Below are 57,671 nucleotides of genomic sequence, written 5' to 3' on the forward strand. Positions count from 1 at the left end.
CATCTCTGTCAATTGCATATGATACGGCTCTTCGAACTACAGGATCAGAGAAAGGCGAATCTGGATTTGCACTATCAGTCGTCAGACCAATTGCTAATCCACCCAATCCTGTTTCTAGTACTTTTACATTGTAACCATCCATTTCCTCTATATTTCTAGCCATTAAAGCATCAGCAGAAATGTAGCCATCAACTTCACCCATTTGCAATGAAGCCTCTGCAGAAGTTGAATCTGCATAAAAGTGAATTTCCACTCCGTCTAGGTAAGGTAAACCATCTTGCCAATAGTTCTCATTTTTTTCAAAAACAATTTTTTCATCCCTATCCCAACTCACAAACTTATAAGGTCCCGTACCAATTGGATTCTCCATTAATCCCTCTTTCCCAAGCTCTTCATAAGCAGTTGGGGAAGAAATTGGTACAAAGTGAGCTATTGCTGACAAAATACTACTGTTCCATTCCTTCAAATTAACCTGTAATATATAATCATCTAATACCTCTACTGACTCAATATCATCAAGTTCATTACGTCCTGATTCCAAAAACTCGTCAATATTCCATTTAACAGCTTCTGCATTAAAAGCTGTTCCATCATGAAATTCTATTCCTTCGTTTAGTTGGAATGTAATGGTTGCATCTTCAGGGTTTTCTTCCCAACTTTGAGCTAGGAGAGGTTGCGTACCTCCATCAGCATCAAATGTACCCAATTGCTCTACCGCCATTCTACTTATAAAAATATCATGAAAGGCTCTTAGTTCCGAAGCTACTGCCATCGCTTGAATATTAACATTTCCAGACCCGAGTTTTAGTACGCCCCCAGCACTTTCATCTATTGATCCATCACCCGTTTCATTTGATTCTGACTCCTCACCATTCTCAGAAGGTTCGTCATTATCACCTGTTGTGCCTGCATCATCATCGCCGCAAGCTGCAAGTGCAAAAACTAATCCTGCGACTAAAAATAGGAGCAATATCTTAAAATATTTATCTTGAATTTGTTTCATCATTTCCATACACTCTCCTTATGTTTTTTCTTCATACTGTTCACATTACAAGCTACCAGAATGAGTAATTGAAAATACTAGTAAACCAACAATATAAGATTGAAAATTCAGAAATTTTAACAGCTAATTTTATGTGATTTTACGTTTGTACGTTGTATTTTTCCATAATCATAGCTTTCCATTTATCTTCCACACTAGATTTCCATAGTTTGTGCAGAAGATATAGTAATCCCCTAACGTTTGATAGCGTTTTCAATTATTCATTGATTGTGTTATTTCATGCATACATTCCTCCATTCAAATGTTGAATTGCCCCATTTGGTTTGACAATTAGTGCTACAGTTTAGTCAATTCTTACTCTATATTGTACATAAAGGTAGTAATACTTATTAAGCTACACAATGTATTAATTTCACAATTTATTTTCCTACATGAGTACTTAATTAGTTAGTTTCAACATTCAGATTTAGAGATTACAAAACTAGTTATTGCGTCAAAGAAGATAGACTGTCTTCTAAGCTGAGTATGTAGTATACACTTTAAAATGATACAGGGGGACACACCATTTCCAGTGCTGTACATTACTTCAATTTTTTCGAAAACAGTCCATAAATATTGAAAAACAATGCTTAAACTCTATTTATTTGCTATTTAAATGTTAATACAAGCAACCTCATGTCCATCTTCAATCTCACTTAGTGATGGATCTATCGTTTTACACTCTGGCGTAGCTATCGGACAACGATTATGAAAACTACAGCCCGTAGGTCTATTCAATGGACTAGGAACTTCTCCTTTTAAAACGACATGTTCCCTTTCCTCTTCTATAAATGGATCTGGAATTGGAACAGCACCTAACAATGCTTTTGTATAAGGGTGTTTTGGATTATCATATAGCGTTTCCCAATCTGCAGTCTCTACGATCCTGCCTAGGTACATGACAGCCACACGATCACTAATATGACGAACAACAGAAAGGTCATGTGCAATAAACAAATAACTAAGGTTTAATTGTTCCTTTAAACTTTCTAACAAATTAATTATTTGCGCCTGTATAGATACATCAAGGGCTGAAATAGCCTCATCACAAACTATTAATGAAGGTTCACTTGCTAAAGCACGTGCAATTCCAATTCGTTGTCTTTGTCCACCACTGAATTCATGAGGCACTCTATTTTTTAAGGCAGGGTCAAGACCTACCATACGAAATAGCTCATCTACCCTCTGCGTATATTCATTTCGGTTATTGACAAGGTTATGAACAATCAACGGCTCTCCTACGACTGATTCTGCTGTTTGTCTAGGATCTAGTGAACTAAATGGATCTTGAAAAATCATTGATATATTCCTCCGAAGTGGTCGTAACACTTTCTTGCGCATTTTCGAAATGTCTTGACCTTGAAAATTAATTTCACCTTCAGAAGGGTTATATAAGCGTAAAATAGCTCTTGCAACAGTTGATTTTCCACAACCACTCTCGCCTACTAATCCCAGTGTTTCCCCTTGTTTTAAGTAGAAGCTTACATCATCTACAGCTTTCACTTCTCCTACTTTCCGTTTAAATATACTTTTAGTAACTGGAAAGTACATTTTCAAATGATTAACCTCTAATAAATTCTCCTCTGGTAATGCCGGTTCATTGATGATTGGCTTTTCTTGCTCTCCGACTATCATACTAGAGGCCACTTCATCTTCTACGATATTATTATTCTGCACTTTACTTACATCAACATAACATGCTGCTGCGTGCCCCTCCCTCACCTCATTTAATGAAGGGGCAGGTGATGAATGACATTCTTCCGTTCGAAAAACACACCTTGGTAAAAAAGGACACTGATCTTTCTTATTTGCTAGATTAGGTGGTAGCCCTTCCACTGGAACAAGTTTTTTATCTTTCGGATCATCAAGCCTTGGTACCGCATTCATCAATCCTATCGTATAAGGGTGTCTCGGGTTATTAAATATCTCCTTTGTTGTTCCTGTTTCCACAACTGTACCAGCGTACATCACATAGATTCTTTCGGCGTACCTAGCGACAACTCCTAGATTATGCGTCACTAGAATCAAAGAGGTATCCATGCTTTTTACAATATCCCTCAACAACTCTAATATTTGAGCTTGCGTTGTTACATCTAGAGCTGTTGTTACCTCATCAGCTATAACTATTTTAGGGTTTACAGACAATACCATCGCTATCATTAGTCGTTGTCGCATCCCACCACTAAACTGATGGGGATAGTCATCTATTCGTGATTCTGCATCTGGAATCCCAACCTTTTTCAACATATCAATTGTACGCCTACGCGCTTCTGCCCTTCCGACCTTGAGATGCAAGATTATGGATTCCATGATTTGTTCACCTATTGTCAAAACAGGGTTTAAAGAGGTCATGGGCTCCTGGAAGATAAAACCTATTTCCCCACCTCGGATCTTCCGAATTTCTTCTCCATCGGGTTTTAATTTAAGTAAATCAATCCCTTTATAGATTACCTCTCCTCCTGTTATTTTCCCAGGCGGCGTTGGAATCAATTGTAAACCAGACATATGAGTAACAGATTTCCCACAACCACTTTCTCCAACAAAACTTACAATTTCACCTTTATCAATATGATAAGAAACGTCATCCACAGCTTTAAGATGGGTTCCATCAATATTAAACTCTGTACTCAAATTCTTTACATCTAAGAGGTGCTCCATCTCCATATTGCCTCCCTTTTTTGAAATCATATTCTCAGTATGATTAATTGAAAATGAAATCTAGATATTGATTGGCTCTATTAAACGAGAATGTCGATTTTATATAGAGCCTCTTAGACGAGGGTCTAAAGCATCTCTTAATCCATCTCCAACCATGTTAAAAGCTAAAACAATTAATAGTACACAGACACCAGGAGCAAATGAAAGATTTGGGTTACTTACTAGATATCGTTGTCCTTCACTGACCATTGCCCCCCAAGCTGCTTGTGGAGCTGTAATTCCTACTCCTAGAAAACTTAGTGCAGCCTCTGCCAGAATAGCTACTCCTAGATTTAAGGTGATAAGGACTATAATAGGAGAAATACAGTTTGGAAAAACATGCTTAAACATAATTCGTATATTATTTGCACCTATTACCTCAGATGCCTTTATATATTCCTGTTCTTTCACAGTAAGCACTTGGCCTCTCATCACCCTAGCATAGGAGGGGGTAAGGCCAATTGTTAACGCAAGAATTACTGTCCACATTCCAGCTCCAATTACAGCTCCAATTGCCAATGCAAGAATGATTGCAGGAAAAGCAATAATTGCATCTATTAGTCTTGAAATAATAGAATCAATAATCCCACCAAAATACCCTGCGATCAAGCCAATTACGACACCTATAGAAGCAGCTAAGGATACAGAAATAATACCAACTATTAAAGATGTCCTAGCTCCAAAGATTACCCGACTTAAAACATCTCTACCGAGGGAATCTGTTCCTAAAAGGTTTTCTGCAGAAGGTGGTTGTAATGCATTTCCTAGATTTTGTGCGTAAGGATCATATGGAGCTACTTGTTCAGCAAAGATCGCAGTGAAAATGACAGCAAGTAAAATGAGGCCAAAGAATATGACAATTTTTCTACCAAGGAACACTTTTAAGAATCGTTTAAGTTCTTTTCTTTGAGGCGGAGAATCAATTACCTCATTTTTGCCTAAAGACGTATCTGTCCTCATAAGTTACACTCCTTTATTTATACCGGATCCTCGGATCAAAGTATCCATATGATAAGTCTACAAGCAGGTTGGCTGCGGCAACTGCTATCGCTAGTACAATTAAACAACCTTGAACAACAACAATATCTTGATTAAAAACTGACTGTAGAACAAGGCGCCCAATCCCATTCACATTGAATACCTGTTCTATGATTACCGATCCTCCAACTATATTAGGTAACATTAAGCCTGCAATAGTAACAACTGGGATAATTGCATTTTTTAAAGCATGCTTTCTAATGACCACTCTTGTCTTTATTCCTTTAGATATTGCAGTTCGAATATAATCTTGACGAATCACTTCCAACATGGAAGATCTAGCCTGCCTTGCTAATATAGCCATGGTTGATAAACCTAACACTAGAGAAGGCATAATGACATACCTTTGGCTTGCCCAGAAATCCTCTGTCGGTGAAACATAGCCTTGTACTGGTAACCAACCTAAATTTAATGCGAACAAATAAATCCCTAGAATTCCTAGCCAAAAATTTGGTATTGCCATACTAAAGTTGGATGAAGTAGTAATAAAGCCATCTATCCACCCACCTCTTTTTACTGCAGCTATTACCCCTAAAGGAACACCTGCAACGATGCTGATAATAAAAGACGTAATTCCAATATGAACGGTCGGAGGTAATCTCTTGAGAATCAGATCCTTAACATCCTCTCGATAAATAATCGATGTTCCAAGATCCCCTTGAACGACGCCACCGAGCCAAGATAAATACTGCATAGGTAAAGGGCGATCAAGTCCTAACTCTTCCGTTAACATCCTAATTTCCTCGGGTGTAGCTTCGTCCCCCAGAATCGTTAACACGGGATTTCCGGGAATCATGTGTATTAGTAAGAAACAGAACAAACTCAAAATAAACAAGACGATAACTGTCTGATAGATTCTTTGAATGATAAATTGAGTCATATAGATTATTCCCCTCTTTTCTTGCGACTTTACGACTTGCTTCAGTCATCCCAAGCTTTATAAAACTAAGCTTGTGTTTGTGTTCAGGTTCGTGTTCGATACGGTCAATTCGCTTTCACGCAAGGTACACGCTGTACATCTGTTCATTCTTCACAGTGTCTTCTTTGCTGTGGGAGGCTAGTAAACTTTGTTACCGCTTTCAAAATATCAGATATAATAATGGCACATACTCTCAATTATATTGACAACCTACCTCATAATAATCTCATCACCGGACCACTCATATTGTGTATCTAATCCTGCCAATTCCGTTATGTTACGCATGTACTCAAGGACTTCTAAACCACCACTCGATCGACCAACAACAACGGGTTTACCTTCCTTATCCACGATGCACGGAATAAAGCTAGTACTAGTTATTTTTCCATTTTCAATGTTACTCTTTGCCAACATTGTGTAGATAGCCTCTGGGTGAAATGGATAGGTAGGATATTCTGGATCAGGTGCAAAACCAAATAGTTCTATTCTCTTATTTGCCCATGCCTCCATGTCATCACCTTGTTTTGGAAATAAACTTGGGACATAAGCAATGAAATTACAAAGCCCGTGAAATATCGTTTTTCCCTTGTATATTTCCACCCCCTTTAATAAATGAGCGTGTTCACCTAGAATAAGGTCCGCGCCTGCATCAATGGCAGCATGGGATAACTCCCTTTCATATGCTGCAATCTTTGCTGGTTGGTGAACCAAGCCCTTGTGAAATGAAACGACTAAAACATCACACTTTTTTCGGAGCTCCTTTATATCATTTTCCATTTCGACCTTAGACTGAGGTTCTGCAAAAGTATAAATAGAAGGGGGACCACCAGGGTTAGCATGTTGCAGCTCGTAATGGGTTAATACCTTTACATAGGCACAACCTGGCTTATTAGATGTAGCCCAAGTTTCTTCTGGACCAACACAGTTATATTTCAAAATTCCAATGCGGGTTTTATTTCGCTCCAAAATAACTGGCCTTCTTGCTTCAGATATGTTCATACCTGCTCCAACATACTCAATCTCATGATCCCGTAACCAGTTAATCGTGTCCTCAATTCCCATATCACCAGCATCTGCTAAATGATTTCCTGCCAATGCCAAAACAGAAAATCCTTCCTTCACTAATGGTTCTAGATACTCAGGATGACGTTCTAGTTCATCGGACTGTTCATCTCTGCTTGTATACGGAACTTCCAGTTGTCCAAAAATCACATCGGCAGATTCTAAAAAGGGATGTACTGAATCAAAATATGGTTGTGCATCTTTTCCTAAAATAATATCTCCTACGCATAACATCGTGAGATTACTATCATTCATTTAAACGTTTCTCCCCTTTTTAGATTAATAGCTATACTTTGTTTTTCTAAATAGTTTGGTGATATTCTGGATTTTTTTCAGACTAATCATAAAATTAAGAAATCTTAACTTATAGTTACTCTATTAGAAATACAATAAAATAATTGTTGCGGAATTCTAAGTTAACGATAGTGTTAGTAGTTTTAATGTAACTTTATTATAGAGAGTCAAATTCTAAATTTAAACGTGCTTAATGTACGAAAAAGTATATGAATATTCCTACATAGTAAAGAAGAAGTTTTCCTCTCATTAGTTAGCGTGTTGCTCTTTAATTTGAAAAGCCTGGGACAAATAGATTTTATGCTCCCAGACTTTTTTTAATAGAAAATAAATTTATCTGCCGTTTTCACCTTGCTTTATTGACTGATTTCCTTCGTAAAATCTCAAATCTGTCGATTAAACCTCGCTTTATTGACTGATTTCCTTCGTAAAATCTCAAATCTGTCGATTAAACCTCGTTTTATTGACTGCTTTCCTTCGTAAAATCTCAAATCTGTCGATTAAACCTCGCTTTATTGACTGCTTTCCTTCGTAAAATCTCAAATCTGTCGATTAAACCTCGTTTTATTGACAGTTTTCATTCAAAAAAACTCAAATCTGTCGGTTAAACCTTACTTTATTGACTGATTCCCTTCAAAAAAACTCAAATCTGTCGATTAAACCCCGCCTTATTGACAGTTTCTATTCAAAAAAACTCAAATCTGTCGGTTAAACCCCGCCTTATTGACAGTTTCCCTTGGAAAAATCTCAAATCTGTCGGTATCCCCTACCCCAGCCCTGAGCCTAGACCAGACCCAGTCCAGATCCTCACCAAGACCAGTACCTAGATCACACACCTCCTCACCCACACCCAAAAAAACAATAAAAACCGGGCAAAATCGCCCGGTTTTTATCATTTTCCATTTTCTAACAACCAACCACTCAACCACGCAACCACTCAACCGCTCCCGACAAAAAACAAAACTAACTAATCTATATACTACACCTCAAAAGAAGTTATATAACTCCATTAGTACGAAGCTCCTCAATTTCCTCCTGCGTTAGCCCAAACATATCTACATATATTTCTTCAATATGCTGCCCTAACAATGGTGCAGGCTCAACAACAACTTTTGAGTCAGAGAGTCGTATTGAATTACCTGGCATCTCAATATCGCCCCTGACCGGGTGTTTGACATTAACAATCATGCCCCGCTCCCGCAAATATGGGTCATTTGTAAGGTCGGTTGTTGATAATATTGCACCAGCTGGAACACCAGCTTCACCTAATATCTTCATTGCTTCATGTTTCGTCCTTGTTTTTGTCCAATTACTTATAAGGGAATCCACTTCCTCACGGTTTTCATACCTTGATTCAGGAGTAGCAAAGCGAGGATCGTTTTCAAGATCGCTTCTTCCAAGTACTTTCAATAAACGGCTCCACTGTGGGCTTCCTGGCCAACGTGAAGTATAAACAAAGACATAGTCATTTTTCCCGCCAGGCTTACAAGGATAGACATTACAAGGTGCAACACCAGCCATTGGCATCGAATTCCCCACCCTTGGTGCTTCCTTCCCAGTAATTAACTGCCGTACCCAGGATGAGCGGCTAAAATTAATCATGACATCCTGCATAGCAACTTCTACTTTTTGCCCTTCTCCCGTTTGAGTACGGCTGTATAAAGCAGCTAAAATACCGATTGCACAATGATAACCAGCACCACTATCTGCTAGATTACATCCTGCATGAAGTGGTGGACCATCTTCTTCACCTGTAATACTCATGACAGCTCCAGTTGCTTGACCAATTGCGTCAAAGGCAGGGAAATCTGCGTATGGTCCGTCTTGACCAAAACCCTTTATTTGTGCATAAATGATTCCTTTGTTGATGTCACGTAAAGTATCGTAGTCAAACCCTAATCTCTCAATTACTCCAGGTGAAAAATTTTCAACAAAAACATCGGCAGTCTTTACCATTCTATAAACAAGTTCTCTACCTTCAGGCTTCTTTACATCAACAGTAACTGACTTTTTGTTAGAATTCAGTGTAATAAATCCATATGAATCCTCTCCTGGTTTATCAACAGAAGCACCACGACCTTGCTCACCAACACCTGGTCGTTCTAGTTTAATCACTGTTGCCCCCAACCACGCTAGGGTTTGTGTACATACAGTTCCTGACTCAAATTGTGTAAAATCTAAAACAACTACACCATCTAATGCACCTTTTCTTAACATGGTTTCACCCCAATCTCATTCTCAATAAAATCCTCTATTTTAGCAGTCATAACGTCATTATCCCAACCCCTTGAGTCAACAGGATCGGCATGCAATTGAAGTAATGGAATATTGGCTTCCTCAAATGCTTTTTTCACAAAATAGGTTCCACCGGCACTCATGGTGCAGCTATCAGAAATAATATGAACCGCGCCTTGGATATTATTGTTTTTGGCTTCCTTTACGTACCAATCGCTATTCCAAGGGGGCATATGCAACATATCTTCCATCCCTACAAATCTACTAGCTAGAGTCCGTAAAGGGTCCTCACCGTATCTCGCATACGCATCAGATGCAAGTGCGAGATATATTGACCACATAAATGAGGCATCATATTTTTTTTCAAAATGTTGATAAAATCCAAGGTTGAACCATAAGCCTCTACCTAGCCACATTAGCCTTACGCGCTCATTTTTACACACTGCTTCTCCCGCTTCAATCAAACCTTTAACCTCTTCATAAAGGTGTTTGGCAATATCAACAGCCCATTGTGTTCCCCTTTGCCATTGGGGAACCATTACTGCTGGTACAGTATCTGTAATACTAACTGGTGAAGGTTTTGTTTTAGAGATTAAATCCCTTGTTTTCCGATTGTATTCTGCTTGCTCATTAACTAATTGCAAGACCTTTTTAAACTTCGTCTCACTGAACACTTTCCCAGTATTTATTTCTAAAAATCGAATTAGTCCTTTAAAGTCCTCTAACATATGATCTAGACGATGAGGTTCAAATAACTGTTCCCATTTATCAGGAGCTAACTCCCACCAATTATTAGGAATTTCCCTTGGAACTGTGTTTTCCAATGCATAGAAATTCACCCCAAACTTTTTTGACCACAATTCAAATATCTTCGATTGGGAATCACAAGTTAGGCGTGTTACCGCGACTGTCGGTTTCGGTAAGCCACCCCAAGGACCTTTCTCGGGTTCTGTATCGAATGCTGAAGCAAGTGATAATGAACAATAGCGACAAAGATCTTGCCGATAGCCGTGTTCGTTCAACAAATCTAGATAATACGGGGACATTTGTTTTGCAGAACAAACTGATGACCACCACTGGTTAACCACGTATGGGATATCCATCGCACGAAAGATTTCCTGTGGTACATCAGCATTAACAAAAGCAAGTGGTTCTCCAGCCTCAACCTTTTCCCTTAGACTCAAAAACCATTCTTTCTGATACGCTGTTGCTAATTTGGGTGTATTCAAACGTTTAACACTAGCTGTTCCTCTTTGCGTACCACGAGTATCTTTTTTCGCTGATGTATGAGGTTCAGTCATTCCTTTCACCCTCTATGTTTATATTTTTACTGCTATTACGTTTTATTTCATCGATAAATTGGTTAAGCTTCTTCCTTAAGCCTTTTTCATCAGCCACTTTATAGTCTTGTTTATCTAAAAGGAGTACTGGTATTCCCAATTTATCTAATATTTTTTTCTGTTCTGGAAAATCCCAAGACGGGGCATCATCAGATCGGTAAATAAAAGAAATTACGCCTTGTGCTTTTGCTGCTACTACATTTTCTGATAGTGATGCTACCCTTTCTGAAACCGTTGCTTGACTGGAAGGGTTAAAACGATAGTGATAACGGTCTACAATGCCATCTATCGGATCTACCTCTTGATCTACCAATCCTTCATAGTACCTTGATCCATTCTCATGGTCTTCACCGACAATAACTGCTTGTTCCCTTTCAATAGCCTCATAAAATTGTGTATGCTCATGAGAACTCCCCGTTACAAATAGTCTCACACCTTTAATAACAGGCATTTCTGAAACTTTATCAAGATATTGTTTTAATAAATTGTTAAATTCTACCTTCTCCATAAACATGGACGCACCAATAATTTTTAACGCATGTACACCACTAATCCTAGGCTGTTCACACCTTCGAAATGAATCCATCTTTTTGAGTAACGTACGAGTTTCATTACACGTTTTTATCGCTTCTACTATTCTCTCTTCCCTCAGGGGCTCCCCAGTCCAGACTTCGATTTGATTAATTAAATCTTTCGTTCTGTCACGGTTATATAGTGCACTACTGTGGAATTTGGTGTGCAAGAAATCATGGAAGAAAGGTTTAGGAAACAATACTTCTCTCTCTACATGGTGTAACGCCCTTAAGTAGTAGTAGCTTCTAATCAGTGCATCAGATGAATTAGACACTATCAGATGATCTAAATAAGAATAAGATCCCTCTACTAATCTCGTAAACTGGGCATGGATCATTGGATCGAAACCACTCTCCAAGTAAACGCTTCCAATTCTAGTGTCTGTCTTTTCCGTTCCAGCCACTTTTATCGGTAAAAATCCTGCAGCAATCAATAATTCCTCGGGGACTTCACTTCCTAAAAACCCTACAGTTTGTCCTTGATTTTCACTCCACTGAATTGCCGCTAGATCTCGCTTATCATATGCTTCTATCAATTTACTTAAGGAGGACCTACTTTCTTTTTCCAAAACATTTATTTCTTCTGAATCAATAATAGTACATACCTCCCTTCCAAATGAGAAACAGAAACATTACTATCCTCATTTTTTTAAAATACTTATTTATTGATAAAAATCCGTTTAATCCGTTAATTTCGTTTATTTTTCGTAATCATACCACCCTGCTCCTGTTTTCCTACCAAGCCTTCCTGCCCTAATAAGACGTTTTAAAGCCATTGGTGGTGCATAGCGTTCACTCTTATATTCGTCATGGAAATATTCCATCACGTGGAGTCCAATATCCACACCGGCGAAATCTTGTAATTCAAATGGCCCCATTGGATAATTCAACCCTAATTTAACAGCCTTATCCACATCTTCTGGTGACGCCACTCCTTCTTCCACTAAGCGAATGGCCTCAATGAATTGAGGAAGCATAACTCTATTCACTATAAATCCTGGTGTATCCTTCTTTACTTCTATTGCTTCTTTGCCCATTTGCTTTGCTAAATCCATTAAAGTGGAAACCGTCTCATCACTAGTTTTGTAGCCCCTTACAACTTCTACAAGCTTCATAACTGGAGCTGGGTTAAAGAAATGCATTCCTGCAACACGTTCTTGCCTTCCAGTCGCTTCTGCAATACTAGTAATAGATAATGACGATGTATTCGTTGCAATGATCGCTTCAGGAGCTAAAATATTATCTAATTGTCGGAACACGTCCTGCTTCACTTCTAAATTTTCAACAATTGCTTCAATCACAACACTTACGTTTTGAAGATCCTCTAGTTTAGATGTGGTTTTAATGTTACTTAACATCTCTTCTTTTTGTGCATCTGTTATCTTCTCTCGCTTAACTAGTTTACTTAACGTTGCACTTATTCTATCGAATCCTTTACTAACTAATTCCTCATTCATGTCCCACAAAATTACTTTCATACCTTTTTGAGCACCTAACTGAGCAATACCATTACCCATTGTACCTGCACCAATTACTCCTAATGTAAATTTTTCCATATTGGCTAGTCATCCCTTTCCTGGTCATATATTATAATGTTTATTATAGTTTTATTTTGATGAACCATTAAACCTTCACAGTGAATGAAAAATATCGTGTTTTTTCACACATCATGATGGAGTTCATTCCCCTTCTGTAATACCAATGAATGTATCACTTTCCCAATAAAATGTTGTTTTTAATTCTGCTTCTCTAGTAATCTCTGACATATAGTCCAACACTTCTTGCCCTCCATCATGTCTGGAAACAACTACAGGATGCCCTTTTTTATTTATAATACATGGATAAAACCCAGTATTTACGATGGTCCCACTTTCTATTTGACATGAGGCAATAATGGTATATCTGGCTTCTGGATGAAATGGATACGTTGGATATTCAGGATCAGGTTCAAAACCAAATAGCTTCTTTCTTTTTTCAGCCCACCCCTTAGGTAAATGACCTGAATCAAAGGCATTCGGTGGAATATACGTAGCAAAATTACAAAGCCCATGATAAATAGTTTTGCCTTTATATACTTCTATCCCTTTCAGTATGTGAGCGTGGTGTGAGAATATCGTGTCAGCCCCAGCATCTATTGCTGCATGAGTGATTTCAAATTCATAGTCTGCTATTTTTGCTCGAGTATGTCCAACGCCTTTATGAAGGTTTACTACTAGTACATCACATTGCGGTCTTAGGAGTTGGATATCCTGCAACATCCCCTTAAGGGTATGATGATCTGCCCATGTTTTAACGACAGGACTAGATCCAGGAGAAGCAAACAAAGGTTCATAGTGTTCTTGAATTCCGACGTAGGCACAACCTGGTTTTTCCATTGTTGCCCACGTCTCCATTGGCCCTACACAATTGTAGTCAAGAAAGCCATACTTCAACCCATTTCTTTCAATGACAACGGACCTTCTTGCTTCTTGGATATTCATTCCTGCCCCTACTGTGTTTATGCCTTTATCCTTTAACCAGCTCATCGTATCTTCAATGCCTTCTACACCTGCATCAACGATATGATTGCCTGCTAATGTTAGTACGTCAAAGTCACACTTAACAAGAGTTTGAAGAATATTGGGATCACGTCCAAGATTAGCTGCTTGGGGGTGCCTTAATGTGTAAGGTACTTCTAATTGTCCGACACGAACATCAGCGGAATGAAGCAATGGGAGGACATGTTGAAAATAATCGTCTGGATCAGGTCCAAGAGCAATGTCTCCAACTCCCAGCATTTCTTGTTTATCTACCAATCTGGAAACCTCCTTAGTTAAAATCATACAGTTTATATGCCAGCATTAAATTAAAGCGTTGTTCTGCATCATCGATATCTAAATCTAACACTTCTCTTATTTTTTCAAGCCTGTACTTCAATGAACTGCGGTGAATATAAAGCTCCTCAGACGTTTCTTTGATATTCCCTTTACAATTCAAGTAAACCCGGAGCGTATTAAATAAATCTGTATTCCTTTCCCTACGATAATTAATTAAGGGCTTTAAATACTTTTTCAGAAAAAGATCTGCTGCTGTCTGGTCATTTAAATTGTAAAGTATCGTATAACTTCCTAAATCATCAAAGGTTAAAAATCCTTTATCTGGAAAGCGATTAAACGTGATGTGTAATGCCTGTAAGGCTTGTTTATAGCAAACATAATAGTCTTCCAATTTAGCTGCAGTCTGACTAACTCCCAAAAAAGGTTTGACTTGATGGCTATTAATACTCACCAATTTCTTTACCTTTTCGTATAACTTTTTCCAATAATCAGCCCGACGACTGACAAGTTCCACTGGGACAATGACGATAAAATAGTTTTCTTTTCGAGTAAATATGATGTCTGGCTCTGATTTAGATAAGTTCTCTCTTACATAATCCCAAATCCATGTCTTTTTCGCTTCACTTTCTAACAGATTGATATGATCTTCAGCTCCAGTGATTATTTCAAAAGAAAACACGCCTATATGATGCGGCTCAAATAAGTTCCAATTAAGAATTGTAGCGTATTCAATAATCTCTTCTTTTCTCTCTACTTCACGTTCAAATAAGTTAGAAACAAAGTTATCTTTCACTTGCTCCCTTACATCGATGACTAATTTCTGCTTAATAAACTGAACGGCATACACGTTAAGGACATAATTCAGGGTCATCTGCAAAACCATATCCAAATCCTTTTTCTGTATGATTAAACCCATATACCCCAACACTTCACCGCCTGCAACAATCTTCCAAATCCCTACTTGCTTGTAGTTATCTAATGATAACCAATACTCCATAGCCTTCTCTTTTAATAGGAGTTTCTTCTCCTGATTAACCTTGGTCCTAGCTTCCTTCACAAGTAACTCTTCTTGTTCAGTTATACATGTAGAAATTGGTCGCAAAAATCGATCGTATATTAAAACGGAATAGCCAATCACTTGAGTGAGGTAAGAGGATATTTGATTGAATCCGTCCTCTTCTATCGTTTGTTTTAACAAGTCCTGTTGATGATTCATAAACGTTTCCAATCGGAATTTTTGATCCTTTTCATTTTTATACAAACGAGCATTTTCTACTAATGCACTGACGTGGGAAGATAAAAATCGAAGTAAATGCATGTTCTCTTCAGTAAAAGTTTGTGCATCCTGTTCTACTTTTTCCACCTGTAGAATTCCAATCGTTTTTAAATTTACCACTAAAGGAATAGTTACCTGTGAACCACCTGGCTGTTCAAAAAAAGGGAAGATCTCTTTCAAATCGTATTGTTCTTCCAGAGGGATGATCTCTGGTGCCTTTATATTTCCATAGGAAGGTCTTTGAAAAACTAAATGGTTTGTTGCATCATCATACAGGTAAACATAAGCTAAATTTGAATTTGTACCTTTTCCTGCACGTTCCACTATGTTTCCTACAATCTGTTCAAGGGCTGCACCCTCGTAATATGCACTTTCCTTCAGCCATTCTAGACCTTTAATTTTGTTCATTTCGTTTTCTTTGGATTGCGCTAAATCTATCGCTGTCGCAATATCCTTTCCGTACTCTTCGAACAATTTTTCAGCATCCATCAGTAAAGGAATATGTGTACGAAACCCAATAACACATAACCCCATACTCTCCTCATCATCTTGTCTAATTGGTACGGTGAACCAAGATTCAAAATTTTCAGATATTAAACCCTCTAGAAAGGCACAATCATTAATATCTATCAGATCTAATGAACTATAGGACTGAACAAAAAGACTTTTACTGCAATCATCTTCAGATAAAGGAAATATTCGATCGAAGTAGTCCGCAGTACCATTCTTAATGTTTGTTGTCAGACTACCAGTTTCTCGCAAAATAATACTCACATAATCACATGAAAACTGTTTTTTAAACGAATCAACAAGATATTGCAATGTTTCATCTAGTGTATTAAATTGTAGTAACTGCCTGGCTGTTTTTCGTAGATGGTTATTAATTTTATTAACTAAAATTTTATCTTTATCTACTTTTAACATCAGATTTCCTCCTGCAGAATTAGAAAACTTTCTTATCATATTTTAAGTTTGATTCTGCTTAACCCATTCCTTAATCCTATACTTTGTAATTTTTCCACTTGCAGTTTTTGGCAAATCATCAGCAAAAATGATCCTATCAGGAACTTTATAGTCCGCTATTCTAGGTTTAACAAATTCATATAGCTCATTATCCGTTATGCTATCCTTATTTTTAAGAGTTACAACTGCGACTGATAACTCTCCTAAAACATCATTTGGAATACCGATCACAACAACTTCTAGTACCTCTGGATGCTGATAAAATAGTTCTTCTACTTCTCTAGGGTAAATATTATATCCACCCCTAATAATCATCTCTTTCTTTCTTCCTTCAAAATAAATGTATCCTTTCTCATCGATTCTCCCAATATCTCCAGTATAATACCAGCCTTTATCGTCCAGTACTTCCTTTGTTGCCTCTGGCATTCCATAATACCCTTTCATTACTCCTGGACCTTTAACAGCAATCTCTCCAATACTTCCACCTTCTATTTCTTCTCTTTGATCATTGACGATTTTTATCTCTACATGCGGAATCGGCTTACCTAGTGTTTCTGAACGAACTTTATCATCGTCGTCGAAGGCCGTCATCGTTAAAGATGATGTTTCCGTTGCACCATATCCAACACATATATTACATTTCATCTCTTCCCTAATTCGTCGAACGATCTCCACTGGACAAGGCGCACCACCAACTATTCCAGTTCTTAAGGAAGTAACATCTCGGGAAGCAAATGTAGGATCATTTAACTCTAAGATAAACATGGTTGGAACCCCATGGTGTATCGTTACCTTTTCTTGTTCAATGATTTCTAATGCTTTCCTTGCTTTGAAAACATCGGTTAAAACCATCCTTCCACAAGTGGCAATACAACTAAATACATTAATCCCCATCCCAATAACATGAAATAATGGCGCCGCTACAAAAAACACATCTTGATCCGTACATTCCATCTCTTCAGCCAGGATACTAGGAGGTCTAATGGCATTAGCATGTGTAATCATTGCCCCTTTAGGTAAACCCGTTGTTCCAGAGGTAAATAGAATACAAAATAAATCGTGCTCTATATTAATATCAATATTAGGTATAATTTTGTTCTTTCCTAGTAACATTAATTGTTCGTAAGATTCAAGATCATCTGTTTCATAGCGAACGGTAATAATAGATTTTAAAGTAGGTACTTTCTCCTTTACTGCTCTAAATTGTTCATCATGTGATACCTTATCAAACTCATTTGTAATAAATACCATAGATACGCCAGAAGAATTTAAGATGTGCTCTACTTCATGTTGCCGGTATCTAGTATTTAATGGTACTAATACTGCACCGATTCTAGCCAATGCAAAGTAAAGAACTACAAATTCATGCCAGTTTGGCAAACAGACTCCAATTCGGTCACCCTTCTGGACACCTGACTGATAAAGACCAGCTGCAAGCCACTCTGCCTCTTGTTGAAGTTCAGCATATGACATACGTCTCTTCAGATCATACATAACTTCCTTTTCGGGATGTAATGATTCTGCTCTTTTGAGTAGTTGCCATACTGATAAATCAAAGACGTTATTCGTCATTATAATCACCCCTTTTTTTATTCACTCTCAACTAACTAATAAGATTATTCTGAAAAATAAAGCCACACTTTGTGACTATGATTAGAGAATGCGCTTACATTTTTAGCAAATCAAATCTATTACAGAATGAAATACTCCCCTCCCTTGTATTTCAATAGTACTTTCTATTGAATTTCTAGGTGGAATGAAAATACCGTACTTTTATTATAGTTACAAAAAAGACGCGATGAAACGTCCACCGCGTACTAAATACTACTCTGTTATTAGTTTGTCCTGTAGGTATGATGCTAATGATGTTAATAGTGGTTAATGGTGCTGACGTTGTTTTAGATGATGTTAATGATGATAATGTTGGTTGATGGTTTTTTAAATAGTGCTAATGATGTAAATCGTACAATTTATATGCGAGCATTAAATTAAAGCGTTGTTCCGCATCATCGATGTCAATGTCTAATACTTCCCTTACTTTTTCTAGTCTGTACTTCAACGAACTACGGTGAATGTAGAGTTCTTCTGAAGTTTCTTTGATATTTCCTTTACAATTCAAATAAACCCGGAGCGTATTGAATAAATCCGTATTCCTTTCCCTTCGATAATTTAATAAAGGATTCAAATATTTCTTCAGAAAGAGGTCTGCTGCCGTTTGATCATTTAAATTGTAAAGTACGGTGTAGCTTCCTAAGTCATCAAAGGTTAAGTATCCCTTTTCAGGAAAGCGGTTACATGTTATTTGTAGGGCTTGCAACGCTTGTTTATAACAAACAAAATAGTCTTCTAGATTTTCTGCAGTCTGACTAACACCCAAATACGTTTTTACAAGACTACTGTTAACTTTCACCAATTTTATTACTTTTCGATACAGACGTGACCAATAGTCCGCTTGACGACTTGCCAGTTCCGTTGGGACAATGACAATAAAATAGTTTTCTTTACGAGTAAATATGATATTGGGTTCCGATTTAGATAAGTTATCTCTTACATAATCCCAAATCCAAGTCTTCTTCGCTTCACTTTCTAACAGATTAATAGGCTCATCATTCCCATTTCCTATTACAAAGGAAAAAATCCCTATACGATGCGGCTCAAATAAATCCCAGTTAAGAATGGTTGCATATTCAATAATTTCCTCTTTTCTTTCAATTTCTCTCTCAAATAAATTAGAGATAAAGCTATCCTTTACTTGCTCCCGAACATCAATGACCAATTTTTGCTTAATAAACTGTACTGCGTAGACATTAAGTACATAATTGAGGGTCATTTGTAAAACCATATCCACGTCCTTCTTTTGTATGATTAAACCCATATACCCTAATACTTCCCCGCCACCAACAATTTTCCATATCCCAAATTGCTTGTAGTTGTCTAATGCTAACCAGTATTCCATAGACTTCTCTTTTAATAGACTCTTTTTTTCTTGATTAACTTTGGCAAAAACCTCATCTGATTGTGTTTCTTCTAGGTCTGATAAGCAATGAGATATTGGTCGTAGAAACCGGTCAAACATAAATACTGAGTAACCAATTACACTAGAAAGGTAGGTTGAAATACGATTAAAGCCTTCCTCTTCAATCGTTTGCTTTAATAAGTCTTGCTGATGATTCATAAACGTCTCTAGACGTACCTTTTGATCTTTTTCATTTTTATACAAACGAGCATTTTCTACTAGGGCACTCACATGAGATGATAAAAAATGTAGTAACTGCATGTTCTCTTCAGTAAACGTTTGTGCACCATGATTAACTTTTTCTACCTGTAGGATTCCAATCGTTTTTAAGTTTACTACTAGAGGAATGGTGATTTGAGATCCTCCAGGTTGTTCAAAATATGGAAATATCTCTTTGAGATCATATTGTTCTTCTAAAGGAATAATATCTGGTACCCTTACTTCTCCGTACGATGGCGTTTGAAAAACCAATTGATTTGCAGCATCATCATACAGGTATACATACGCTAAATCAGAATTCGTACCTTTTCCTGCACGTTCCACAATGTTACCGACGATCTGTTCAAGGGCTACACCTTCAAAATACGCGCTTTCCTTCAACCACTCTAACCCTTTAATTTTATTTATTTCATTTTCTTTTGATTGTGCTAAATCGATAGCGGTGGCAATGTCCTTTCCATACTCCTCGAACAATTTTTCAGCGTCCATCAATAAAGGGATGTGTGTTCGAAATCCAATTACACATAACCCCATAATCTCATCATAATCTTGTCTAATCGGTACGGTAAACCAAGTTTGAAAGTTCTCTGCCTCTATCCCTTTAAATAATGAACAGTGGTCTTGTACTGCCAAATGATCATCTGATGAGAATGATTCTGTAAACAAGCTCGGTATACATTCGTTTTCATCAAGAGGAAAAATCTGTTCAAGTCGAGGTGCTTCTCCACTTTTAATTTTTATGGATAATCTTTCGTTAGTTTTTAGGATTATGGAGACGTAGTCACAAGTCAATTGCTTACTAAATGCATCTACAAGATAGTGCAGTGTTTCATCAAGAGTATTAAACCGCAGTAACTGTCTAGCAGTTGTTCTTAGATGTAAATCAATCCTTTCCAAAAGCTCGTCTTGCTTTTGTACCTTGTACATACTTCCACCCCCTACCGATCATTTTAACAAAAGATTCAGAAAAAAGTGATTATTATGCTTGTACTTTCTATTACAATTTTGTCTAGTTAACTAGAATATGGCAAGTGCCATTGGTCATGGGCGTAGGAAAGTGGAGGGTTGAAGATTTAGGTTGGATTATTGGAAAATGCGGACTAGATTCTGGGGGCGGCAGTTTCTTGGCCGCATTATTGGAAAATGCGGACTAGATTCTTCGGGGCGGTGATTTCTTGGCCGCAAAAATAGAACTAATGCAAATAAATGTGAAATTGAAGACTCGAATCGCTCCACTTCTATTACCGACAGATTTGATACTACAAAACGAAAATCTGTCGATAAGAGCTGGGATTACCGACAGATTCGATACTCCAAAAGGTAAATCTGTCGATAAGAGCTAGGATTACAGACAGATTTGATACTACAAAACGAAAATCTGTCGATAAGAGCTAGGATTACAGACAGATTTGATACTCCAAAACGCAAATCTGCCGATAAGAGCTGGGATTACAGACAGATTTGATCCTACAAAACGAAAATCTGTCGATAAGAGTTAGGATTACCGACAGATTTGATACTACAAAACGAAAATCTGTCGATAAGAGCTGGGATTACAGACAGATTTGATACTCCAAAACGAAAATCTGTCGATAAGAGCTGGGATTACCGACAGTTTTGACACTCCAAAACGAAAATCTGTCGAGAAGAGCTGTGATTACAGACAGATTTGATCCTACAAAACGCAAATCTGTCGATAAGAGCTGGGATTACCGACAGTTTTGACACTCCAAAACGAAAATCTGTCGAGAAGAGCTGTGATTACAGACAGATTTGATCCTACAAAACGCAAATCTGTCGATAAGAGCTGGGATTACCGACAGTTTTGACACTCCAAAACGAAAATCTGTCGAGAAGAGCTGTGATTACAGACAGATTTGATCCTACAAAACGCAAATCTGTCGATAAGAGCTGGGATTACCGACAGTTTTGACACTCCAAAACGAAAATCTGTCGAGAAGAGCTGTGATTACAGACAGATTTGATCCTACAAAACGCAAATCTGTCGATAAGAGCTGGGATTACCGACAGTTTTGACACTCCAAAACGAAAATCTGTCGAGAAGAGCTGTGATTACAGACAGATTTGATCCTACAAAACGCAAATCTGTCGATAAGAGCTGGGATTACCGACAGTTTTGACACTCCAAAACGAAAATCTGTCGAGAAGAGCTGTGATTACAGACAGATTTGATCCTACAAAACGCAAATCTGTCGATAAGAGCTGGGATTACCGACAGTTTTGACACTCCAAAACGAAAATCTGTCGAGAAGAGCTGTGATTACAGACAGATTTGATCCTACAAAACGCAAATCTGTCGATAAGAGCTGGGATTACCGACAGTTTTGACACTCCAAAACGAAAATCTGTCGAGAAGAGCTGTGATTACAGACAGATTTGATCCTACAAAACGCAAATCTGTCGATAAGAGCTGGGATTACCGACAGTTTTGACACTCCAAAACGAAAATCTGTCGAGAAGAGCTGTGATTACAGACAGATTTGATCCTACAAAACGCAAATCTGTCGATAAGAGCTGGGATTACCGACAGTTTTGACACTCCAAAACGAAAATCTGTCGAGAAGAGCTGTGATTACAGACAGATTTGATCCTACAAAACGCAAATCTGTCGATAAGAGCTGGGATTACCGACAGTTTTGACACTCCAAAACGAAAATCTGTCGATAAGTAAGAGCTAGGATTACCGACAGTTTTGATACTCCAAAACGAAAATCTGTCGATAAGAGCTAGGATTACCGACAGTTTTGATACTCCAAAACGAAAATCTGTCGATAAGTAAGAGCTAGGATTACCGACAGTTTTGATACTCCAAAACGAAAATCTGTCGATAAGAGTTAGGATTACCGACAGTTTTGATACTCCAAAACGAAAATCTGTCGATAAGAGCTGGGATTACAGACAGATTTGATACTCCAAAACGAAAATCTGTCGATAAGAGCTGGGATTACAGACAGATTTGATACTCCAAAACGAAAATCTGTCGATAAGAGTTAGGATTACCGACAGATTTGATACTCCAAAACGAAAATCTGTCGATAGAAATCACTTCCATAACTCATTTCAGTCTCTATTTAGTAAAAATTGAAGACTCAAATCGCTTCCCTTCCTCATTTCAGTCCGCATTCTAGAAAAATGAACACTCAAATCGCTCCCCTTCCTCATTTCAATCCCTATTCTAAATTAGAAAGCATGTCAACCTTCCTCCGACACAACATCAACATCAACATTAGCATTTTTAGAGTAAGGAGCTTGATAGAAGAAATGTATAGTAAAAGCGACGAACACTGGAATAAGCAACAACAAGTACATGATCCTATATCCTGTAAAATCAGCTACTAGTCCCCATAAAATTGCACCAATTCCAAACCCGAAATCTGAACTAAGTAGCAATGTACTATTCGCAGCACCTCGACGTTCAGGAAGAGATCTTGCTACAACCATAGCCTGTAAACTTGGATGCATGGAGCCATACCCTAACCCGTAAAAGACGGCAGCAACGATAAAAAACGCTAATGATTGTGCAAAAAATAGTAAAATAATCCCTATTGCTATAGAAATGAGACCTGGTATCATAACAACACGAAATCCTTTTAAATCAATCCATTTACCTGATATAGGACGAATGACTAACAAGGTGATAGCAAAAGTTGTGAAGAATATTCCAATGTTTTCAATTTGATTTTGTAAGGCATAGATAGCAATGAACGTAATGATTGCACTAAAAGTGAGTGAAATACAGAAATTTACTAAGGATGGCTTCAAAGCTGTTTTTTCCAATAAACCATTCACCATATGGGGAAGGTTAATTTTAGTTTTCAAAGGAGTATGATGTAATTTAATCGTTCCCCCTAGTACTGCCCCTATAAAAACAAGTGTTGAGGTTATGATGAATAGCTCCGTGAACCCCCAAAGGTCAACAATATATAATCCTAGTGCTGGAGCCAGTGCAATGGAAAAGACTGTGCTCAGGCCATAATAGCCCATCCCTTCTCCCAGTCGTTCTTTTGGTATTGTAATAGAAGCAATAGTTACAGTAGCTGTTGTTATCATAGCCCAGCCAATCCCATGTAGTAATCGTAGCATTATTAAGGCACTCATTTGCTGTGGAAATTGGTATAAAAAAATAGAGACTGAACATATCATCATACCTGCAACGCATAAGTTCCTACGATTCCATATATCGATTGCTTTTCCTGTGAATGGACGTACCAAAATAGTTGTCAAAGTTAGTATTCCAACAACAATCCCTATTGCCCTTTCCGGTTGCCCTAAGTGCTGCTCAACATAAATAGGAAGTGTTGGTGTCAATATTTGAAAACTAATGGAGGAACAAAAATTTACTATGAGTATCAAAACGAAGTTTCGGTTAAATAACTTGTTATTACCTACTACAGTTGGCTGCTCCACTTATTAATCCCCCACTCGGCTTCATTCGTACTTTCAACTTCTTTCCTCTAGTTACTGTTAATCACCTTCAATGTAAAACAGACCTATTTTTTTAAAAAAATCAAAGGTCTGTTCTACAACGATAGTTTTTAATTCTAAATACTGCTAGTCTAAGATGTTGGTATTACCAACAACAAACAGCGCTTATTTGGCTCTTCCCTATTTTGTATGGAATATTTCATATTAAATAGCGAAGAAGCAGCATATTTTTTTACCAACAACTCATTATTACTCCATCCAAATCGATTCTGGCGTCCAAGTAGTTATTTGCGTTTTCATTAAACCATGATCGTGTACCTTGCCTGTTTGAGCCAACACCTGACCCTCGACCATGATTGGAATGACCGTTTGATAATCATCAAAAATCATTCTCTGTAGTTCATGGGAGATGTCCATATACTCCTCAGAATCAGTAATTTGTGCTGATTCTGCAATTAAATCTTCTGCCTCAGCACTCAACATTGTATGTCTATAATGAGAGCTATCTGAAGTCATACTTCTGTTAAAATCAAAGATGACATCATTCGAAACTCTGAAAGTAGTATGAATCAGGCCTTCCCACGATCCTTCACTACCAGTCATTTCTGCCCATTGTGAATCTTGTACAGGATTCAAATGAACATCTACTCCCACATCATTTAGGTAAGCTTGAATAGATGTGTACATCAAACTGAGATTCGGTGAATCAGCATACGTAAGGGTAATTTCCAATCCCTCTCCGTAACCTGCCTCTTCCAGTAATTCCGCTGCTTTTTCAGGATCAAATGGGGTACCCTCGACACTAGGACTAAATGTCATGCCGGCCTCCACAGAATACTGATCAGTAGCTTCACCATAACCATAATAGATGGTATCCACAATAGCTTGTTTATCTATTGCATAAGAAATGGCTTTTCTCACTATAGGGTCTGCCAAAGGCGAATCAGGATTTTCACTGTCAGGTGATAGACTGTATCCAATTGCACCAAATCCATTTTCAAGCATTTCAATTTGGAAATCGCCCTCTAAATTACTTGCCGATTGTGGAGATAGATACAGGTATAGATCAAAATCTCCCGCAATCATTGACGCTTCTGCGGTTGCAGGTTCTGTAACAGAATGAATCTCTATTCCATCTAAATATGGTTTATCTTCCATCCAATAATTATCATTGCGTTCAAAAACAATTTTTTCGTCCTTGATCCATTCCTTAAAAACGTATGGTCCAGTTCCTACGGGGTTATCCCTCAACCACTCTTCACCGTGCTCTTGAAAAGCTGTAGGAGAAGTAATGCCCATAAATCCAAATAAATTATCTTGAATACTTTGATCCCATCTTGATAGATTAATTTGCAAGCGATACTCATCTAATACTTCAACTGAATCTATTACAGCTGCTTCTACACGTCCTGCATCACGAAAATTCTCTAAATTCCATTTAACTGCTTCCGCGTCTAAATCTGTCCCATCATGGAATTGTACGCCTTGTTTCACTTCAACTGTAACTGTGTTTTGTTCCGCATCCTTTTCCCAACCTTCCGCCAACCAAGGAATTGCCTCACCTGCTTCATTAAACTTAGCAAGCGTCTCCGTTGCTGGTTGCATTGCGACTACACTAGTCATAGAACGAACGGCTGGGGGATACCCTAATTCCGCAATAGCCCCACCAAAGACAATCCGTAAAGTTCCTCCATGCTTGGAGGATGGATCATCACTTATTTCATCACTGCTATCATCTGTGTCTGTACTACTTTCATTTGTTGTAGAATCTCCATCTTCAACGTCACTTTCAGCCGGCTCTTCAGAGGAACATGCAATAAGTAAAATCCCTAACAAAATAGCTATTGCCGCCACCTTAATTAACTGACCAATTTTAAAGTCACTCTTCATTCCATTCACCCCTACTTTTTTTTACAACTAAATGATTAGTGCAGGTCTATGCACAGTTTTCAAAGATTTAGCTGCTTCTTCCCAAACGATATGTTCCTGTCCAAAAGGATTCTCCACTTCTCTGCTATTTACGTCAAAAATCATAGTAGGCATATTTGTTGAACGGTATGGACTCCATTTCGTAATAGTCTTTGCATTAGGACTAGGGCTTGGATCACTGTGATGAGCAAAGTTAATCCATGCCTGATGCATCGCTTCTGCAACGAGTTTTCTCTCTTCCCCCTTTCCAGTTAATCTCCATGCACTCTGACAATCTAAGTTATTCCAAACAAACGGAATTTCCATTGCATGACTAGCCCCTAGTTGCCCTTCAAATTGTGGAGATGACCAGTCAAAGCGATATAGCCATGTTGGCGCATCATGTCTTTCACGAACATTACAAAACTCTATGGCACTGTAAGTAAAAGCGTTGAAAGTCATGGCAGGAATAAGCCTTTCTAGCATTGTTTTCCCACCTTGGTGATGATTCAAATAATAGGGAGAGACTTCTGACCAGTAATTACCTACCATCCTCGATACTTTATCAACAATTTCGTCGTCCTTTAACTTCTTCCAGCTTTCTTCAAAAACAAGGTTGAAGTTACATTCATCGCGATTTGTACCAATAATTACTGGAACGTCTCTAGAAAAACCTGATTCAAATTGCTTCATCGGGTAGTCTGGAATGAGTTCTCCATCTATTGTAGGTGCAAAGCTTATCCCAAGCTTTAAATTTCTCACCGCCTCTAGAAAACGTTGTGGAGGTATTGTTTTCAATTTATCTAACTCATTTGAGTTTACATTTAAGTAATGAAGCACTTTCTCGCTAATAGCTGTAGCATCGGAAGATTTCGAAAAAGTCGTTAAGGCGCCACTTTGAATAATCGCTTTTTGAAATAACCCTTGTGCTCGCGGCATAGCCAACAGTAAACTAACACTTCTTCCCCCAGCCGATTCTCCAAAAATAGTGACCTGGGACGGGTCTCCTCCGAAAACTTCAATATTTTCATTGATCCATTGTAAAGCAGCGACTTGATCTAGAATCCCATTATTTCCTGAGCTGCCATATTCCTCTCCACCGAACTCATCTAATTGTAAAAAACCAAAAGGACCTAATCGATAGTTAAAGGTTACGACGACAACATCGCCTCTTGTGACAAAGGACGTCCCATGAAAGAGGTCCTCCTTACCTGAGCCAAAATTGAATCCTCCCCCGTGAATCCAAACCATTACAGGGCGAAGAGTATCATCTGGAGGTTTTGCCCATATATTTAAAGTCAAGCAGTCTTCACTTACCTCTTCCTCATTAGACCTCTTCTCTTGGTATGCAGATGGACCAAATTGAGTTGCCTGTCGCACGCCACTCCACGGCATTGGAGGTTTAGCCGCTTGAAATCTTAAGTCCCCTATTGGTGGTTGTGCATAGGGGATTCCCTTCCAAATACATACATGATCCTTTATCATTCCTTCGACTTTGCCATATTTCGTTTCGACCAACGTTGGGTTCATTTCAGTCCTCCTTCTACAGTCTAATTAAATATGGAGCTTTCACTTGTTTTGTCATTTATCAACTGCCACTCGATGGGACAATAGGTAAATCTATATAAGAAGCAAAGTTCTGTTCATGAAAAATTGTCTGTTCTGCCTTCATACCAATGGCATCTTCTCCAATTGGATTACCTGTATTCATATTTCGATCATATAAAGGGAAATTACTACTGGACACCTCTAGCCTTATACGATGTCCTTTACGAAATAACACACTAATATTCCCTAGTAAAACAACAAACTTATATACTTCACCAGGTACAACTGGCTTCACCTCTGTCTCACAGTCTCTGAAACTAGCTCGTTGAATACCATCAATCATGTTTAAAGCTCTACCATTTGGCTGAACGTCCACTAGTTTTGCTGTAAAATCAGTATCTACAGCTGTTGTTTTCGCATATAAATGCAACGAAACTGGCCCAGTTACTTCAATGTCATCATCAAGTTCCTTTGATGTATAACAGAGAACATCTTCCCGCTGTTCAATAGACGTTTGATCGAAGGGTCCAGGAGAAAAACCGGGCGCTGGAACAAACTTCCCACCAATGGATGGAACAGGATGTAAAGGATCATATATAAATGTATCAGTCGGTTCTGTCTCTGGCGGCTCATCACTTAACCAACCGTCCCCCGACAAGGTGTTTGCATTCCCATTACTGTGTAAGTAATACTTTTGCCATTGCATGTTCGGTAAAGGCCACTGTTCCGCCTCTTCCCATTCGTTTCTACCAATTACAAAATACCTAACCTTAGGAATATCAACTTCGAAGCCCCTTAAGTATTTATTGAAAAAATCAAGCGTTCTTTGGTGAATATCCAAACCACCTCCACCAGATGCAGAACCGAACCCCATTTCTCCTAAAAAGCCGAGTGGTGGCCCATGCATCCAAGGTCCGACTTGTAGGTATTGACCTTCCCGTGCAAGGGAGCTCCCGCCTTTTTCTGTCATCCCTTGATAATTTTCAAAGACTGCCCACTCCAACTGGTCAAACCAACCACCAATATGGAATGTAGGTATCTTAATTTTGTCAAACTTCTTCCTTTCATATTGTAAAGCTAACGGAGTAGGGTTTAAGCGGGCATCCCACATTTCTTTGATAGGTTCGTATTGAGCCAGGGGTAAGTCTTTTAGTGGTAAAAATTGAATCACTTCATCTGGATTAGCAAATACCTTACTAATATATTGATGCATGTCACTCACATCTTCCCCTTGCTCCTCTAGTTTTTTCAAATAATCCAGGGACGTTAAAGGGAGGGCACTAGCTGCAGTATAAAAATTGACTGTTCCACTTCGAGGGTTAGGTTGCATATTCATCCCAATATCACCGATCCAAGGAGAGATTGCCTTCAGATGCGGTGGGTTTTCCATCGCCGTAATCCATGTCATAGCTGCTAAGTAAGAGCCCCCTGCCATTCCGACATTGCCATCACACCAATCTTGTTCAGCAATCCATTCCACCGTATCATAGCCATCAGGACCCTCTACCTCAAACATTTTAAGGCGTTCCCATTTCCCATCAGAAGCAAATCTTCCCCTTATGTCCTGTAGAATAACTGCATAACCTGCATGGGCAGCTTCTACATAATTAAGAAATTCTCCGTTTCCCATAAACTCCTTATTGTAAGCTGTTCGTGATAGAATTGCAGGGTGTTTCCCTTTATCATCTGGTCGATATATATCCGCTCGCAATATCGTTCCATCCCTCATTGGTATCGAAACATTTCTATCCATTCTAATAGAAGTAGCCAAAGAAGATCCCTCCTTCAAGGTAATAACATACGATTTATACTATTCAGTTAAACGTTACTCTCCAGACTATGTTAACGTTTTCATAAATGGGTGTGATTGTTTATCCCAAAGTAACCGACTGTTAAGTACATTTAGATAGATTTAATTCATATTAAATTTAGTCCATTATACTAATGTCATAGAATTAATTTAACGTTCCTTATGTATGAAAAAACAAATTTAGATTCATACAGCATAGAGGTGTTTGAATTGGTAAGTGACTTCTGAGGTGTTGGCGAGCCATCCGCAAGGAATATTAAGGGAGGGTCCTTTAATCTGAAAAATAAGAGGAGTTTTGAGACTGTCGATTAACTCATAATAATCCCCTATTTCACATACTTTTTTCATTAACTCATCACTTTTCCTCCATATCTAAGGTAAAATTAAGACAAATCTTATATATGGAGTGATCGTGATGGCTCATATTCAATATAAAACATTTGGTCAGTTGTCTTTCGCAGATTATGAAGTTTTCTCTTCAGTCCCTTCCCATCCTTTTTGGAGCCGAGTAGAACAAGTGATTGACTTTTCCTTTGCAGATGAACTCTGTGCATCCTTGTATTCCTCTAAAGGACAACGTCCTTATGCCCCTTCTCTTAAATTAAAGATTCATTTTGCTCAACGCTATCACAATTACTCTGATCGTGAAATGGAAGTGGCCATTCTTTATCATCTACATATAAAACGTTTTTTGGGAGTGCCCGTTGCTTTTAACGGTTTCGACCATAGTACCTTAGGGCTCGATCGAGATCGCATGGGTTCTGCCCTATTTGATGCGTGTCACCACCACATTCTTTCCCAAGCTTTAGACAAAGGGCTGTGGGGGAAAGAAGATGATCGTTGGCTTATTGATTCCTTTCATACGTATGCTAACATTGCCAAAGTAGGGTCGTATCGCTTAATCCAACAAGGAATCCTTCAAATTATTCATCACATCGAACGTACATATCCAAAGCTGTATACCTATCTTCAAAAGGATTGTGCACTCAAAAGCTTTATGAAGCCACTCTCGGATCAAATACCTGAAAAGCGACGATTGGTATTATTTAGTCGCCTGGTGGTGGAAGCCTATAGCCTGTTACATTGGCTAGAAAATGAAAAAGTAAAACCTATATTCTGGACATGGAAGAAATCAAAACAACAACTTCGTTGTTTGGAACTTCAAGCCATTCTCTATCAAATTTTACAGGAAAACACTAAATCAATTGATCAGGATAAGCACGAAGGGGCCGAACAGGGACAACCCCAGTACCAAGAATTATCAAAAAAAGAAAAACCAAAAGATCGAATTCGAAGTGCCTATGATCCAGAAATTCGGAGTGGATATAAATCGAAATCCTTGAAGTTTACCGGAGATAAAATCCAAGTCTTAGAGTCGAGGGAGAACGGATTAGTCTTGAATATTGAACCCATTCCAGGCAATGAGTGGGACGGAGAGCGTCTTGGTCCAATGGTGAAAGAAATGATAGGTAGTTACGGAATTGCACCGAAACAGCTCATAGGTGATACGGCCTATGGCACAGGTGAAAATCGTCAGAAAATACAAGGAATGAAAATTTTAATGACAGCTCCTATACAAAAATATAAAAATCCAACGGGGTTATTAGAAAGCGATTGGTTTGTTTATGATGCCAATTTGGATGAGGTCATCTGTCCTCAAGGGTATTCGACTTCTAAGAAAGTGCGAAATAACGTAAATCAAGGGAATCAATTCAAATTCGAAGCGAAAACTTGTCAAGTTTGTCCACTATTTGAACAATGTACAACCAATGAAAAAGGTCGTACCGTTTTTATCAGTGATTACTATGAAATAATGGAACAAGGAAAATCCTATAATTTAACTGAAGTTGGAAAAGATGCATTAAGGGATCGGTACGATGTGGAAAGAACGAATAATGAAGCAGCCAACCATCATGGACTCAGGAAACCAAGAACAAGAGGGAGAGAATCATTAAGGATAACATCTAAATTGACGGCAATGGTTATCAACTTGAAAATAATGGTGAAGAAATTAGCTGAACCTATAAAGCCTTTTTACCGTTATAAAAAATGCGAAAATCGGATAAAGGCCCCCGTCTGCCCAAATTAGGTAAATTAGGACAATATCGAAGGCCTTAAAAAGGGCAGAAAGCATTAAAATAGTGAAACTTTGTGAAAAAAACTCAATAAAAGCCAAGAAGTTTGTGAAATAAGGGATAGAAGTGAAATAAACTACAATAAATCGACAGTCTCATTTCTCCCCTTATCATTTCAACCGATTGTAGGGCTGATTCCCTCATTGCTCCGAGCAGAGGAGTGCCCACTATTTTATGGTTGGGTTGGCTAGAGACGACTCATGAATAAAAAGTAGCTTATAAAACAATCCTTCAAGCGAAAATAGGAGAAATAGGAGAAAAAGCACGAAGACCCCCACATCGGCTCTTCATGCTTTTTACTATACAAATTATATTGTGAGTTTAGTTGTGAAAGGTGTGACACGTGATTTTTTATAATCGCTCCCAGATTGCAGCAATTCCTTGCCCACCGCCAATACAAGCAGAAGACACACCATATTTTTTCCCTCTTCGCCCTAGCTCGTAAGCTAAAGCCAGGGTGATCCGTGCCCCTGAAGCTGCAAGTGGGTGACCTAATGCAACGGCACCACCATTGACATTCCCAATAGATAAGTCAAAACCTAGTTCCTTCTGACAGGCTAAATATTGAGCTGAAAACGCCTCATTTATTTCAACTAAATCGAGGTCACCGATTGTCATTCCTGCAAGTTTCAAAGCCTTTTGGATAGCGGGAACTGGCCCTATTCCCATGATTGTTGGATCCACTCCCACTACAGCATGGGATACTAACCGCGCAATTGGTTTTAATCCTCTTTTTTCGGCATATTCACCTGAAGCAATCATCACAGCAGCGCCACCATCATTGATTCCACTTGCATTTCCTGGTGTGACGACTCCATCTTCAGCAAATCGCGCCTTTAATTTACCTAGTTTTTCTACACTTGTTTCTCTTGGGTGTTCATCTGTATCTATTACTTTCCGTTCTCTCCCTACCTTTACCTCCACAGGCACAATCTCTTCTGAAAGATAACCTTTACTCATTGCAGCAAGGGCTCTTTCATGACTCGATAAGGCATGCTCATCCACTTCTTCACGAGTGATCTCATATTTTTTTGCCAGATTCTCAGCAGTATGTGCCATTTTGCAGTCGGCCGCAGAATCGTGAAATGACTCCCATAACCAGTCTTCCATCGGGGCAGCACCTAGTGGCAGGCCAGCACGTAAACCTCTGATGACATGTGGAACTTGAGTAAGATTTTCTGCTCCACCACATAAAACCACATTTGCTTCACCTGTCTGAATAAAACGAGATCCTGTTAAAATAGACTCAAGCCCTGATCCGCATAAACGATTGATCGTTAATGCTGGTACTTCGATTGGTAACCCCGATTTTAAACCTACATGCCTTGCAAAAACATGGGCGTCATTATGGGATTGCATGACATTTCCAAACACAACGTGGTCAATTTCATCTACTTCAACATTAGACCTTTTAATAGCTTCCTTAGCAGCAAAACTCCCTAATTCAGCAGACGTAGTATTTGAGAACGATCCACAATATTCACCAAAAGCCGTACGCGCTCCATCTATTAAGACAATATCTTTGGCATTCATATACTAACCACCTCTTCTTATAAATTTTTATTTGAGCCTATTTCAAAAATAAATGATTGCTGTTAAAAAAACATGATCGTCGATTGAAGCAGATGTCGTTGTAGCTGATTCATTTATTTAGGAAAGCTCACTTCTTACATTAATTATAAATTGATAGATTCGATAACATCACAATCATGATGTAGGAAAAAAGCTATCATTATTAGTTTTCACTGAAGGAATACTTCATTACGATTAGGGTATCCCAGCTAGGAGGCTCATGTCTCCCGCTCACCCGATTACAATAAAAACAAGCGACTAATAGATACTGGTCGCTTGTAAGTTGTGATATTAGTAATATTTCATTGAGTAAGATCAGCTTCTATATCAGTGGCACAGTTCATACCCCAATATTTCTAACCTTCACTGCGTGACCACTTCCCATTTACATCAAACTTTCTCTACCTTTAGTGGGACAGACACAGGTCCCCACTCTGGAAATGGTGTCATTTTCACTTCACCAGCAAGCTCTATGTTTTTTGTCCGCTCAAGAAGTTCTTTCAGTGTAATTCTTAGCATTAGCCGTGCAAGTGGCGCACCTGGACATTGGTGTGGTCCCATTCCAAATGCGATATGATCTTTGATATTTGGACGATTTAAGATGAATTTATCTCCGTTAGGGAAAACCTCTTCATCCCTATTGGCCGATGCAAACACCACAGCGATTGGTTCATCTTGTTTTATTTTACGGCCCCCTAACTCCACATCTTTGTTAGGTGTGCGGGCAAAACCTCGATACGGAGTAAATAATCGTAAATATTCTTCAATCGCTGCCGGAATTAAAGAAGGGTCTTTTCGCAACTGGTCCTGAATTTTTGGATTTTGAGCAAGGTGCACGGACATACTCCCAATAAATACAACAGGCGCAATCATTCCAACTACGATTAATTGTCTAATCGTCCCCAGGACCAATTCATCAGGTAAAGGCTCCCCTTTATAAGTTTTGGCCAAAAACGCACTAGTCACGTCTTCCGTAGGATCAAGTGGATTGTCTTTCCTCATCTGTATGATGGTTCTGGCAATATCATAAAGCTCTAAGCTCTTTTGCTGGATTGCTGGCTTATCTACCTTATTCAGCGCTTGTACATAGAGCTTCGTTACTTCACGAATTTCCATTGATAATTCCGTTGGCAAATTAAAAAACTTTGCAAAAACGTAACCTGGTAAGTGATGAGAAAAGTTAGTGCAAATGTCACCTCCACCAGCATCAATATAATCTTGCAATAACTGAACTGTCGTTTCCCTAACTAACGGTTCAATTTGAGACATTTTTTCATCTGTAAAAAACGGGTCTAGAGTCCTTCGATATGGAGTGTGTTCTGGTGGATCTAAATGTAGAGGAGGTCTCCTTCCTGTTGTAGACACTTTAGGAACGACATTTTGTACAGAAGTCACAAATGTTGCTGGCTCTTTTAACACGCTTACGATATCTTGATACTTAAAAAGTGCCCAAAATCCATCATATGCTTCACTATATGCCACAGGACATTTTTGTCTTAACTCTTTGTATTCTTCATGTGCACTCGCGAATGTTTCCTTTTTTACTGGGTCAAAATCACTTGATAAATTTTGCTCCTTACTTTCTGGTTGCAAAAACATATCGTTATTTCCTTCACTAAATGGGCACTTCATTTCACTGCCCTTATCGAGTGGATTGCCACCATCACTTTGATTATTCATATTTGATGTGTCATCTCCTTTATCATTACTTTCGCCTTCTGAACCAAACCATTGCAATCAAGTGCCAACACGAAAAATGTAAGCGTTTTATAAAAACTGTATGTGCAAAATTTCAGAATTGAGCAATAATAATGTGTCAATTTTAGTTTATTATGCCTTATCAGTACTTACAACCGTCATACATTAGTAAAAGTGCTTATCACTTTCATCAACTAGGTCGGAAACGCGGGGACGGTTCTCGCGTTCACGATTACATGAATTTTGTCGAATTCTATTTATTTCGCTTTTTTGTATCGTTTCACAATCTTTTTTTCACGTTCCCGCCCGTTTTTGTCCCATATTCACAAACAGAGGCAGACCTTATTCCCAAAGCGAAGAAAGGTCTGCCTCTATTTTTTCCATTCAACTAAATTGACCGACAACAATGTTTCCTACCTCTCTACATAATGAAAAGACTATATTGTCTCAAATTTACTTATATTATATGCCCGGGAACAGTTGATAAATTACGTTTTATAGTATCTTCTCTCTCAACGTAAATTTTATCTGCTATGCTCCTAACCTTTTCTGTTATCCAATGATATGTTAGAGTACCTTCTCTATAATCCGCTTCGCCGTACATATCAATTCTATTTTCCTCTCTTAAGTTTTCTACTTGTTTCATAAAAGCAACTTCACCTTTTGGATATACTGCGAATGTTTTACCTTTATTCTTTTTCACGATTGAAAATGCCGGTACATCACTAGGTCCGTCAGCGATATATATCATGTTTTCAAATGGAATTCTTCGAGAGTTGTGTGGCAATGTAACATTCACATCAATATCTTTATGTTTATTTGCCCCCTTGTTTATTTCAAACAATGCTTTTGTTTTCGATGTATTATCTAATGCATAAGCAACTTGTTTAATTTCTCTGACTTTAGTTTTAGCCGAATTATCATATTCTTTAACAACTAAATTAGATTTAATTGGTTCTTCGATAAATTCACATCCCCAGACATCATCAACAAAATCTATTATTTTAGATCCCTTTATCATTTCAACCAATCCTGTACTCACTATATAATGTTCAACTGTTATGTGATATTTTTTATACTTTTCATCATTTTCAATCATAGATTTGACTCTACTAAAAAAAGAAGGTAATCCCTCATAAAATTGAATTTCCTTACCTAAGTTTCTTAACATTTGATTATTTAAGTTAGGAAAAATCCCTTGCTCAACACATGTAAGAAAATGATTTAAATATACAGTGTCTTTATTAATTCTAATCCCTTTTTCCTGATATTTCCCTATCAAACTATTGTTTTCTTCCCAGAATTCTTTTTCATTAATATTATATTTATTAAAAATTGGTTTCTGCATATAATCCTTTGCTAATGTTTTATCAAAGTCCCATATTAGAGCGATAATATTCTGATCAAATGCTTTTCCCATAGTTTTCTCCACCTCGTTTTATTTTAATTTAAGAGAAAACGCAAAGCTCTTTTACAAGATAAATATCATTCGTACTATCAATAGTCTTCGCATAACCTAAAGGCTCATAAAACTTCAACAGTTGATCATTTTTTGCAGTTGTTACAAGCTCATCCAGGTTACCTTCTTCATCTAAAACGACTCTGTCAATAGTCCTCCATTCTAACATGATCTGCTTACCATAACCCTGGCCACGAATATTTTCATAAATCCTATAGCAATGCAAGATTACTACAAAACATTAGCAGTTTCTTCATTATATTCTTGTATTTTAAACACCTGCCCCTGTGCTAATGCAACTTCTCCGAATAATCTATTAAGACCAGAGGCAGTCTACTCTTCCTCTTCAAAATCTAAGTCATCCCTCCCCATAGTATTACAAAACTCATTGTCCTCTTTTACCGCTTCATTAAGGAATATCCGTACAGCATTCATTGTCTGATAATTATGTAATATTAATTCATCAGACTGATAATGAATTAGCGATGGAGGATAATGCTTTGCGGAAAAACAATTGAAATGTCCACTTCCAATGTCCTTTTCTAACTTCAGACGTTTTGATACAAATGAATGAGCTACATATTTTATAGCTTCTTCAACGACAGATCTGACTTCCAGTGTTATATCCCTTAAATTATTTCCCCCTTAGGACCGTGCAGTTTCGCATTTTCTGGTTGTTGTAATAATAGTACATATTAGCAAAACTATAAATATCTCACTATTTACTAGATTGGTTATATATTTTTAAACTCAAAATGTGTTGAATTACTTTTCTTCATTTTATCTGTTATACTATCACGAAAATCTTTATCGACAATCAATTTATGTATAAAATGCTTAAATCCCAAACCTTCCCCATGAACTTGATTGATCTTTTTAAGAACGTCCTGCGTAGTCATAGACTCATATTTTCTATTATCAGCACGAGTCGCTGTTAATGGTATACACTCATTATTTATAGTTAAACAACCGTGATTTGAAATGTAACAATAAACAGTTGACAATACATGTCCATTTTCAAATTCTACCTTTACATTTTTTAAATTGACAAGATCATAATTAACTCCAACTGATTCAGTTTTATTCATTATTTCTAACAACTCATTTGTTAAATAGGTTACCTTTAAATCTACTTTTGTCCCCTGACTAACTTGAAGAGTTGCTGGAGCTGCTCCATAACTTGTTATGTGTGCCGAATAAACGACATCGAAATCATATAGTTTAGCTTTTATAACTGGAATGATAGTATTCTCTTTATCTTTAAACTTTCTTGCTAATTGCTCCGGAGCACCGTTGGAACCAATTGCCAAAACTGGTGTATAATTTTTCTGTGAAAAATTTGGATATCCTTGTTTTCGCAAAAATTCATTAATATGTGCTTTTTCACTTCCAATCTCGATTAGAAGTTTCCTATCAATATTTAGAGTGGTATCGTCATAGTAAATAAATGAGTTTGACTTTTGCATATAAGGGTATGTTATTGCCCTATTATATTGTTCATTCATTTCCATATATATTTTCTACTCCTTATTTTATTCGAGCCCTAATATTCAACATTATCATCAAAACTGAGAAAACAATTGAAACAATAGGTGCTATTATAATCAAGCTGCTCATCCCAGGAAATACCTGAAACAAGGTCAAGACAGTTGTTAAGAATGTAATAGAAAATAACACTCCAAAATCACGCATTTCTTTAAAAAACAAATCACTTAGACTTCTTTTAACCTTAACAACATCTAGACTAGAAACGCCTAATTGTTCTCTGTCATGTTTGTCCATATATATTGGATGAATATCTGGTTCTACATTAAGTAATTGATCTGGATCAGGGAATCTTACATTCATTCCTTCATTGAGATCTTGTTTTTTATAAGCTTCTTTTCTCCTAGCTATAATACTATCATGTAATGTATATGTCTTTATTGATTTATTAACAAAGATATACTTGTTATTATCTTTATTTTTGTTTAATTTATAGTAATAAATCTTTTCTAAAATCCATGGTAATATTCCTCTTTTAGCTTTGTAATAATTATATTTATTAAAATAATGCTCTTTTATTTTAATGGTGCTCTCTACTACAACTTTACTTCCTGAGTGGGTTCCAAGAATTTCAATTGCTTCATCATCAATTCTACAAATTTGTTTTTCTAAATCGTTCACATCGGATTTTTGAACTCTTAATATCAAGTACCTCCTTCCAAAGATATAAGATAAGCGGTTCTTTATTTTATCAAATAAAGCTATTTTTAATGGGTAAATATTTATACTGTGTATTGAACCTAAATCCAATTCACTTTTAACTTTATCTCTAAATTCACTAACCCCCAGTGAATTCCTTATATTTTGATCTACCAAAATTGGAACTAATTCTATGTCCTTACCTTCTGTATGTTTTATATCAACATTAGTATCTATATTACTATCTTCGATGATACTGCAGTGAATTCGAATATCTTTTATATTACTCTTGTCTGACTTCTTCCCTTTTTTAAGCTCACTAATTACCTCAATAACAGCCATGTTTTTAATCTTAAGTTCTTCAATTTTCTCTTTAGTTAATGCAATGACATAATCGCCTTTAGATTGAATTCTGTGTTTCGTTTCAGTAGGTTTTATAATAAAATTCAATTTTTGTTTTTTATTACCATAATTATTCTTTTTGTTACTAGCCTCTCTTATATATTCTTTAGCTAGGTTCATCTTAATTCTCCCTATCTTGAAAAACGATTATCTTGTTACTAAACCTATGATCCAGTCTTTCATTAACTGGTTTGTACGCATCTCTATGAGACATATCAATTTTAATGTTTTTTGGATCTACAAAATGATACTCCTTCATTTTTTCACCATTGGTTAACCAAAAACATGGTTTCTCCCATTCCCACTGGGCATTCTTGTAATCCCATGCTTTGCAGAAAAGTGTCCCCTCTAATTCCATATTAAATGAGCAGTTATTACAACCACTAACTTTTCTCTCTTCTGAGAAGATAGGATATTTTTCCCACAATTGAATATAACCATGTTTTATTAAACTAGCAATGGCAGTGTATGGGTCATATCCGTCCAATATGATTGGGTTGTCACGATTTATAAAATTCAAATCCTCAGACCCACTCTCTAGACTATTTTGATTAGAAAGTAAACCATCATAGAAAATTCCTTTCGCATCATAAACAGTGACCCTTTGTTGATCCATCGATGAAGATAAAGCCATGTTCCTCAAATAATCCATAATCAGCATGAACCAAGTCGCAGGATCCTCACAATCTGTGTAATCATTGTGGAAAATTAAATCACACAAATAAAAAGGTGTAGCAGCCTCACCGATTTCTCCATTTGGTAACTTTACTACATAATCTAAAACAGGATCTTGTGTAGTCTCAATAAATCTTCTTTTCAATTGAATGGAATTCATCATGATCTCTCCTATTCCGTTAAATTAACAGAAATGATTTTTTCATACCACTTAATCTCCTTGTACCCAATAATCCAATTCAGATACCCCTTACACTTGATAGATTTTTAGCCTTAATCAAAGAATTTTAAAACTATAATAACCATATCAACATTTTAACAAATATTGTTAATATTTGGCGTATTTTATCAAAATGTTTGTTTTTTATTCATAAATTGTAAAATATAGTTATCCATTGTATTAGGGGAAAATCTTTTCAGTAAGCCATCGTTATACACACAAAAAAAAGACCCCCCCCAGCGAACCTGTAACATAGATTACAAATTCGGCGAATGAGAGCCGTCCTATCTTATTCCTTCCATGAATGAGAGCGAGCAGTCCTATTTCTTTCAATTTCGTTCATTTCTCTCGATTTCGTTCATTTTGTTCAAGTTCATATCAACCTTCCAGCGAGAACTGCACTTCAAATGCGTACCAGCACTAGCAACAGCAACAGCTCCACCAATCAGTACCGCTCTCACCTCGCTCCTCCACCAACCAGAATCAACTCCATCATCAGTCGTCTCCCCAGTCAATACATCACTATTCAAAAATACAAATGATAATGATTTCGGCACCCCTCATTAAAGCTGGCATGGCAGTTTGGACAGGCAGAGGCAGAACCAGATCTGCTATCCATATATTCGTTGATCGTTAATTCTGTTCCACACCCTCCGCAAAGAATAGCAACCTGATCCCTTTCGTCCATTCCCCATTGAATCGCCGGGTGATCTGCCATCTCCTCGTGACAGAGGTGACAAGGATAATAAGTATGACAGCATTTAAACTTTATAGCGATGATGTCCCTATCCGTATTATAATGAGCGCACCTTGTTTTTTCGTCTACTCGAACACCTCTAACATTTACTCCGTTAATTTGCATACTAGATACCACCTTTATTAAAAGGTTACCTCCCCGCTCACTATGAAACCTCGCTTTGTTACTGATCACATCGACCACCTGTTGCCCGCCTACCCATAGACAGACTACCCACACACGCCTTAAACGCCCCGACCACACAATTATATCTTTTCTACTTTGCTTTTTTAACACCTACAACTTCGTAATGATCCACTTCCATGTTTAATATATGCTCCGGTTTCGGCTTTCCACGGTTAGCTTTGTGTGTCGCAATATGCGCATCACTTTTTTCCCACTGTTTCCAGTAGTCCTCTGATTCCCACTTAATTAAGATGACTACTTCTTCCTCCCCACGCTTTACTTTTTTGACCAGGATCGATAAATCTACAAAGCCCTCTTGCTCTTCTATTATTCCCGGTTTGCTAAATCGCTCTACCACTTTATCTGAGCTTCCCTCAGTTACTGTTACTTTTCTTAATTGTACAAACATATTTGAACATCTCCATTCTATTTTTATAGTAAACGCAGGGACGATTCTTGCGTTCACGGTGCCGGATTTTGTCGAATTCTATTTATTCCACTTCTTTATATCGTTTCACAAAGTTTTTGTCACGTTCCCGCCCATTTTTATATCGTTTCACAGTCTTTTTATCACGTTTCACAAATTCACAAACAAGGGTCCAGACCAAAATCAGAGGTGCGATTCTACCGTATAAGCGTTACAAATAAACGCGGGGACGGTTCTCCCGTTTACAAAAACAAAAACACAAAAACGACGCCCACGCTCTACACATTCCTACCAAAATAGAAAAAGGCAAGATAGTCAGATGGCATACATTTCAGACTATCGTGGCCTTTTTCAGCTACTATCTACTATTACAATAATGACTGATTTGGCGAATGAGAACCGTCCCCATCGACCACCATCGACCATTACCGTGGAATAATCGGCAATATAATAGAAGAAGGGTGCATCTCATCATGATAAATTGTTTGATTGGCTACCTTCATCTCAGTGGTTACCCCAAGCTCTGCCCCCGTGTTTAAGTTACGATCATATTTAGGAAAGGCGCTAGACGCCACTTCGACCCGGATTTTATGACCTTTTTTAAAAACATGCGCAGTGTTCCAGCAATCCACCTCAAACTTATATATTTTCCCCGGTTCTAAAAGCTCCGGTGAATCCATTCCATTACGGAATCGCCCTCTAACCATACCGTCCGTTAACCTTTGGGCATACCCATTTGGCCAAACATCAATGAGTTTTACCATAAAATCAGTATCTAGTGCATCTGTAGAACCAAACAACTCAGCCTTCACTGGACCCGTAACTTCCACATCATCCGAAAGGGCAGCAGTTGTATAAACAAGCACATCATCGCGCCTTTCAACCGAAGAATAGTCGTCAGGACCACCAATTTGACTAGAAACCATTTCAGTAATGAATGGAACAGGATTAGCTGGATCATACAAGTATTGGTCAAAATCAGCTTTGCCCTTAGCCCCTTCTTCAGGAGTGACCCCAGAAGGCGCCTTTTCCAACAATACCCCATCGCCAAAACGACTATTTGCCTTTCCAATACTGTGAAAATAAAAACTGGTCCATTTTGTCCTAGCCAACGGCCAATTTGACTCTTGGCGCCACTCATTATCTCCCATAATAAAAATGTCGACTGGAGGCTCCTCATTCACACCATTTTCAATCCCTTTCAACCAGTGATCAAACCACCTCAGTTGGTATTGGTTCATATCGATTAACGCGCTTGGACCAAAATCAAGCTGGCCTATTTTCGTTGATCGGTTCAGTTGGTGCGGCCAAGGACCCATTAATAGCCTTTGATAAGGACGGGCATCCCTTTCCTTGTAGTCTTCACCGTTACCCTTCCCGTTCCCTCTCGTCATACCAATAAAGTTTAGGGGCGTACCAATTTGCTCATCATCGTACCAGCCTGATATATGTAAAACTGGTAGGTCGATCTGATCAAACTTGTCTTGATAACAAATATGCTTCCACCACTCATCTAAATAAGGATGACTAATTTCTTCCCGCCATTGTTCAGAGCGGCGGCCTGCTTTTTCATCCATATCAATAAAAGGTAAGTGCTCATAAACCTCATTCCAGTTCACAACATCCACATTTTGCATCACCCGCCCACTGGTCATGTACGTCCAGCAAATGTGTTGCGTATTCGGAAGCCCAGTCGGCCATTCAACGAAAGGATCAGACGGCGTAACCAACGGGACCATTGTTTTTAACGAAGGAGGGTGTGTCAATGCAGTCAGCCACTGGATCCTCCCCAAGTAGGAGCCACCAAGTGTTCCCACCTTGCCTGTTGACCACGGCTGTGCAGCCATCCACTCGATGGCATCGTAGCCGTCAATCCCATCATTTCGATAAGGGACAAATACACCATCCGAATCCCCGCGCCCCCTGACATCCATGTACATAACTGAATAGCCATTTTCGGCAAAAAAGCAGCCATTATTATGGATCACATCAGACGTTTTCCCATACGGGGTACGAACGATAATGCTCGGGAATGCCTCCTCCCCTTTCGGACGATAAATATCAGCAGACAACAACACACCATCTCGCATCGGAACTTTCACATCTCTCGTCACCTGAACTTCATACTTGTTTGATTCAGCCATTACCATTAAAATAGATTCCTCCCTCAAATGGATTGTGAGAACGATCGACTACGTTAATGTTACTTGGAAAACTATGAAACTTATGCGCCCCCTGTCAAATTAATAATTTAGTGGCGCACCTCTCACTTCCTTCAAGCATACATCGACTTCCAAATACAAAGCAACCAGTGAACGCAGGGACGGTTCTTCCGTTTTCGCTGTAACACAAGCTCTAAAATCCTCCCCCCACTCTCGTTATACACCTGTCACGTACATCAACCATAACCAGGACAAGAGGTCTACCTCCATATACCTACTACCACTTTTTACCATAGTAAAAATTCCCTATTCATACAGTGGTAACCTAGTATACGTTTGTGACTTTTTCACGAAATTTGAAAAAAAGTGAATTCCCATAATGACAACCATAGATTTACAGCTATAATATCTACTTAGTACCATATTTTGTATTTTTACTAGGCACTGTTAAAGGAGAATCGTGTTACATTTTTGCACGGTTGATTTCTTGTGACTACTGTACCAAACGCGATATTGGGTACTTACCACATAAACAAAGAATCAACATCAATTTTTACAGAACCATAAAAAAATGAATTTGGTACTAATTCAAACATTTAATCGAAATAGGGAAAGGGAGTATGGATTGTGAAAGTGGTCAGAAAAAAGATAGTTTCATTCATGATGGCAAGTGCTCTTGTCGTTTCTCCACTATTAAGCACACTATTCATTCCAACCAAGACTAGCGCAGAGGACATTATTGTCAACAATGAAGAGATTACTAGTGAGGAAGATCATGAAACAGAAAATGAAGAATCGGAGTCTCTAGATGATCTCCCAACTTCAGAGGAAAATGCTGAAGAAGTTGTAGAGGAAGAAGTTTCAGGTGATGAAGTAGCAGATGAACAAGAAGCACCTGAGGAAGATCCAATTGATGAGGAATCTCAAAATGAGGATCAAGCCGAGGATTCTACTGATGTTGAAAATGATAGTTTAACAGATTCTGAGACTGGAGAAGATGGAGACGGCAGCAGCGAAAACAACGGTGAAACTCCTCCTTCGACAGAGGACGATGGTTTAACCGTGGAAGAAGATAGTGATATCGAGGAAAACGGTAATGATGAAGGAACTAATGAGGAAGAGGAAGATGAGTATGATGAGTATTACTTTGAAGATAGAGTTATACCAACTACAATTGAATTGAACGATTCTACTATTAGCTTTGCTCAACCGTTATCCCTCGATGCAAGGACATTGGTGCTAGTAAACTTGGACAATCTTATGAATGATGAGGATTATAAGGTATATGAATCTCTTTTCGTCAGTGCAGATGATATGGCTAACATGGTAGAAACAGATTCTTATTTAATCCTTATGTTAGGTGAGGAAGTGTTTTATGACGACGATTTACTAGAAGAGGAATTGGATTCATGGTTTCACTTGTCCTTAATTATTCCTAGCTCTATTTTTAGCGGGGACGAGGATGTTCTCATTACTAAAAAATTTCTTGAATCCGGGGTTTCCGAGATGGAGAAAACAAAGGCTACTTTCCAACTGACTATTACAGAAGGGACTGAAACCATTCATTCATTCGATGAACCAATCTTAGTCGAGTCGTTATTAGTATCCGATCAAGAGATTACAAACTTAAAATACCATTATTATCAAGATGGATATTGGTACGACGAGAATCAAAATGGCCAGAGTTACACTGGATTTTACTGGGCAGGCGAATATTATGATTATATAGATGAGTCTATGTTTGATGAGGATGAGCTCGTTATATTTTTTGGTGGAATGGTCTATGGTAGTCTATATCATCCAGGTATTTTCGGCCTTGCTGAGGAAGGCGTATTAACCCTTGGCGACTGGACAGAACCAGAAAACCCTGAAGATAATGGAGATAATGAAGAGAATGAGGAGAATCCGTCTGGGGATGGTGACGATTCAGCTGGCAATCAGCCAGAAGAAGATCCAGCTGTAGATGAGGAAGACGATACAGAGACAGGGGAAACAGGAACTAATGAGGAAAGCGGTTCAAGCGGATCTAGCGGTTCAACAAATGAAGCTGCCACTCCTGTTAACTCAGGCTCTAATAATAATGACAATGGTGATTCAACGCTACCAAACACTGCAACAAATTCATATAATCAATTACTTATTGGATCCATTCTTATCCTTGTGGGTGGTGTGGTATTCTTTCTACCTAAGACAGTCAAACGCCGTCAGCGCCCTTACGTACTTTCGTAAACGCAGGGACGGTTCTTCCGTTCACACAAACTGAAGAACCACGAAATTTTAATATGTTTTGCATTAGCGGAGCATACTGAAAGTAATAGGCCCAGTTAGTCAGATGAGAATCAGACTAACTGGGCTTTTTGAGTGGAAGAATATGTATGCTTTAGTTTCCCCAAACACGCAAATTCCCCCTCCCCCTTCGGTCCACACACGTTTTTTCGGAAACGCGGGGAAACGCAGGGACGGTTCTTGCGTTCACGGCGCACTGGATTTTGTCGAATTCTATTTATTTCGCTTATTTTATAACGTTTCACAAACTTTTTTTACCGTTTTTGCCCAAAGTTGTATCATTTCACAAAATTTTTCTCACGTTTCACAAATTCACAAACAAAGGTCCTGTCCAAAATCAGAGGCACGGTCCCCCCCACCGTTCACAATGTATCGTGAACAACAGAACCGTCCCCATGTTCACCCCACCACCTCACTCACTTCCCATGTTTATCCCTTCACACAATAGGCAAAACTATATAAAAACTATTGGAGAGAAAGTTCTTATGTATCTATTATTAGTTTTGCTTGTTTATGTCGGATTCGCCTATTATTTCGTTGATTGGAAGAACTGGAAAGACTATTACCCCACCGTTCAGTACTTTATCATCTGCAACTTGTTATACAATTTCCTTTTTTACAATCACACGCTCTGGAAATATAATGCCATCACAACTGACTGGTTAAACCACACGTTCATCGACCTAGCATTTACCTTTTTTATCGTACCTATCGTTATTATGATTTATTTGAGATACTATCCGAACGGGGCAAAACAATATTTATATATAGGTATATGGATTGCTTACTTTTCATTTCTTGAATACCTTTTTTATAAAAAAGACATGTTCCTATACGACAATGGTTGGAATCCTTTATGGTCCACTGTCTTTAACATCATTCTATTTACGATGGTGAGACTCCATTTCAAACGGCCATTAATGGCACTTGTCGTATCCGTACCAGTCATTGCAATCCTATTAATGATGTTTCACCCACCACTCAACAGTCTAAAATAGAAGGTGATTTTTATGATAACTGACAATTTTTCAACACCTACCTTTCTAATACTATTACTAGCAACATACATATCAATGTGGATCTACCTATCCAAACATAAAAGCTAAACGCAGGGACGGTTCTTGTGTTCACAACCCTGCGTCGTTTCAATTTACACATGTGAAGTTGTGAAACGGGCAAATATATGTGTGAAACGGTTAAAACCGTTTGTGAATCGGGCAAAAAGTTTGTGAATCGGGTAAATAATCAGCATATAAAGGGAATTCGACAAAAATCACCAGCCGACCAACCACATACACACATTGTGAACGCAAGAACCGTCCCTGCGTTTTTTTACTTCTTATATATAACAAACTGTTATATAGTAAATATAAGCAGTACGAATTACGAAGGAGTTGTTTTTAATGAAACAATACGGGTTGCCTATCGTCACTTTAGTCATGAGTGTCCTTTATATTTTTTTCATTCCTAATGACCCCACCGCGCTGAAAGTAACCTTCAAGATTATACCCATGCTTTTAATTATCCTTTATGCTTATCAACAATTCCCGTCACCAAACAAAAACAACAGCAACAACAACGAGATCACCGACCTCACTAGCGACATCACCGCCGACACCGCTCCTAACACAAAAGACAAAAACACCAAGCTTCAGGCAAAACCTATCCTTTGGTTAGTACTTATTGGCCTTATTTTTTGCATGTTAGGAGATGGACTTCTAGAGGGTTGGTTCGTCATTGGACTTGCTGCTTTTCTTACAGGACATGTTTTTTACATCGCCGCTTTCATCACCAAATGGGAGTTTTCAAAGATTCGTATGCTCACGATCCTCCCCATTGGCGTCTACTCTTTCCTCATCGGAAGTGAGCTTATTTCTGCCTTGAGCCTCTCTGGAGATACTGAACTCATCGTCCCTGTTGCAGCTTATACACTTATCATTTCTCTCATGCTTTGGTTTGCTTTGATGACAAAAAATAAGTGGGCCGCTATCGGTAGTATTTTGTTTGTTGCTTCCGACTCGATTCTTGCATGGAATATGTTTGTTTCCAATATCAATCATTCTAGCATTTTGATTATGACAACATACTACGCAGCTCAATTCCTAATTGCCCATAGCCTCAAAAAGTTTTGAACACGGGGACGGTTCTTGCGTTCACGACCAACGCTGCGTCGTTTCAATTTACACATGTGAAATTGTGAAACGGGTAAAAATGTGTGTGAAACGGGTAAATTTGTGTGTGAAACGGGCAAAAAGTTTGTGAATCGGGCAAATAATCCGCATATAAAGGGGATTCGACAAAATTCGCAATCCAACCAGCCAACCAACCACACCCACCGTGAACGCAAGAACCGTCCCTCCGTTTACCTCCGTTCACGCCCTGAGCATTCCACTTGATTAATTTTAGTTACTATTATAAAGTTAGATTTATTCATTAAACCCGACTAAGTACATAAGGTTTATCGAACTTATATACATAGTCAGCCACACCGAAATGTCGGACACGAAACGAAACTACCTTCCTGTCCCACCAAAAAAAAAAACAAAACAACTAGGAGGAACGAACAATGTACAAAAAACTATTTTTATTTGTCGCAATTATTACTCTTCTTACTCTTGCAGCCTGTGGCAATGGAGACACAGACGCTTCGGGTGAAGCATCTGCATCTGAAACCATTAGAGTTGGATTTCAAAAAGGGAATTCCCTACATATCTTAAAGACTACTGGTTATTTAGATGAAGCCTTACAAGAGCAAGGAATTTCAGTAGAATGGCGCGAGCTTGCTACTGGTGGCGCACTACTTGAAGCACTAAACGCTGGTAGCATCGATTTCGGCCACGCAGCGGATGCAAATGCAGTTTTCTCCCAAGCAGCTGGTATGCCATTAGTCTATGTTGCTGCTGCATTACCAAATCCAGAGGGGCTTGGAATTATCGTTCATGGAGACGCAGAGTTTGAAACAGTTGCTGACCTAGCAGGAGAAAGAGTTGCTATCGGGCAAGGCTGGAACTCTCACTATCTATTATTAAAAGCTTTACAGGAAGTAGGATTATCAGAGGAAGATATTAATTTTGCTTATGTTTCCGATGCATCGGAAGGGCGTGCAGCATTCGAATCAGGAGAAGTTTCTGCACTCGGATTTTGGGACCCATTCCTGGCTGCACTTGAGCTAGATATAGACGCTAGAATTTTGTTAGATGGAGAAGGTTTCACAAATAACCGCACCTACTACTTTGCATCAGAGGACTTTGCAAACGAAAATAGTGAGTTAGTAAGTACGATCTTAACAGAGCTAGCCCGTTCTGATGAGTGGGCGAATGAAAACAAAGATGAGCTTGCAGATGTGCTTGCTGCAGAACTTGGGATTGAGCTTGATCCAGTGCAACGTCAAGTGAATCGCAAAACTTATGGGGTAGAAAAAATTGATTCGAATATTACTGCAGAGCAGCAGGATATTGCTGATGTCTTTTTCCAAGAAGGGCTGATTGATGAGGAAATAACGGTAGCCGACATGGTAACGGAAGATCCTGAATGGATTCCTGAGGATTGGAATTAAGGTCACGATTATGAAAAAAATCCAGTCTTCCATACTATACGCAAGCTTGCCTTGGATTCTACCCGTTACATTATTGATATGCTGGCAAATATTTTCTACCTATGAAATTATATCATCTCGATTTTTCCCACCTCCGACTGCGATTATTACGACAGGCATTAGCCTACTGCAGTCAGGTGAACTTTACTATCATATGATGATAAGTACGTACCGCGCCCTTCTCGGATTACTGATTGGGGGTGGAATTGGCTTCCTATTAGGACTTATCAATGGACTTTTTCCGCTCACGGGAAGGTTGTTCGATTCAACCATACAAATGATTCGTAACATCCCACACTTGGCTTTAATTCCTATCGTCATTATATGGTTTGGAATTGATGAGACAGCTAAGATATTTCTCGTATCGTTAGGGGTCCTCTTCCCTATCTATGTGAATACGTATCACGGGATTCGCACGGTAGATAAAGGTTACATTGAAATGGGGAAAGTTTACGGCTTAAATCCGATGGAGCTGTTTACCCGAATCATTTTACCAGGCGCACTCCCTTCCATTTTTGTCGGACTAAGGTATTCTTTAGGTCTCATGTGGCTGACTCTGATTGTTGCTGAGACCATTGCTTCCGATTCTGGAATTGGCTACATGGCGATGAATGCACGTGAGTTTATGAGAACCGATGTCATCATCCTAAGTATTATCATTTATGCCTTACTTGGAAAACTTGCTGATGTGATCGCGAAGGTCATTGAGGCGAAAACTTTAAAATGGCATCCAAGCTATATGAAAATACCGAAAAAATAAAGGGTGGTGAAAAGGTTGAGTAATCAAGGAATTCATATACAAGTATCAGAGTTAAATAAATCCTTCGGGACAGAACAAGTATTGACTGATCTCGATTTAACAGCGAAACAAGGAGAGTTTATATCGATTGTAGGGCGTAGTGGTTGTGGAAAAAGCACATTTCTCCGCTTGCTCGCAGGTCTAGAGAAACCAACAACTGGTGAAATATTGATTGGTGATGAAAAAATAGTAGGAATCAGAAATGAAGTTCGAGTCATGTTTCAGGAAGCCCGTTTACTTCCATGGTTAACTGTCCTAGAAAACGTAGTTGTGGGGCTTTCTAAAACGAAGCAAAAGAAGGATAAAAAGGAGCTACGTGCACTTGCTGCAGAAATGCTAGAACAAGTTGGTTTAAAAGGAAAAGAGAATGAATGGCCTAGTGTCCTGTCTGGAGGACAAAAGCAGCGAGTCGCCTTGGCCCGCGCATTAATTAGTAAGCCTAAACTCCTCTTACTGGACGAACCATTAGGTGCACTCGATGCCTTTACAAGACTTGAAATGCACCAACTCATTCAAAAACTATGGAAGGAACAAGGCTTCACCGCCTTCCTTGTCACTCATGACGTATCTGAAGCGATCGCCCTCGCAGACAGAGTTGTCCTGTTAGAACGAGGAAACATCGCCATGGACCTTACTGTTCCAATGGAACGCCCAAGGGGTAGAGACGATCACGACGTAACAGAACTAGAACAAAAAGTAATCGACCGCGTTATGCAAAAAACCTAAACATGGTTGCGGTAAACATGGGGACGGTTCTGCCGTTCACGGGTAAACACAGGGACGGTTCTGCCGTTCACGACGCTGCGCCGTTTCTATTTACACATGTGAAATTGTGAAACGGGTAAAAATGTGTGCGAAACGGGCAAAAAGTTTGTGAATCGGGTAAAACCGTGTGGGAATCGGGTAAATAACTCTCACATAAAGGGAATTCGACAAAATCCGACTCACTTACACGCTCCATAAACGCAAGAACCGTCCCTCCGTTTGTTTACCGAGTTTTACCACGTGCGTTAGATTTTGCTTTACCTCTTTGTTGTTCATTTGGTAATTTACGATCTGGATTTGTAGGTTCGAAATTAGGTTTTCTACCACTATGTTCAGACATGTTAACTCCTCCATTATTGAGTGTTGTTTGCCATTTAGGAAATTTTATTTCTAAGCTAGAATTCATTTTTCTTCTTGCTGTATTCATTTACTCATGTATTTATTAAGGTACCCACAAGATGATAAACTATGCACCGATCGTAAACGCAGGGACGGTTCTCCCGTTCACAAAACTGTGAACGGAAGAACCGTCCCTGTGTTTACCCTATTTGAGAAATACGTTGATGGTACTCTTTATTACCACTTGGCCACGTTCTGTTATGAATAGGGGCGAGCCTTCTTCGAACTTCTTCCATTAATTCCTCATTTATACTTTCCTTTAACCAACTTATGTTTTTCAAAATATTCGTTTCACTAGCAGTGCTTACTAGTGTAGTGGGTATTTGGGGGTTGGAAGTCGAAAATTGAATGGCTAGCTTAGCAATGTCTTCACCACGTCCCTTACAGTACACAGCTGTTTCTTTACATAATTTTATAATTTCCATATCCGCGGGGTGCCAATCTGCAACAGGTCTATCATTCAGTAGCCCCATCGAAAGTGGAGAAGCATTTATCAGACCAACACCATTTTTTTCTAAGAGAGGTATTAAATCTAACAGCGAAGTATCATTTAATGAGTAGTGACAATACGAAAGAATAACATCTAAGGGCACATCTTTAATTATTTTTGTAAAAACTGGTAATGGTAAGGCAGAAACGCCGTAAAATCTGATTTTTCCAGTTTTCTTAAGCTCTTGCAATGCAAGAATGCCTTCCTCAATAATCTGATTATAGTCACCAAACTCGATGTCGTGTAAAAATAACATGTCTAAGTAATCCGTATTTAATCTGCTCAAACTTTCCTCGACACTTGTCATTATTTTATTGTAGGAAAAGTCAAAATCATCACTACCGTATCTCCCTGCTTTCGAAGATAAGATAATTTCATCCCTTTTTAGCTCAAGTATAGCTTTACCCAACACAGTCTCAGCTTTTGTTAAACCATAATAAGGAGAAACATCAATATAATTGATTCCGTTATCTACAGCTGTTCTTACAGTTTTGATGCCTTCTTTTTCATTAACCTCCCTAAACACTGACCCTAGAGAAGACGCACCAAAACTCAAAGTTGATACAGATAAACCTGTTTTACCTAATTGTCGATACTCCATAACTACACCTACTTTTCTGTGTTGTAAACATGGGGACGGTTCTTGCGTTTACGTTACGACACTGTAATGTTAGTTCACATTGTGTTGTGGATCGTTCACGATGCATCGTTCGATCACACTGCACATTGCTTCGGCTGCCCGCAAGAACAGCCCCCTGTTTATCATCTACCAATGTTTGATTTTCCTATTTTGTGAACGTGAGAACCGTCCCTGCGTCTACCTCCCGCATCGCGTGAACGCAAGAACCGTCCCGCCGTTCACACCCATCTTAGCATACACACCACACTCACTGCGGGTTGATCACGATTTCTACTCTTCGGTTTCGGCTCCTTTCACTTTCGCTGTCGTTAGGCCCTATCGGTGATGTATCGCCGAACCCGAATTTTTCAATCGCCAAGTGGTCCGCCTCTCCACTTGCAACCAGGTATTCAAAAACCGCAGCTGCCCTGTCTTCAGATAACTTCAAGTTATAATCCGGATCACCCACATTGTCCGTGTGGCCGTTAATATGAATGGCCGTACCTTCAGGAAGGGTTCCCAACTCGCCAATAATCTCATCTAACGTCTCTTTCGCTTCTTCCTTCAGCACACTTTCGTCGAAATCAAACAGCAAATCATCTGGAACTTGCAACTTAATTTCCTCTTCCTCTGCAGTAACGTCCACTTCTTCAGGGGTCGTGACGTCAGGAACATCCAATTGCACTAAGTATTCAATGTATTTTTCCCCGTCATCACCAACTTGCACGAGATCCCCCTCGAGTTTTTCGCCAGCCTCACCGTAAGCCTCCTGGACATTATCCCACAGCTCCCAATGGTCACCAAAGCGAATCGGCATATACATTCCTTGCCTCAGACTCGTGTAGCTGACCTTCAGATCAAAGGACCCATCTTGATTTACGTTGGAAAAATCGTGTGCGAATGGCACAATACGGCCATCTTCAAACCGTAAATTCCCCCCCAAACTAGTTCCTTCCACCAGATTACTGCGCCCGTGAAAGTAGATGTAGGAATGGTCCGTTGTTATGTCCACTTCCATCCAAACGTTCGGATCGCCATAATCGTCCGGCCGCTCATACCATTCGGGCACTTCGTTTTCAAAACTGTAAGGAACCTCTTTTCCATCATTCGGATCAAATTCTAATATAGATCTTACACTATAAGTTTGGTTTTGCTGCAAATACACTTGCGGCCCAACTACTTTTTCAAACTCCCTACCATAATGCTCCCTAGTGTCCCCGCCAATCGGGTGACTGAGACTTAAGCGAAGGGAAAACCATTTATCGTGTGTTGGAAATTCAAAATAGAACGATCCATCGTCCTCCACTTTCGTATTGTCCATGTATTTCCCGATATTCATTCCGATCGAACTAGCGCCTGAAGATGTTATTGAAGCACCTGGCAGAATGTTACTCTCCCCGTGTATGATAATGGAATCTTCAGTGACTTCCACTTCGCCACCAATCCAAACCTTGAGGTTGCCAAGATCTTGTTTGTAGTCCTCATCTGCATTGGAGGCTGCACTCCCATCTTCACTGGTTGCTTCGGCGTCTCCCAGTTGTTCACCTTCACTATCATTATCTGTACTATTCACAGGCACACTTCCCTCACCCTCGTTCTCTTCCAACTCCTGTCCGCTGCCATCAGCTTCTTGTCCACCTTCCTCATTTGCTGTGTTGTCACCATCATCATCACTACAAGCTACTGTAAAAAAAAGAAGTACGACAAAAGACCACTTCAACCAATTTTTAATGAGCACTTTTTACACCTCACCGTTATTATGTAATCCATATTCATTGTGTAATTGTCAAAAAATTCCGCTTTTTATATGGTACAATAAGCTGACCCTTTCGAAAATATGAAAAAGGACCTATAAACGCATGTCGGTGTTGCGTTTTTGGTGAACGTGGGGTCACAACATTCTTGCGTTTACAGTGTGTCGCATTTCGTAAACGCAGGGACGGTTCTTCCGTTCACAGTGCATCGCATTTCGCGTTGGGCGGCTTAGGGTTGGGTGGCTTTTGTGATTTGCTAATGCAGTGCGCGACATAGTGCGCTAGCAGCAAGGCGCAAACACAAGAGCCACCCTTTGTTAATTCCCAATCTACTAATCCAGTGACGTGTAAACGCAAGAACCGTCCCGCTGTTCACACTGCTGTTCAAACAAACCCGGTTCACACCTCTGTTCACCGTCAACCCCGCTTTTTCACATTCCTTCTATCAATCCACGTCATAATTCCATCTGTTTCTACGCCACTTTTTCTATCAATCCTCTTTCCAAGAAGCACACACTCAGCACCACCTCTCATCACTTTTCTTCCCTGAGATGTAACTTGAATAACCCGATGGAAACACGATGTCTTCACCCAATTCGGAATGGTTGGCCCACCAGGATAATAGGTTCGCGCTTCCACTAGAACTTCTATCACGTCCCCCACTGCGATGGACGGAACTTTCGAATTCGTAGATTGAGAGCTTTCTTTGGCAGCTTGTTTCAGGTCTTGTTGGGCAACTGGTTGCTGATCTGGCTGTTTGACTAACTTTGTAGCAACAGCAGCAGCTTTGCCCTTGCCCTCAGGTTGAGAAGCAACTGCAACTGCCATTTGAGATGTTGCTCCATCTTGAGCGCCTTCTAACAATTGGGTGCCTCCACCTCCAGCGCCACTTCCACCTCCAATGTCACCCGGGTGCCCACTGGCAAGCTCCCTCCTTACCGCCAATCGAAAACGATCCATATTCTCTCCATGCTTCGGAAACCAGTGCATCACATCGCCATGGTTGCTCGCGATCCCCCGCGCCCGCCCCTCTGAATGACAAAGAATTTCCTTCTCCGTCAGCCCATACATGCGACAAAGCATGACGCAGAGGCTCACCGTATTTTTCCAAACCGCTCGAAAGTAACGCTCATGAACCGCTGGCGCATAGCCAACCATCACGCTGCCCTTCCCGTAAGTGAATCCACCTGGCTCACACATTTCGATGCCAATGTGAGTGTTGTTCGCCGCGCCGCCCGAGTGCCAGCCGCGATGGTTCCATGGCAAATACTGCCACACCTCGCCATCGTCCACAAACGCATGGACGCAAACCTGCCGACTCATCTCGCCGGCCTGATAGGACTTGTTCCACCTGGAAAACCACGCGGCGGCCATGACACCAGGCGTTGCCGTCGAATGGATCATGATCCCCCTCGGCTTGATTTTCCTCCCACTTTTGTAACAATCGTTCTTAACCATCATTTTTTTGGTTAACTTCATTCGTTTTCCCCTCCAGTTTAGTTGTTTAGTTGTTTTTTTGAATTGACGAAGCGTTTCTTGTCTGTTTCTTCATTCACAAATTCATTTTGATGGGCTTTTTGCTGAAAACTTGATGATTCAAGCACTAACGATGACCTAGGTAGGCTGTCTCGGGCTCTTTTTTGGTATTGAATTGGTGAATCTCCCTCTAATTGGTAAAGAAATGTTACCTCCTTTCTATACTTCATTAGCAAAACCTGTTTCTTGCCGCCTCCACTCGAATGTGAAATTGTGAATCGGGTAAAAAGTTTGTGAATCGGGCAAAAATCAGTATAGTAAAGGGAATTCGACAAAATCCCCCCTCGTGAACGGGAGAACCGTCCCTGCGTTTACCTGCGTTTACACCTTCCCCCCCTCTCATTCATATAATAAGTAGGGAAAAACGACCAAAAAATCAGATTTATTTTTGAAAACTGAAAAAATCTTTCCATATGCGTCACATTTCCGCCACAAACTCCCCACATCTTAGGTTCAAATAGAAGAATAGACCCCCTACCTGAGGTGCAGCAGAAAGATAATTCCCAAACCGTGAACGCAGAACCGTCCCTGCGTTCACCACCCGCGCCCCCACCAGATTGTTCACAAACTTGTCACTGATTTTTCTGCGCAAATTTCCTACTTATAGGGTGAAAGGAGGTGGACAAGCATGGACAATCTAGTTTTTTCTAGACTGACGTTATTGTTTGTAACTGGCTACGACGAAGAGGAAACTCCAATTTTTAAAACAAAGCATTATCGCAACATCTCGAACCTAGCTAGTAATGAGGAGCTATTCGCAACAGCCCTCGCACTCTCAACACTTCAGAAGCATTCGTTGGATGCAGTTGAACGTAGCAACACGTACGACTTAGTGGAGTAATGGCCGGGGCCGGGGTCGGAGGCAGGCGAATCTTAGGAATAAGGAGGTGAATGAAGATGGCCAAAAAGCTAGAATTGCAGTTCATTAATGCAGGTGGCAAAAATGTCACTATTTCCATTGATGATCCAATCGAGCCAGTGGACAGCCAAGCTGTTTCACAAGTCATGGACGTGGTGATTGCCAATAGTGTTTTCACAAGTCGCGAAGGATTGCTCGTCCAGAAACGAGGGGCACGCATCGTAGAACGTAAAGTGGAAGAAGTGCAAATCGAATTGTAATCTCGAATCATAGAATCATGTAATCTCGTAATCATGTAAGCTCGTAATTATGTAATCTCGTAATCATGTAATCATTTGGGAGAGGGATTGGGACTGGGACTGAACGTCAGCAGCGCCAACCCTCTCTTTTTAATTGAAGAAAGGAGGAGAGAAGTATGGAGGCATGGCTAAGTCTTGTGGGTGATTACGGTTTTCCCATTGCCGTCACTTTCTATTTACTACACCGCGTTGAGAAAAAACTGGATCAGTTGAATCAATCGGTAATGTACTTAGGGAAGCTCGTTCAAATGGGCAACGAGGAGACAAACGCCTTGAAGCGACAAGTGGCCATAAAACCCGTTGGTAAGTAAACAAAGGGACGGTTCTTGCGTTCACAAAAAACAACGCAAGAACCGCCACAATAGTATAATTATTGATTTCCTTTTTTCACCCATTCTGCCACAGTAACTGTTCGTCTCGCTTGATGTTTCACAGCTTCGTGAACGTCTTCAACCATTTTTCCATCTTGACCAACTGTTACACTAACTCCGTATGGATTTCCTCCAGAAGTGAATTGAACAGGATCCGTGTAACCAGGCGATGCAATGAGCGCACCCCAGTGATGCATTGTCGTGTATAGGTTTAAGATTGTTGCTTCCTGACCACCGTGAGGGTTTTGAGCCGAAGCCATAGCACTCACTACTTTATTGACAAGCTTTCCGTTAAACCATAAACCACCTGTTGTATCTAGGAATTGTTTCATTTGTGCTGGCATGTTCCCAAAACGAGTTGGTACACTGAAAATAATCGCATCTGCCCACTCAAGATCATCTAAAGTAACTTCAGGTACATCTTTCGTTGCTTCCACATGCGCTTTCCAACCTTCATTTTCATCAATGACTTCCTGTGGAGCAAGCTCAGGCACTTTTAATACTCTTACTTCAGCACCGAGTTCAGTTGCACCTTCTTCTGCCCATTTTGACAATTGGTAGTTTGTTCCACCCATACTATAATAAACAACTACTACTTTTACGTTTGACATTTCATTCGACTCCTTTGTTTTTCCAAATAGTTTATTGATAATTCCCATTTCAAAATTCTCCTTTATTAATTAATTGCATTTAATCCTATTTGATAAGAACCACCTCCATTGAAAATGATTCCCTTTCATGAATTACTTGTTCATGTTCATGTTCGTTTACTTCTCCAACAGCTTCTACTTTTAATTCGTTTATCTTTAATTCGAGATATCAGTGCTGGTTTTGCAAAAAAT

43 protein-coding genes (1 of these 43 running past the window's edge) are annotated in these 57,671 nt (G+C 39.0%); 10 read left to right on the forward strand and 33 right to left on the reverse strand.

Annotation, left to right across the window (positions count from 1 at the left end; genetic code table 11):
• From BW724_RS19290 to BW724_RS19375, 17 genes are all read right to left on the reverse strand, one after another.
• Positions 1-1,006, reverse strand: partial view of an ABC transporter substrate-binding protein gene (locus BW724_RS19290; RefSeq protein ID WP_176371478.1) — the 5' portion only. Its footprint begins 641 nt before the window's first position; the window shows 1,006 of its 1,647 coding nt (coding positions 1-1,006); its start codon is at positions 1,004-1,006; its stop codon lies off the left edge, out of view.
• Positions 1,007-1,654: 648 nt separating this feature from the next.
• A complete protein-coding gene (locus BW724_RS24385) occupies positions 1,655-3,700 on the reverse strand; it encodes an ABC transporter ATP-binding protein (protein ID WP_088078077.1) in 2,046 nt (681 codons plus the stop codon).
• Between the two features lie 99 nt (positions 3,701-3,799).
• Positions 3,800-4,699 carry an ABC transporter permease gene (locus BW724_RS19300; protein WP_088076755.1) on the reverse strand — a complete coding sequence of 300 codons (900 nt, stop codon included), beginning with the start codon at positions 4,697-4,699 and terminating at the stop codon, positions 3,800-3,802.
• A 13-nt stretch (positions 4,700-4,712) separates the two neighbouring features.
• Positions 4,713-5,657, reverse strand: coding sequence for an ABC transporter permease (locus tag BW724_RS19305; protein ID WP_088076756.1), 945 nt, complete (start codon positions 5,655-5,657; stop codon positions 4,713-4,715).
• A 249-nt stretch (positions 5,658-5,906) separates the two neighbouring features.
• The gene (locus tag BW724_RS19310; RefSeq protein WP_088076757.1) at positions 5,907-7,013 is read right to left on the reverse strand and encodes a CapA family protein; all 1,107 of its coding nucleotides are present in this window, start codon (positions 7,011-7,013) and stop codon (positions 5,907-5,909) included.
• A gap of 1,035 nt (positions 7,014-8,048) precedes the next feature.
• Positions 8,049-9,269, reverse strand: a complete 1,221-nt coding sequence (locus BW724_RS19320; RefSeq protein ID WP_088076759.1) for a CaiB/BaiF CoA transferase family protein — start codon at positions 9,267-9,269, stop codon at positions 8,049-8,051.
• Positions 9,263-10,588, reverse strand: coding sequence for a 2-hydroxyacyl-CoA dehydratase subunit D (locus tag BW724_RS19325; RefSeq protein WP_088076760.1), 1,326 nt, complete (start codon positions 10,586-10,588; stop codon positions 9,263-9,265). The genes BW724_RS19320 and BW724_RS19325 overlap by 7 nt, the downstream gene beginning before the upstream one ends.
• Entirely contained in the window at positions 10,581-11,768 is a 1,188-nt protein-coding gene (locus BW724_RS19330) for a 2-hydroxyacyl-CoA dehydratase subunit D (RefSeq protein ID WP_176371479.1), read from the reverse strand. Before BW724_RS19330 ends, BW724_RS19325 begins: the two co-directional genes overlap by 8 nt.
• A 129-nt stretch (positions 11,769-11,897) precedes the next feature.
• On the reverse strand, positions 11,898-12,755 hold the full coding sequence (locus BW724_RS19335; protein ID WP_088076762.1) for a 3-hydroxyacyl-CoA dehydrogenase family protein: 858 nt from the start codon (positions 12,753-12,755) through the stop codon (positions 11,898-11,900).
• Between the two features lie 123 nt (positions 12,756-12,878).
• Positions 12,879-13,994 carry a CapA family protein gene (locus tag BW724_RS19340; RefSeq protein ID WP_235849021.1) on the reverse strand — a complete coding sequence of 372 codons (1,116 nt, stop codon included), beginning with the start codon at positions 13,992-13,994 and terminating at the stop codon, positions 12,879-12,881.
• Between the two features lie 13 nt (positions 13,995-14,007).
• On the reverse strand, positions 14,008-16,215 hold the full coding sequence (locus BW724_RS19345; protein WP_176371480.1) for a helix-turn-helix domain-containing protein: 2,208 nt from the start codon (positions 16,213-16,215) through the stop codon (positions 14,008-14,010).
• 42 nt (positions 16,216-16,257) lie between these two features.
• Positions 16,258-17,826 (reverse strand): class I adenylate-forming enzyme family protein, encoded by a 1,569-nt coding sequence (locus tag BW724_RS19350; RefSeq protein ID WP_088076765.1) that lies wholly within the window; start codon positions 17,824-17,826, stop codon positions 16,258-16,260.
• A gap of 376 nt (positions 17,827-18,202) precedes the next feature.
• Positions 18,203-20,416, reverse strand: a complete 2,214-nt coding sequence (locus BW724_RS19355; RefSeq protein WP_088076766.1) for a helix-turn-helix domain-containing protein — start codon at positions 20,414-20,416, stop codon at positions 18,203-18,205.
• 2,286 nt (positions 20,417-22,702) lie between these two features.
• Positions 22,703-23,917, reverse strand: a complete 1,215-nt coding sequence (locus BW724_RS19360) for an MFS transporter (protein WP_088076767.1) — start codon at positions 23,915-23,917, stop codon at positions 22,703-22,705.
• Positions 23,918-24,184: 267 nt separating this feature from the next.
• Complete coding sequence (locus tag BW724_RS19365; protein WP_088076768.1) at positions 24,185-25,825, reverse strand: ABC transporter substrate-binding protein; 1,641 nt, start codon at positions 25,823-25,825, stop codon at positions 24,185-24,187.
• Positions 25,826-25,852: 27 nt separating this feature from the next.
• Complete coding sequence (locus BW724_RS19370; RefSeq protein WP_088076769.1) at positions 25,853-27,373, reverse strand: carboxylesterase/lipase family protein; 1,521 nt, start codon at positions 27,371-27,373, stop codon at positions 25,853-25,855.
• Between the two features lie 58 nt (positions 27,374-27,431).
• On the reverse strand, positions 27,432-29,162 hold the full coding sequence (locus BW724_RS19375; RefSeq protein ID WP_088076770.1) for a CocE/NonD family hydrolase: 1,731 nt from the start codon (positions 29,160-29,162) through the stop codon (positions 27,432-27,434).
• A gap of 454 nt (positions 29,163-29,616) precedes the next feature.
• Between BW724_RS19375 and BW724_RS19380 the strand changes: the two genes are divergently transcribed.
• Complete coding sequence (locus tag BW724_RS19380; protein WP_088073754.1) at positions 29,617-31,290, forward strand: transposase; 1,674 nt, start codon at positions 29,617-29,619, stop codon at positions 31,288-31,290.
• Positions 31,291-31,687: 397 nt separating this feature from the next.
• Here the strand turns inward: BW724_RS19380 and BW724_RS19385 are convergent, their stop codons facing one another.
• The 11 genes from BW724_RS19385 to BW724_RS19435 all read right to left on the reverse strand — a co-directional run bounded on the left by BW724_RS19385 (position 31,688) and on the right by BW724_RS19435 (position 43,045).
• Entirely contained in the window at positions 31,688-32,869 is a 1,182-nt protein-coding gene (locus tag BW724_RS19385; RefSeq protein WP_088076771.1) for an acetyl-CoA C-acetyltransferase, read from the reverse strand.
• A gap of 429 nt (positions 32,870-33,298) precedes the next feature.
• Positions 33,299-34,588, reverse strand: coding sequence for a cytochrome P450 (locus BW724_RS19390; protein ID WP_235849022.1), 1,290 nt, complete (start codon positions 34,586-34,588; stop codon positions 33,299-33,301).
• A 475-nt stretch (positions 34,589-35,063) separates the two neighbouring features.
• Positions 35,064-36,026: a haloacid dehalogenase-like hydrolase gene (locus tag BW724_RS19395; protein WP_088076772.1), complete on the reverse strand. Its 963-nt coding sequence runs from the start codon at positions 36,024-36,026 to the stop codon at positions 35,064-35,066.
• A 28-nt stretch (positions 36,027-36,054) separates the two neighbouring features.
• Complete coding sequence (locus tag BW724_RS19400) at positions 36,055-36,234, reverse strand: hypothetical protein (RefSeq protein ID WP_088076773.1); 180 nt, start codon at positions 36,232-36,234, stop codon at positions 36,055-36,057.
• A 565-nt stretch (positions 36,235-36,799) separates the two neighbouring features.
• A complete protein-coding gene (locus BW724_RS19405) occupies positions 36,800-37,576 on the reverse strand; it encodes a hypothetical protein (RefSeq protein ID WP_088076774.1) in 777 nt (258 codons plus the stop codon).
• Between the two features lie 16 nt (positions 37,577-37,592).
• Positions 37,593-38,771, reverse strand: coding sequence for a hypothetical protein (locus BW724_RS19410; protein ID WP_088076775.1), 1,179 nt, complete (start codon positions 38,769-38,771; stop codon positions 37,593-37,595).
• A gap of 1 nt (position 38,772) precedes the next feature.
• A complete protein-coding gene (locus tag BW724_RS19415; protein ID WP_088076776.1) occupies positions 38,773-39,486 on the reverse strand; it encodes a hypothetical protein in 714 nt (237 codons plus the stop codon).
• 389 nt (positions 39,487-39,875) lie between these two features.
• Positions 39,876-40,007 (reverse strand): hypothetical protein, encoded by a 132-nt coding sequence (locus BW724_RS24335; protein ID WP_268876162.1) that lies wholly within the window; start codon positions 40,005-40,007, stop codon positions 39,876-39,878.
• A gap of 65 nt (positions 40,008-40,072) precedes the next feature.
• Positions 40,073-40,408, reverse strand: a complete 336-nt coding sequence (locus BW724_RS19425) for a CHY zinc finger protein (protein ID WP_088076778.1) — start codon at positions 40,406-40,408, stop codon at positions 40,073-40,075.
• 151 nt (positions 40,409-40,559) lie between these two features.
• Positions 40,560-40,877 (reverse strand): antibiotic biosynthesis monooxygenase family protein, encoded by a 318-nt coding sequence (locus BW724_RS19430; protein WP_088076779.1) that lies wholly within the window; start codon positions 40,875-40,877, stop codon positions 40,560-40,562.
• Between the two features lie 443 nt (positions 40,878-41,320).
• The gene (locus tag BW724_RS19435; RefSeq protein WP_235849023.1) at positions 41,321-43,045 is read right to left on the reverse strand and encodes a CocE/NonD family hydrolase; all 1,725 of its coding nucleotides are present in this window, start codon (positions 43,043-43,045) and stop codon (positions 41,321-41,323) included.
• A 639-nt stretch (positions 43,046-43,684) separates the two neighbouring features.
• Between BW724_RS19435 and BW724_RS19440 the strand changes: the two genes are divergently transcribed.
• The 6 genes from BW724_RS19440 to BW724_RS19465 all read left to right on the forward strand — a co-directional run bounded on the left by BW724_RS19440 (position 43,685) and on the right by BW724_RS19465 (position 50,463).
• A complete protein-coding gene (locus BW724_RS19440) occupies positions 43,685-45,286 on the forward strand; it encodes an LPXTG cell wall anchor domain-containing protein (protein ID WP_088076780.1) in 1,602 nt (533 codons plus the stop codon).
• A 542-nt stretch (positions 45,287-45,828) separates the two neighbouring features.
• A complete protein-coding gene (locus tag BW724_RS19445) occupies positions 45,829-46,341 on the forward strand; it encodes a CBO0543 family protein (protein ID WP_088076781.1) in 513 nt (170 codons plus the stop codon).
• 405 nt (positions 46,342-46,746) lie between these two features.
• Positions 46,747-47,475, forward strand: a complete 729-nt coding sequence (locus tag BW724_RS19450; RefSeq protein WP_140355019.1) for a lysoplasmalogenase — start codon at positions 46,747-46,749, stop codon at positions 47,473-47,475.
• Positions 47,476-47,909: 434 nt separating this feature from the next.
• A complete protein-coding gene (locus BW724_RS19455) occupies positions 47,910-48,899 on the forward strand; it encodes an aliphatic sulfonate ABC transporter substrate-binding protein (RefSeq protein ID WP_088076782.1) in 990 nt (329 codons plus the stop codon).
• Positions 48,900-48,909: 10 nt separating this feature from the next.
• Positions 48,910-49,698, forward strand: coding sequence for an aliphatic sulfonate ABC transporter permease SsuC (ssuC, locus tag BW724_RS19460; RefSeq protein ID WP_088076783.1), 789 nt, complete (start codon positions 48,910-48,912; stop codon positions 49,696-49,698).
• Positions 49,699-49,713: 15 nt separating this feature from the next.
• The gene (locus BW724_RS19465; RefSeq protein ID WP_176371481.1) at positions 49,714-50,463 is read left to right on the forward strand and encodes an ABC transporter ATP-binding protein; all 750 of its coding nucleotides are present in this window, start codon (positions 49,714-49,716) and stop codon (positions 50,461-50,463) included.
• Positions 50,464-51,041: 578 nt separating this feature from the next.
• Here the strand turns inward: BW724_RS19465 and BW724_RS19470 are convergent.
• The 4 genes from BW724_RS19470 to BW724_RS19485 form a co-directional block, all read right to left on the reverse strand.
• Positions 51,042-51,992, reverse strand: a complete 951-nt coding sequence (locus BW724_RS19470) for an aldo/keto reductase (RefSeq protein WP_088076785.1) — start codon at positions 51,990-51,992, stop codon at positions 51,042-51,044.
• Between the two features lie 286 nt (positions 51,993-52,278).
• A complete protein-coding gene (locus tag BW724_RS19475; protein ID WP_088076786.1) occupies positions 52,279-53,748 on the reverse strand; it encodes an OmpA family protein in 1,470 nt (489 codons plus the stop codon).
• Between the two features lie 433 nt (positions 53,749-54,181).
• Positions 54,182-55,243, reverse strand: coding sequence for a peptidoglycan recognition protein family protein (locus BW724_RS19480; protein WP_088076787.1), 1,062 nt, complete (start codon positions 55,241-55,243; stop codon positions 54,182-54,184).
• A gap of 17 nt (positions 55,244-55,260) precedes the next feature.
• Positions 55,261-55,470: a hypothetical protein gene (locus BW724_RS19485; protein WP_140355020.1), complete on the reverse strand. Its 210-nt coding sequence runs from the start codon at positions 55,468-55,470 to the stop codon at positions 55,261-55,263.
• Between the two features lie 458 nt (positions 55,471-55,928).
• On the opposite strand from BW724_RS19485, the gene BW724_RS19490 reads away from it, so the two are divergent.
• From BW724_RS19490 to BW724_RS19500, 3 genes are all read left to right on the forward strand, one after another.
• Positions 55,929-56,141 (forward strand): DUF1659 domain-containing protein, encoded by a 213-nt coding sequence (locus BW724_RS19490; RefSeq protein WP_088076789.1) that lies wholly within the window; start codon positions 55,929-55,931, stop codon positions 56,139-56,141.
• Positions 56,142-56,197: 56 nt separating this feature from the next.
• Entirely contained in the window at positions 56,198-56,419 is a 222-nt protein-coding gene (locus tag BW724_RS19495; protein ID WP_088076790.1) for a DUF2922 domain-containing protein, read from the forward strand.
• 155 nt (positions 56,420-56,574) lie between these two features.
• Positions 56,575-56,769: a YvrJ family protein gene (locus tag BW724_RS19500; RefSeq protein ID WP_088076791.1), complete on the forward strand. Its 195-nt coding sequence runs from the start codon at positions 56,575-56,577 to the stop codon at positions 56,767-56,769.
• A gap of 59 nt (positions 56,770-56,828) precedes the next feature.
• Here BW724_RS19500 and wrbA read toward each other — a convergent pair whose 3' ends face one another.
• Positions 56,829-57,488, reverse strand: coding sequence for an NAD(P)H:quinone oxidoreductase (gene wrbA, locus BW724_RS19505; protein ID WP_088076792.1), 660 nt, complete (start codon positions 57,486-57,488; stop codon positions 56,829-56,831).
• Positions 57,489-57,671 lie beyond the last annotated feature (183 nt).

Origin of the sequence: Litchfieldia alkalitelluris, assembly GCF_002153425.1 — a bacterium.
Classification (GTDB): Bacteria; Bacillota; Bacilli; order Bacillales; family Salisediminibacteriaceae; genus Evansella; species Evansella alkalicola.

Excerpts from the sequence above, each read along its gene's own strand:
- BW724_RS19350 (WP_088076765.1), bottom strand. The coding sequence starts at position 17,826 with ATGACGAATAACGTCTTTGATTTATCAGTATGGCAACTACTCAAAAGA.
- BW724_RS19435 (WP_235849023.1), bottom strand. The coding sequence starts at position 43,045 with ATGGTAATGGCTGAATCAAACAAGTATGAAGTTCAGGTGACGAGAGAT.
- BW724_RS19310 (WP_088076757.1), bottom strand. The coding sequence starts at position 7,013 with ATGAATGATAGTAATCTCACGATGTTATGCGTAGGAGATATTATTTTA.
- BW724_RS19495 (WP_088076790.1), top strand. The coding sequence starts at position 56,198 with ATGGCCAAAAAGCTAGAATTGCAGTTCATTAATGCAGGTGGCAAAAAT.
- BW724_RS19450 (WP_140355019.1), top strand. The coding sequence starts at position 46,747 with ATGAAACAATACGGGTTGCCTATCGTCACTTTAGTCATGAGTGTCCTT.
- BW724_RS19410 (WP_088076775.1), bottom strand. The coding sequence starts at position 38,771 with ATGAACCTAGCTAAAGAATATATAAGAGAGGCTAGTAACAAAAAGAAT.
- BW724_RS19320 (WP_088076759.1), bottom strand. The coding sequence starts at position 9,269 with ATGTTAAGAAAAGGTGCATTAGATGGTGTAGTTGTTTTAGATTTTACA.
- BW724_RS19470 (WP_088076785.1), bottom strand. The coding sequence starts at position 51,992 with ATGGAGTATCGACAATTAGGTAAAACAGGTTTATCTGTATCAACTTTG.
- BW724_RS19325 (WP_088076760.1), bottom strand. The coding sequence starts at position 10,588 with ATGACTGAACCTCATACATCAGCGAAAAAAGATACTCGTGGTACGCAA.
- BW724_RS19355 (WP_088076766.1), bottom strand. The coding sequence starts at position 20,416 with ATGTACAAGGTACAAAAGCAAGACGAGCTTTTGGAAAGGATTGATTTA.
- BW724_RS19390 (WP_235849022.1), bottom strand. The coding sequence starts at position 34,588 with ATGAATAATCAAAGTGATGGTGGCAATCCACTCGATAAGGGCAGTGAA.
- BW724_RS19300 (WP_088076755.1), bottom strand. The coding sequence starts at position 4,699 with ATGAGGACAGATACGTCTTTAGGCAAAAATGAGGTAATTGATTCTCCG.
- BW724_RS19305 (WP_088076756.1), bottom strand. The coding sequence starts at position 5,657 with ATGACTCAATTTATCATTCAAAGAATCTATCAGACAGTTATCGTCTTG.
- BW724_RS19430 (WP_088076779.1), bottom strand. The coding sequence starts at position 40,877 with ATGTTTGTACAATTAAGAAAAGTAACAGTAACTGAGGGAAGCTCAGAT.
- BW724_RS19485 (WP_140355020.1), bottom strand. The coding sequence starts at position 55,470 with ATGAAGTATAGAAAGGAGGTAACATTTCTTTACCAATTAGAGGGAGAT.
- BW724_RS19400 (WP_088076773.1), bottom strand. The coding sequence starts at position 36,234 with ATGTTAGAATGGAGGACTATTGACAGAGTCGTTTTAGATGAAGAAGGT.
- BW724_RS19405 (WP_088076774.1), bottom strand. The coding sequence starts at position 37,576 with ATGGAAATGAATGAACAATATAATAGGGCAATAACATACCCTTATATG.
- BW724_RS19385 (WP_088076771.1), bottom strand. The coding sequence starts at position 32,869 with ATGAATGCCAAAGATATTGTCTTAATAGATGGAGCGCGTACGGCTTTT.
- wrbA (WP_088076792.1), bottom strand. The coding sequence starts at position 57,488 with ATGGGAATTATCAATAAACTATTTGGAAAAACAAAGGAGTCGAATGAA.
- BW724_RS19380 (WP_088073754.1), top strand. The coding sequence starts at position 29,617 with ATGGCTCATATTCAATATAAAACATTTGGTCAGTTGTCTTTCGCAGAT.
- ssuC (WP_088076783.1), top strand. The coding sequence starts at position 48,910 with ATGAAAAAAATCCAGTCTTCCATACTATACGCAAGCTTGCCTTGGATT.
- BW724_RS19480 (WP_088076787.1), bottom strand. The coding sequence starts at position 55,243 with ATGAAGTTAACCAAAAAAATGATGGTTAAGAACGATTGTTACAAAAGT.
- BW724_RS19500 (WP_088076791.1), top strand. The coding sequence starts at position 56,575 with ATGGAGGCATGGCTAAGTCTTGTGGGTGATTACGGTTTTCCCATTGCC.
- BW724_RS19425 (WP_088076778.1), bottom strand. The coding sequence starts at position 40,408 with ATGCAAATTAACGGAGTAAATGTTAGAGGTGTTCGAGTAGACGAAAAA.
- BW724_RS19395 (WP_088076772.1), bottom strand. The coding sequence starts at position 36,026 with ATGGGAAAAGCATTTGATCAGAATATTATCGCTCTAATATGGGACTTT.
- BW724_RS19365 (WP_088076768.1), bottom strand. The coding sequence starts at position 25,825 with ATGAAGAGTGACTTTAAAATTGGTCAGTTAATTAAGGTGGCGGCAATA.
- BW724_RS19490 (WP_088076789.1), top strand. The coding sequence starts at position 55,929 with ATGGACAATCTAGTTTTTTCTAGACTGACGTTATTGTTTGTAACTGGC.
- BW724_RS19415 (WP_088076776.1), bottom strand. The coding sequence starts at position 39,486 with ATGAATTCCATTCAATTGAAAAGAAGATTTATTGAGACTACACAAGAT.
- BW724_RS19445 (WP_088076781.1), top strand. The coding sequence starts at position 45,829 with ATGTATCTATTATTAGTTTTGCTTGTTTATGTCGGATTCGCCTATTAT.
- BW724_RS24385 (WP_088078077.1), bottom strand. The coding sequence starts at position 3,700 with ATGGAGCACCTCTTAGATGTAAAGAATTTGAGTACAGAGTTTAATATT.
- BW724_RS19345 (WP_176371480.1), bottom strand. The coding sequence starts at position 16,215 with ATGTTAAAAGTAGATAAAGATAAAATTTTAGTTAATAAAATTAATAAC.
- BW724_RS19455 (WP_088076782.1), top strand. The coding sequence starts at position 47,910 with ATGTACAAAAAACTATTTTTATTTGTCGCAATTATTACTCTTCTTACT.
- BW724_RS19335 (WP_088076762.1), bottom strand. The coding sequence starts at position 12,755 with ATGGAAAAATTTACATTAGGAGTAATTGGTGCAGGTACAATGGGTAAT.
- BW724_RS19370 (WP_088076769.1), bottom strand. The coding sequence starts at position 27,373 with ATGAACCCAACGTTGGTCGAAACGAAATATGGCAAAGTCGAAGGAATG.